The sequence below is a fragment of the Streptomyces sp. NBC_01431 genome (genome assembly GCF_036231355.1).
Lineage (GTDB): Bacteria > Actinomycetota > Actinomycetes > Streptomycetales > Streptomycetaceae > Streptomyces.
Genome location: NZ_CP109497.1, coordinates 571669 through 628928 on the forward strand (window position 1 = coordinate 571669; position 57260 = coordinate 628928).

The following is a 57260-nucleotide window of genomic DNA, read 5'->3' on the forward strand; positions in this document are numbered from 1 at the left end:
TGCCTCGTGCGGGGCGCGGTCCAGGGGGAGTTCGGCCTCGATCAGGCCGTCGGGGTCGTGGAGCACGGTGTGGGTGTCGCTCATAGGGTGCCCGCCGCGTCGTCGTCCTGGCCCTGGTCGCCGGTGCCGGCGTCCGGGGCCGGGGCGGCGAGGAAGCGGGCGAAGCCGCGGTCGGCGCGGGCGATCAGCGCCGGGGAAGGCCGGCCGTACTCGGGCGGCTGGAGGCCAGGGCATTGTGGCGCGGGGTCGGGGGACGTGGGTGCGCTCATGGGCACCGCCTCCGTTGCCGGTGCGTCGGTGTCGTTCGACGCTACGGAGACCGGCGGCCGTTCCTCAACGAGATTGCGGGAAATTGCGGAAGTTCACCCCAGGGCGTCCATCGCGGCCTGGATGAGGGCGCGGGCGTCGTCGCCGTAGACGGCCATCTCCGCAAGGCCGGCGAACGCTGGAGTCCTACGACCGGATCGTCGGCCTCGTCCTCGACCAGATCGCCGGCGGCGGTGAGGTCGCGGGGCGTTCATCGGTCGATCGCGGCAAACAGGGCCTGAAACGCTTGGGCATGACGGACGGTTATGGAATACCGCTGGGCCGCGTGCTGGCTGGAGCCAACCGTCACGACTCCCTGTTGCTCGCCCCAACGCTGGACCGCCTGGATGGTCTGGGACCGCTGCCCGACGGCATCACCGTGCACCTGGATGCCGGCTACGACTCAGACAAGACCCGCGCCCTGCTCGACGAACGCGGCCTGTACGGCCGCATCGCGCACAAGGGCGAGAAGGCACCCATCCAGGCAAGTCAGAGGTGGCACGTGGAGCGGACCCATGCCTGGCAGAACGCGTTCCACCGCCTCGCCCGGTGCTACGAGCGCCGGGCCGCCGTCATCAACGCCTTCTTCGACCTCGCCCCCGACACCGTCATCACCGTGCGCAGCCTGATCCGTAGGGCATGGACGACCCATCGCTGGGGCGAACGACCGAGCCGTCGCCCATGAGCATGCACCTACCCGCGCGGACCTTACCCAGGCCGACCGTTCGGCTGGGGGTCGGTACCGCTGGAGGCGTCTGGCGATGCCTCACCCAGGGCGCTGTTGAGTGTTTTCAGTGCGGCGATCACCGTGTCGACCTCTGCGTCGGGGAGTCCTGGGAGCAGCTGCCGCAGCGTCGGTTCGGCATCCCGGCTCCTGGCTTCGCGGGCCTGTGCGCGGGCGTGTTCGGCGATCTTGGCGACAGTCCGGCGTCGGTCGGCGGGGTCGGCTCCCAGCTCGACCAGGCCCCGCTCGTTTAGTGCCGCCACCACCGTGGATACCCGGCTTTGGGCGAAGCCGGTGCGCTGGGCGATGGCCCCCACCGGCTGCGGACCAGCGGTGTAGAGGCACTCCAGCACCAGTAGCTCGGTGGGGCCCAGGTCGGAGGCGTCCTTCATCGCCGAGGTCGCGGTAGCGGTAAGACGCCTGCCGAGATGGTGCAGGTCAGCGAAACTCATGGGGCTGGTCGGTGCCATGCATACCCTCCTTCAGGAAACATCTCCGATGATACATCTACGATAATGCATCATAAGAGATGTATCTTGAGAGATGTATCGAGGGCACCCATGAGGGCGCCCAGACATTCCGAGGAGGAGACATGATCCGGCCGATAGCCCGCGTGCTGCTGTTCCCGTTCGCGATGGCCGTCCTGCTGGTCGGCATCTACACAGCCGCGATGCACGCCCCGACCCCGCACCACCTGAAAGTCGCGGTCGCCGGATCACCGGCGCGGACCGGCCCGCTGGCCGCTTCCCTGCGCAAGACTCTGGGCGACAAGTACGACGTCAGCACCGTCGCTTCCACCGAACAGGCCCGGCAGCTGGTAGCGCACCGGGCTGTGGCGGCCGCCTATGTCCCCACGCCGACGCCCGGTGACCGCTACGCGGGTACGCCCGGCACGGCGTTCGCTCAACCTCCGCGTCCAAGCGGTCCTTTGCTGTATATCGCTTCGGCCGCCGGCGCCGCCCAGGTCAACCTGGCTGCCGTGCCGTTCGAGAATGTTGCCGTCCAGCAGCACCAGTTCCTCCAGGTCCGCGACCTGGTACCACTCAGCACCGACGACACCAGCGACACCAGCACCATGTACGCCGCGATCGGTCTGACCCTGGCGGGCTACCTGTCGGCGGTCATGCTCTCCACCGCCTTCGGCACCGCCCTCACCCGCAGGCGCACGGTGCCCGCCCTCGCCGCCTTCGGCGCCGTCGCCGCGATCACTGTCTGGCTCATCACCGGTCCGATCCTGGGTGCCGTGCACGGCTCCGCCCCCGCCATCCTCATCACCGGCTGGCTCACCGTGATGGCCGTCGGCCTGGCCACCGTGTTCCTGTCCCGCTTCTGCGGGCGCATGACCCCGCTGCCCGCCGTCGCGATCTTCATGTTCCTCGGCATGCCCGCCTCCGGAGCGGCCCTGCCCATCCAGAGCATGCCCGCACCCATCCGCGCCCTGCACGACCTGCTGCCGATGACCTCAACCACCGGCAGCCTGCGCCAGATCATGTACTTCGACAGCGACGGCATCACCCGCTACTGGCTCGCCCTCACCCTGTGGGCGATCACCGGCCTCGCCCTGACCCTCGCCTACGACACCCTCAAGGCCCACCGCACCAGCCGCCGCAACAACACAACCGCCCAGCCCCGACAGACCACCGAACCCGTCCCCTCCCGCTGACCGCGCCCCGCCGCGCACTCACCCCGACACCCACAGCGAGGCCGAACCCATGACCGAAGCACCCCTGCCCTTCCACCACCACGGCCACGACACCGACCCGGCCGCCCCGCCGGAAGACCCACTGACACTGCTCGCGACCCAAACCGAGCTCACCGGCGTCGACTTCACCGGCCTGGACCTACGCGCGGCCCTGAGGCGCAATCAGCATCCCCGCACGTTCACCCGCTGCACCTTCACCGATGCCAACCTGCGCGGCGCCCATCTCGCCGAATCCGTCTTCACCGAGTGCACCGCTACGGCAGCCGACTTCACCGGCGCCGTGCTCGATCAGGCCCGCTGGCAGGGCGGCAGCGCCGCCAGGGCCAACTTCACCGACGCCGACTGCGGAGACCTCGCCTGCGACGGCGTCGACCTGGCCAACACCAAGTGGAGCGGCGCCCTGCTCGCCGATGCCACCTTCACCGGCTGCCGCATGATCGGAGCCCGCCTCACCGGCCACCGCGGCCTCGGGCTCCAACTCGCCCGCTGCAACCTGGCCGTCGCCAACCTCAACGGCCTCAGCCTGCGCAGCACCCACCTCGTCGGCATCCGCTTCACCGAAGCCGACCTCGGCGGCGCCGACTTCCGCGACACCACCCTCGAAGACTGCCGACTCGCCGACGCCAACCTCCGGGCCACCAACTTCACCGGCGCCGACCTACGCGGCGCCGACCTCGGCGAACTCACCCTCGCCACCGCCGCACAACTCCGCGGCGCCGCCATCTCCCAAAGCCAAGCCGCCCAAATCTGCGCCACCCTCGGCCTCAACGTCATCGGCTGACCCTCAATGGAAACGCAGGCACGGGTCTCCTTCGTGAACACAGAGCGTCGCAACTCCTGACCACCAAGACCCGTGCCTGCATCGCCGTCGGGGCACCACCACCACGCCTATCTGCGGGGCCTCTTAGAGCGTCCGCCAGTAGGTCTTCGCGTGTCCCGGCTGCCTCGGCGGCGTGCGTGAGCCCTGGACTCAAGGCATGTGTTGCTACTCGGCGCGGCTCCTCAGCGCAGCGACGGCCTCCTCGACCAGCACCCGCGCCTCGGCCACCGTTGCCGCCAGCAACTCGGCATTCTCGCCGGGCGCCCCCAGCAAGCCGCGGACTCGCGGGCCGAAGCCTGTTGGCGCGCCCGGAAGCGTCTCGCCGACAGCCAGCGCGCCCTTCTCATTAAGGCACCAGCGCCGATCCTCGGCGAACATCGCCTGCACCAGCACGCCGACGGCCCGGGACAGGCAAAGCGAGACGTACAGCGTGTCCGCCCGCGCGGCGCCCTTTGCTGCGGCGCCGACCAGGAATTCCGCCTCCCAGGCTCCCGCCGTCAACGCCTCTCGCAACAGCTCAGGGTAGGTCGTGGTCCGCCGCCGAAGGCCCGTCAGCTCGCCGGTCGGGTCAGCCAGTACCTGACCGAGCGCTACCTCGCCTGCATAGCAGGGCGACCAGAATCCGAGCGGATGCCCCGCCTGCACGCCCACTTCATACCGGCCCTCGCGGCAGTCCGCCCACACCTGCTCGACCCGGTCCAGGTCCCGCAGGATCCAGTCCACCGCCACGCCGTCGACCTGCAGCCACGCACCACCGTTTACCCAAGGCCCCCACCCGCCTGGGCCGGCCACCTCCGCATCGGGGCCGGCCAGCACGCGCAACGCGGCGAGATCGAGCCCGCCACGGTAGTAGACGCCGAGATCCCAGTCTGATTCCGGCCGGTGCTCTCCGCGTGCCCGGCTGCCGCCGAGCATTACTCCGACTACGCCCGGCACCTCGGCCAGCCGGTTGGCCATATCCTCGATGATCACACGCACGGAGCGAGTCTGGCAGTCGCCAACGCGTCGGGCCAGCCGTTTCCGTCGGTGGTCATCGGATGCCGCGGCTTCGAGGGCGGGTGTCCCAGCGATAGAGGATCCACGCGCGTCTGATCAGGCATCGAACAGTGATGATGGCACTGGCCAGGGCGATGAAGAACTCGACTGGCGCCTTTCGCCGTTCAGTACAGCGGCGGAGCTTGCCGAAGTCGTTCATCCAGGAGTTCGTGCGCTCCACCACTCAACGTCCGTCGGCCTGGATCGGGGTCTTGGCACCGCGCTCGGCGACCAGGCCGACGATCCCTCTGGCGTCCAGGTCGAGGTGGACCATGCTGTAGTCGTACCCGGCGTCCAGGCTCAGCTGCGGATGCTCTGGGAACGGTCCCAGAGTCGTCTGGAGGTCGGCGAATCGGTCGAGGATTGCGGGCAGCAGCATGTGGTCGCGGGTGTTGGCCGGCGCTGGATCGGTGATCAGCGGTATGCCGTGGCAATCTGTCAGTTGTGAGCGCTTGATGCCCTGCTTGGCACGGTCGACGGGACTCTTACCGGCGCACTCCCCGCCCGAGGGCGCCTTGGCGATGCAGCCGTCGGCGGACAGGTGCTCGAGTTCCAGGCCGATCATGCGGTCGTAGGCCGCCAGAACCAGCAGTCGCAGGGACTCCATCACCCCAGCGGCGATCCACTCGTCGCGGCGGCGACGGAGCGTGGTGGCGGAGCACGTCTTGTCGGCCACTCAACGACCTCTTGAACTGAAGAGGCGTCGGGGGCTGATGTAGGCGGTGCTCGTTGGTGGTGCGCGTTCCGTCGTGCTCGGTAGTACTCAGTGGTGTTTGTTGGTGTCGTCCGGGTCGTGGTGTGAGGGCTGCCGGAGAGCGATGACATTCGTTGTCGGCCCGCGGCCGCTTCCCGTCTGACGGGCACGCGTGAAGAAAGTTCGGTCGCTGCTCCCGCCCGGCGGGCTGTACTGCTGATCGGCCTTTTCTTGCAAGTCAGAGACGTGTGGCGTGGTCTCCATGACAGTGGATATCAGGGTCATCCGGGCCGGTCAGATGTACCGGTACTACCTGCGCCAGACCGTTGTCGGCGACGGCCGCCGCCCGGCCCGTACGCCGTTGCGCGAGGCGCAGGAGCAAGCCGGGGTCCCGGTCGGGCGATGGATGGGCCGCGGCCTTTCCGTGCTCGGACTGGCGCCGGGTGAGGAGGTCACCGAGGCGCAGCTGCGGAACCTGTTCGGTGAGCGGGGCCGGCACCCGGACGCGGACCGGATCGAGGCCGACCGGCTCGCCGCCGACGACTCCCCGAAGAAGGCGTTCAAGGCTGGCGCCCTCGGACGCCGGGTGACGGTGACCGGGGTCGACTTCGTGTTCCGGCCGCAGCCGACGATCTACCTCCTGTGGGCGCTGGGGGATGAGGAGACCCGGCGGGTGATCGAGGCCGCGCACGAGCGGGCGATCGAGCGGGTGCTGGAGTGGATCGAGGACGAGGTGGCGGTGATCCGGTACGGCAAGGACGGCATCTACCGGGTGCGGCCGCCGGGCGGTCTGGTTGCCGCGCGCTTCCGCCACTACGAGGCGCGGTCGGGGATGCCGCTGCTCCATGACCATCTGCTGCTGTCGGTGAAGGGGCAGCGCCTGGACGGGAAGTGGGGGTCGATCCACACCACGGCCCTGTACGAGAACACGGTGGCCGCCTCCGCGCTCTACAACGAGATCGTGGCCGCTGAGGTCTGCGAGGCGCTGGGGCTGGCGACCGAGCCGCGCACCGTCACCCCGGGGCGCCGGCCGGTGATGGAGATCGCCGGGATCGACCGGCGGCTCATCGGCTGGCAGTCGACGCGCCGTCAGCAGATCGCGGACGCACTGTCCGACCTGACGGCCGACTATGAGGAAAGGCAGGGGCATCCGCCGGGGGAGCGGGCCGCCTACGCGCTGGGCTGCCAGGCCGCCGACCGGACGCGCCCGCCCAAGCGCACGGTGGCGCGGTCGCTGTCCGAGCTGCGCGAGCGGTGGCGGAACTCGGCGATGCGGGCTTTCGGCGCCTGCACCGTCTACCAACTGGCACGGCGGGCACGGTCGGCAGCCGCGGCGGTGTGGGCACGGGTCCGTCCGGTGGTCGACATAGCGCTGGCCGCCGTCGACACCGTCGCGGTGGTGTACGTGATGCGCGGCGCGTTCCAGTACCGGCATCTGCTCGCCGAAGCCCGCCGCCACCTCTCCCACGTTCTGCGCGGCCGGCCTCACCAGCTTGGCCTGGACGAACAGATCGTGCAGACGGCCGTCGACAACTACACCCGCACCGTCGGCCGCATGATGACCGCCGACTTGCGCGCGCTGTACCCGCGCGACACCGAGGACCAAGCCGTGCTGCGCCCGCTGACCCGCAGCCGGTCCGCTTCGCCGTACGAGCGGGCTCGCCTCGCCGCCGGAGCACTGACCGCCCGGATCCACGCGGCGCGCCGCTCGGATCGCCTGGGCTCGCGCTCCCGGCCGCACACAGTCGCTGTTCCCGCCGCCGCCCCCAGGCCTCGAACGCGGCCGACCCGCATGGACCGGAAAGTCGGCCACGTCCCGGAGCAGACGACCGACGTCGCCACGGTGGAGCAGACCCGCCGGACGTTCGAGGCCGCCGCCAAGATGGCCGCCAAGCTCCAGGACGGCATACGCGAACGAGCTGTCGCCTCCGGTCCCCAGCCGCAGCGGGACCCGGCGGCGCCGACAGCGCAGCGCCCCCAGCAGCCTGCCCGCCCATCCGCACCCAACCGGCCCGCTGGAGGAGTCGCATGACCACACAGCCCGAAGACCCGAGGATCGAGGCCGCCGCAGCCCGCCTGATCGAGGGCATCCAGGAGCGCGCCGACGCCTATGGGCCGCCGCCGTGGCAGCCGATCTGGAAACGCCCCCGGACACCGAAGTCGCCGGCGCAGAGGAAGAAGGAACTCCGCGCACAGCGCAAGCGCCTCACAAACGCGAGGAAACGTCGCCTTGCCGCGGGGGAGTCACGCCGCCCCCGGTCGAGGCAGAACCGGATCGGTAGTGCCGCCGCGCGCCGTGATGCCCGCGCCCTGTCCCGAGTGCGGCACTCCACCGCACCGCTGGGGTGACGATGCCGGGCATCGTCCACCGAGTGGAACTCACGATGCCCTGCACCCGGTGGCGATGCACGGCACCGGGTGGAACCCACTCAGTGAGTTGCCGCCAACTTGAAGTCCCAGGTCAAAGGGCTGGTGTGATCGGTTCTCGGGGTACTCGTGCTCGTCGTGGGCGGGAGTCCGCCGAGAAGATCGTCCGTCAGCGGTTGACTTCGAGGTTGGTCAGGACGAGCAGAGCGCGCAGGAGTTGGGTGACGCGGGCAGGGTCGGTACGGAGCTTGGTGAGGATCCGCCAGTTCTTCAGGTGGGCGAAGCTGTGCTCGACCGGTGCGCGTCCGACAGCGAGGACGCGGTTGGCGTCCTTCTGGCCGGGGGTGAGTTTGCGGGCACGGGTGGCGGCGAAGCCGGTGATGATCACGGAGCCGAGTACGTCGTTGTCCAGGCCGCGGAAGCCGAGGTCGGCGAGAGCGCCGAGACCGGCGGCGCGTAGGTGGGCCAGGACGTGGTCGTGGCGGGCGGCGGTGATGTCGTGGGTGCTGCCGGGCCGGGCGGCGGATATCCAGATCAGACGGCCGTTTTCGTCGGTCAAAGCGAGGAAGTGCAGGCCGTGACGGCGGTGTTTGCCGGAATAGTTCCGACGGTTGGCCCTTCCCGTGCGACGCTGGGTGGGGATGAGAGTGCCGTCGATCAGGACGGCCTCCCCGCCCCTCGCGGCAACCTTCTTCAAGGCACGGTCCAGCCGCGGGGCCTGCGCGGCGAGCAGGGTGATCAGCTCGTCGCGCCAACGGCGGACGGTGGACTCGGACACGTTGTTGCCGCCGGCCATGTCGGCCAGGCGCTGGTCGTGGCGCAGCACGGCCAGGACGACTACCGCGATCCGGCCGGGCGGCAGGATCCGCCACCGGGACCGTATGGCCTTCAGGTGGCGTCGCAGCAGATCGGCGAGGTGGTTGAGGGTGCTCGTGGACAGCGGCAGACGGCACTGGTAGACAAACGGGCAGGTGTCCTCGGTGCGTTCTTTGGTTCTCGTCACACAGTTCCAACGGCCGCCGGGGGCGCCCCGGTTACGCCTGCGCTGGCTATGTACGCGACTCACGACAGCGAATGTTCAGAGCCGCGGAAGGCACTCGCGCGGAGGGGAGGTCGATGTCCATGGGAACGGGGGGCACCCAGCCAGCCCGCTCTTGCATCAGGCAGGGCTGGGCTTTCCTTCATTTCATGGCTGCTGGCCTTGCCATCGTCCTCTCGCCTGGCTACGGCCAACGGACTGCAGCTCTCGGTAAGTGAGCCTATGAGGTGGCCACGGCGTCGGCTGCCTTGCGGATCAGGTCGAGGACGGCCTCGGGCTGGGAGAGCATGGGGACGTGGCTGCTGTCGACTTCGACAGTGGCGGCGCCCATGCGCTGGGAGACAAAGCGTTGCAGCTCGGGGTGTACGGCTTGGTCCTGGGTGGTGAGGAGGTACCAGGTGGGCTGGGACTTCCAGGCGGGGTTGTCGGTGGTGGAGGTGAGCATCTCCGCGCGCGGGGCGCCCTGGGTCGCCCACACCAGCTGCTGGTCCTCGGGGGACAGGTCCCCGCAGAAGTAGGAGATGCCGTCGCGGGCGATCCAGATCCGCCCATTCTCCTCCTGCAGGTGGGAGAACAGCTCGGGCTGGGTGAACTTGCCGATCTGTTCTTGGGCACTCTCGCCGGCCTCCGGGCTGAGCGCGGCGAGGTAGACCAGCCCGGCGACCTTCTCGTGGTTGCCGGCGGCGCTGATGACGAACCCGCCCCAGGAGTGGCCGACGAGGACCGCCGGCGCGCTGACCCGCTCCAGGGCACGATGGACGGCATCGACCTCCCCCTCCAGCGAGTCCAAGGTGTTCTGCGCGGAGATCACCTCATGGCCCTCGCGCTGCAGCGTGGGGATCAGCTTGCTGAAGCAGGAGCCGTCGGCCCACAGGCCGTGGGCGAAGACGATGCTCGGCTTCTTCGATGCCATCGGTACATTCCTCCGCTCGGCACGGATCACGGACCGATCCGCACACCTGACTGACACGCCACGCCCAGTCCACGCCGAGAACCGCCCGCCCACACCCGGGGTGACCCGACCAGGTGAGCACACCGCAGCGCAAGCCGCGCCACGACGGGCGGCATGGCCACGATCAGCCCCCGAGTGACGCTTGGGGCCGCTCCCACTGGGCATCGTGGCCAATCACCACGACGGGAGCGACGTCCAAAGTGCTGTTGAAGCGCTGCTCCGAGACGTGAATAAGGCCACCCGCGCTGCACCGCTTCAAGCGGTGGCATGCCTGGTCACAGGCAGGTGGTGAACCGACCGTCGGGCAGTTTGCGCAGCCAGCCGCGGTCGGCCAGTCTGACCAGCTTCCCGCGCAGCGGTTCCAGCTTGGCCCGTACGCTGATGTCGACTCCCAGCATCTTGCCGACCTGCCGGGCCATGACCGGTCCGGCGGCCCGCCGCACGGCGGCGAGGATGCGCTGGTAGTCCGGCGGGAGCGTGGCCTCCTCCACGCCCGGTGTACGGTGCGGAATCAGCATCACCGCCCGGCCGCCCACCTGCCCAGGCGCAGGCGCGGCCGAGGCTCGCTCGTCGGCGAGTTGCTCACATCCGTTCAAGGACCCTTTCGGCGATAGCGAGTTCGTCCCACTCCCGCACCTCAGCCAGCCGCTTGGCCAGCTGTTCTTCGAGTTCGTCCAGTTCAGCGCGCCGCGCGGTGATCCGTTCCAGCAGTTCGGGATCCATGCACCGGATCGTAGAAGGCCGCCCCGCCGCAACGAGCGGGAACCGGCAAGCCGGCCGCTGACAAACGATCTACTCCTCAAACAGCCGCCCATGACCAGCGTGAGCACCCCGAGAACCAGTCACACCAGCCTTTTGACCTGCAACTTCAAGTTGGCGAAGGCTCACTCAGTGGAACCCACCGAGTGGACGCCACCGTGGTGCGCACCGGATGACGGTGGACTCCACTCCGGAGCGCACCACGATGTCCGCCACCGCACCCGGTGCGCACCATCCGACGATGTCCGCCACCGCACCCGGTGCACCGCACCCGATGTCCCGCACCGCACCGGTGCGCGCACCGCCGCCCCACTCCTTGACCAGGTTTCGGCGGGTGCGCATCGTCGCTCCTAGACCAGGTTCGCCACCCAGCACGTTTCCCCTCGTCAGCGCTGGTCTGGGCTGTCGGACAGGTCGCGGACGAGGGGGTGTGTGATATAGGAGGCCGCCCGGCCGTGGCGCGCGCCCGGCACGGTGCGGCGGGGCCGGTGACGCGCACCGCGATGGGTGGTGCGGTGCGCCGTTGCGCGCACCACCGATGCCGTCACCGCACCTGGTGCGCGCCGGGTGCGCGCGGTGCGGTGCGGTGCGGTGCGCACCACCGGCATCGGGTGGTGCGCCCTACACGGCGGTGAGGCGCACCGGATGCGCACCGGCCGGTGCGGGGTGCGCATCGAGGGCCTGACCCACGCCGACGGCCTCCAGCTGGCGCAGCGTGTCGGCGACGCCCTCGTGGTCCTCGGTGAGGAACTGTGCGACGAAGTCGATGACCGCGCGGGCGATGCCCTCCGCCGCGTCCGGTCCTGCCTGCGCCCAGATCCGCAGCGAGGTCACGAAGACGCGCCCGAGGGCCTCCAGGGCGAAGGTGTCCTCGCACGGCTCGTCCGCGTCCGCGCCGGGCAGCGCGGTGACCGGGACGACGATCCGGGTGGCGACGTCGGCGAGCAGCTCGGGCATCCGAGGCTCGGCGCCGGCGAACTCGCGGGCGGCGTCGACGTCGTCGGCCTGGACGGCCCGGAGGTAGTTGAAGGCGCTGATGGCCGCGTGCGGGATCATCGGGGCGAGCGGCGTGGTGTCGGGCATGGTGGGCTCCTGAACGTATGGGGCGCCGCGCTGATCGCGGCGGCCTCGAAGACACCCTCGAACTGGGAACCTGTGGACAGAGTCCGGCCGCTGACGGGGGAGAACTCTCCTCCCTCCCGGTTGATCACGATGCGGTCACCGCGGAGAGGTTTTCCAAGATCGGCGTCACAAACTCGCCGCGGACGACACCTGTAGAAGGTGAATGGCGGGATAGGCCCGCCCCACCTCCAGGAGCGCCCTGTGGCGAGCACCGCAGACCGGCCCGAGCAGACCCTTGACCAGGTCGAAGAGACCCCCTCCATGGGCCCCTCCATCACCCCCTCCGCGCCCCGCCGCCAAGGACCGGGCGTTTCCGCAGGTCAGACCCGGCGGACAGGAGGTCGTCGCAGGTCCGACAACCCTCATGTAGATGTAGCAAGGCAGCCTCAGCACCGGCCGGATCGGCTGGGCGGTCCAGCTCGGGACCCTTGCCCGGTGTCGTGGTCGACTACGTCGCCGAGCAGTTCGGGTCCTCCGCGAACCGGCCGAAGCGCCTGCGTTGGTCCTCGCTCAGAAAATTCGTGGGCACCGCGCGCTCCTTGACCGTTAACTTGACTCGCGCGCGACGTTCTCAGCCTCTCCAGCCGTTTGTTCGGCGATCTTCCGTTCCGGCCCGGCTCATCACCGCCTCTGGTAGGCGGACCGGGCGTCGCGGGAAACATGCACCGCCTCCGAGCGGTCCACGATTGAGCACGGCGTCATCACGCGGCGCGGCCGGGGCTACATCCTGCGCGTCAGCACCACGCCTGCCGTCTACCGTGCTCTCCTCGACCGCTGCCAGCCCCCCCGGCGCAGCCCCGGCCATCCCGGCCCAGCGCAAGGCCTGCCGCGAGTACGAGAACCGCGCACCCTCGCACCCGCCGGACCGTGATCCTCTCAGCGCCAACGGCTGTACCGACATCCAAGGCCGACTTTCCCCCGCTCAGGAGGGGGGTTAACCACAGCATCGACCGGCCCGCTACCTGGATGGTCCGGCAGGCCGCGAACGACGAGGCTGAATGCGTAACGATCCACCGAGCATCAAGGAACCATCTGTGTTCAGCTTCAAGCCGCTGCGCCGCCGTACCGCCCGGACCGCAGCCGTCGGCGTTCTCGCCGCCGCGGCCTGCACCACCGTCATGGCTGGCAGCGCCGGAGCCATTGTCAACGGGTCGGACTCCACCGAGAGCTACCCGTTCATGGCGACCATCCCGGAGTCCGCCCCGAAGCACGGCCTTCTCGACGGGAACTGCGGGGCGTCGCTGATCGATCAGCAGTGGGTCCTGACGGCGGCGCACTGTGTGAAGGGCGACGGCCTCGAGCTGGACGGCACCGTGCGGGTCGGCAGCGACCACCGCAAGTCCGGCGGCACCGTCCGGAAGATCGACCAGACCTTCGTCCACCCCGGCTTTGTGAGCGGCGGCGGCAAGACCGCCAACGAGAACGACATCGCGCTGATACGCCTGGACCAACCGGTTGCCCAGCAACCCATCAAGATCGCAGAGAAGGCCGGGCAGCCCGGCACGCCGACCCGGCTCCTGGGCTTCGGCACCACCGCCGACACCGAGCTCAAGTTCCCGGACCGGCTGCATGAGCTGAACACCCGCAGGGGTGCCGAGTCCGAGTGTGCGCCCGGCTACGCCGACCGGACCCGGCTGTGCACCATCACCACCGTGCCCAAGGCCATGGCGTGCTTCGGGGACTCCGGCGGACCGCAGGTCCAAAAGGGCCGGGGCGGCCGCTGGGAGCTGATCGGCGTCACCTCGGGACCCGGCGCCCCGAACGTGCCGTGCTCGCAGGGCCCGGGCCTCTACACCAGCGCACCCGCCTACACGGGCTGGATCCACCAGACCATGAAGACCAACAGCGCCCAGCCGACTGCGGCCAAAGAAGGCTCCAACCTCGCCGAGACCGGCACGAACGACAACACCGCGGCGATCGGCGGTGCGGCAACCGCGCTGATCGTTGCCGGTGCTGGCATCACCGTCGCGGTACGCCGCCGCAAGACCCGTCGCGCCGCCTGAGCGGAACCGGCGCCAACCCAAGGGCGGCACCCCCCCGCAGGGGGCCCCGCCTTTTGCGTGACATCCCGTTAGTTCCCCTGAGCCCTGCTTAACCCTTGTCCCCGTGGCCAGGGTGTTCGGCCTCCTTGGAGTGTTCTTCGATCCGGTGACGGAGCTTCAGGATTCTCGAAGAGTTCTCACTTTGTCCGATCTATCTGCGATCGGGTTGAAGGCGAGGCGTCAGCCGCAACCGGAGACTGTGGGGCTGCTGCGGCAGCCTTGTTGAGTACCGTGGTGGCTGCTTGAACCGATATACATATCGAGAGGCCGACGCCATGCCCACCGCCAGGTTCTTCTTCGACGCGGGATCAGGCGCAGTCCTGTGGGCGGCCCCGGAGGACCGGGAGGTGTGGGGGTACCCGGTTGATCTGGACCGACTGCCGGTCAGTCACGACCTCCGCGACGGCCTGAGCAGGCTGGTAACTCGTTACGATACGTCGTTGAACTGGGATTACCCCCCGGACCCGGGACCGTGGCGTGCAGCGGAGTGCCACGACTTCAACGAGGCGGTACGCCAAGCGCTCAGTCGCCTTCGCACCGAACTCGGCCCGGCCTGGCAGATTCACGACGAGTTCTACGCACTCCACGAAGACCCGGACCTCGACCGCTACCTGGCCGACCCAGCCGCATTTGTTCGCACCTAACCTCGCCGGACGCACTCATCACGACTGCGTCGCCGGCGGCGCACGCCAACGACTGGACCCCGGTCGTCGCCGACTTCAGCCCACTCGGTGTCGACTTGGTGCTGGCCGCCGAGACCGGCCCAGCGAGTTGACCACGAACCCACGGGTTCATCCCGCAGAATCAGGTCAATCCGCCTCGGGTTCATGCCGAAGAACCTTCAGTTTCCGCGAACTCGCGGGCTTCACGGCCCTGTCTCCCGAAGCTACGGCGAAGTGACAAGCAACACTCTGTAATCAGAGTGACGCTCGGTCAGGGAGAGCGGGGCGGGGTCCGGGGACTTCGCCGACCTCCAGGTCGGCGAAGTCGGCGTGGGCCTGTTCGACAGCTTCGGGGTACGCCTCGTGTTTGGCGTGTTCGGCGAGCGCCCGGTAGATGCTGGCGACGGAGGGGCTCTGTCCCTTGCGCTTGCCGGTGGGGATGATCAGGTCGGGCTGGATCTGCTCGACGGACTCGCCGCCCGCGCGGCGCCGGAGCACGGTGTGGAGCATGTCGTCGGTGATGACCGGGGGCCGGCCGCCGTGCTTGCCCTTGCGGGCGGCGGTGTCGAGCCCTTCGAGCGTGGATTCGCGGATGTTCTCCCGCTCGGTCTCCGCCATCGCGGCGAAGAACGCGAACAGCAGTTTCCCCGGGCCGGTGGGGTCGTAGATGCCGGGCAGTCGCGACCGTGGCCTTCGTCGGCTGACGGGGGACGGTCTTCTCCCGGTTGAGGTGCCCGTACACCGTGGAGCGCGGCACGCCGAACAGGTCGGCGGTCACCTTCCGGGGATCAGAGTCGGCCGTTCCTTCCGGGTGCCGGAGAACGCGGTTCACGAGTACCTGCGGGAGACCCTGGACGAACTCGTCTCGCTCCAAGAGCGGGGCGAAAGGGCCTGACCTTGAAACGGGGCGTGCAACCGGAGCCGCCCGCGGTCCTGCCCGCCGACGGCTTCGAGACACGTGATGCACGCCCCCGCTGGCCGGTGAGGGGGGAGAGGTCAGCCTGGACCCGTTCGGGAGGGGCGGCAGAGCGGCTGGCTGACCGCCGCCACGGGCCGTCCTGCGCCTGGTGTGCCGGGGCCGGGCACCGGCTTCCCGAGGTGGGATGGTGTGGTGCCCGGCCTGGTGGATGGATGGGTCAGTGGCGGCTCCCCGCTACGGCTGGGGCGAGGAGGAGGCTGGTGGATGTCAGTACGTCCGGGCTGGGGACGAGCGGGGGATCCAGGGTCCGTACGGGGAACTGGAGCACCACCGCATCCAGTTCTTGTTCCTCCTCTTCTTCTGCCTCGGTGCGCGCGTGGAAGCTGTACTCGCTCAGCTCGCCTGGCCAGTGGTCAACCCCGAGGCGGGTGGACGGCTGCTTGGTGAAGTCGGCGGGCCCGGGGGCGAGGGATTCCTCGACGTGTCGGGGCATGAGGGCATCGTGACGGCCGCTTTCCAGGGCGGGCGGCGCTGTGGCCAGCAGCAGTGACAGCAGCAGGCCGGCCGATCGGCTTGAGAGTGTTTTCGCCGCCTGGAGCAGGCGGTGGCGCTGTGTGTGGGGAAGTGACAGCGCCACACAGCCGATCTCGTTGCCGATCCGCAGCGGGACGGCGAAGCACAGGTCGCCGTTGGAGTACTCGAACAGATCGAACTGCGAGGCGTGGGGGCCGTATCCGTCGAGGCTGTGGAAGAGCGAGGCCCGGTCGGTGATGGTCCGCTGGGTCAGCATGATCGGCCGGCGGCGGGCGAGGTGGTCCATCCTCTGCTCGAAGGTGAGTTGGGCGAGCAGGCTCTTGCCCAGTGCCGTGGCGTGCGCGGAGTCCTCGAAGGGTGCCACCTTGCGCACTCCGGGCGTGGAAGGTCCGTCCGCCGAGGCCGCGATCTCCACCTCCCCGTTGCGGTAGGTGCCAATGTAGACGGCCGCTCCGACAGCATCACGCAGAGCTGCGAGGACCTGCCCGATCACAGCCCCGCGGCGGTGGTGATGGGGCGCGGCCAGCAGCCGCAGTGCGACCCCCGGCACGTATCCGCCGTCCGGCGTGAGCTGCACCAGCTGCTGCTGGCCGAGCCAGACCAGCAGACGCTGCACCACAGGGCGGGACAGGCTCGTGGCCTGCGCCAGATGACGCTCGCTCACCGACATTCCGGCACTGGCGATGATGTGCAGCAGCTCCAGAACCCGCTGCGCCGACTGCCACCGCCGCGCCGGCCGTCCCGCTCCAGGCACCTGCTGGGCCATGTCCATCAGCGATGCCTGCCTCAACGGGCCCGGTGCCCACCGCGGTCCCGGCGCCGGAGCCGGGACAGGCGACCTCTCACCGGGTACGTCACGCCGATGGACAACGCCCTGCGCGCCGCCTGCCGCCTCACGGACCCTAGGCCAGAGGGCCTCGGCCGCGGTGGTACGGGGGTGAGGAATCCGCACAGCTTCACCCTGCCGACGGCTCGGGCGGACCGTGTGAAGCAACGCCTCGATGTCGGCCGTGAACTCACCGTCCTGCCGCACACCGCTGTCCTCGTGGCAGGACAGGCCGATCCCGGCCAGATCCCAACCCGCCTGGTACAGCAACACCTGGGCATCCCCATGCCCCCACCGGGCGGCGCTCACCAAGGCCGGCACCGCCTCGCCGGCCAGATCAGGACCAGACCGCCACAGAGCGACCGCGAGACGGAAGGCAGCTCCCGGATGCTGTTCCTCCAAGGCGCGACGCAGCCAGTTCCGGGCCAGTTCGAGATCTCCCGTGCGCAGCGCCGCAGACCCGAGCCGGTAGCAGGAATTCGCGTGCCGCCGCTGCTCACGTTCCGCGAGTCGCCGCACCTGGGGCTTGCCCCAGTCACCCCTGGGCCGGTCCCAGAAGTCGGCTCCCTTCCCCTCGGACAGCAGGGCGGCGATGACGGAAGGCATCGCCCTCCGGAGCCCGCCCTGTCCGCTGTCATTGACGCTCACGTCACTCACCTTCGCCCTCGTCTTGGCGCCGGGTCTTCCTGGGTTCCTCGTCGCGGATGTGGAGCCGCAGCTTGGTATCCGCCCGCAGTTCCTCTGCCGCCTTGCTCTTCAAGGTCTGGATGACGGCCACGCCGCGGTTCATGTGTTCTGCGATGGCCTGGTCGTCCATGCCACAGCTCTGCATCTCCGCGACGGTCTTGCGCTGCGTCGGCTTCATCCGCGAGATGGCAGGTTTGATGAGTTCGTCCATCGGTTCGATCGGCGAGTGCGGCGTCATGCTGCCGAACGACAGGGGCAGGTCCGAGGACCGCGCAGGCCGCGCCAGGATGTGGCGCTCGATGTCCTTCATCGTGCCCTCGTCCGCCGGGAGCGAGGGAACGCGGTAGGCGTCGTTGGCGAGGTTCTTCAGGATGACCATCAGGTACGGCAGGACCCCGCGCCCCTCCTTGCCCGGGTCGTCCAGCCACGCCTCGTACGCCCGGCCGATCGTCTCAGCCGCCATGTGCTCTGCCTGAGCGCGCAGGCGGGGATGGTGGCGGTCGACGTACCCCGTCAAGGTCGACATCCAGCTCTCCACGACGCCGACGTTGCCGAAGAGAGCGTCGACTTCCTGATGCCAGCGCTCATCTGGTGCTTGCGGGGACGGGCTGACTACCACGGGCCGCGCTCCCATCCGGGTGCCGAGGCTCCGCAGGCAGCAGAGGATATGGCCCACATCCTGATGTGACCGCCTACCGGCTCCATGAACATCACCACGGTCTGCCGGCACCCGCAGGCCCCATCAGCACGAGCCGCCCGAGCACGCGCGGGGGATCCCTTACGGCCCCGCCGGCCGCGCAGAGCGCGGAAAATGGCGATCACCGCCTGAACCACACCGGCCGCAGCCGAGAGAACCTCGGCAACCTCCAGCGCTGTCATTTGCTCTCCAACAAGATCGTTCCACCGTGACGCACAGGCGCGTCACACGCCTCCTACGGCCACAGCGGCGCGATCTTTCCTCGCGATCGAAAATGATCGGAACCGACCCCTCCCTACCCTTCCGCTGGTGTGCACAGACCCGTTGCGGACAGCATTCGGCCGGGCGTGAGGATGCGTGCCAAACGGACCCGGTGCCACCCCGTCTCGCATCCCCGAGGAGTGCGGTTCACGTCGACGTGGGGAGAGCCGTGACTCCTGGACGTGTCCCGATCTGGTCGCGGAGGTCAGTGCTGACCGGGCGGTGGACCGGGGTGGTGTGTGGCGTCACCCGCTGCGGTTGCGGCTGCGCCTGGACGTGGGGCTGGAGGACGTTCCGAGGTTCGGCCAGGGGTCGGCCGCGGCGGCCGGCTGAGTGCCTGACCGGGCCGCGCGTAGAAAGCCGTTGGCAACTTTCCAACAGCAACTCTTTTCCCCGGGCATGCTCTGCCGTCAAGATCGTCACGACAGAGGAGCGGACGATGGAAACGGCAGAGCGGTACCGGCGCTTCGCGAGCACGGAGGTACGCGGACACTCCGCGACCTATGACATGTTGGCGGCTCGGATCGCGGTGGACGAGGAGCTGCTGGCTTTGATCGACCGCCTTCCGGTATCCAAATGGCAGCCGAACCTGCTGCTGGGGGCCGTGCGATTCCTCGGCGGCCCCGTCGCCGACTACCCGGCCTTCCGCGCTTGGACGCTGGCCGCATGGGACTGGGTCGAGCAGACCATGCGCGGGCGGTTCACCCAGACGAACGAGGCCGGGCGATGTGCCACCCTGCTGCCGCTCCTTGCCTCCCTGCCCCAGCCGCTCGCCCTGATCGAGGTCGGAGCCTCGGCCGGGCTGTGCCTACCTGCCGACCCCGGAGCGGGAATCCTTCGTGGAGACCGTACGATCCCTGCCCTGCCACTGGATCTCCAACGAGGATCCCCGGTCCTTCCCTCCGTGGAGGACCGGCTCCCCCGGCCCGCGCCGCAGGACCACGACGTATTCGTCATGGCCCTGTGCGATCTCTCTGGTTGGTGTCAGTGGTGGTGAGAGTCAGTGGCGGGGGTCGTGGTTGAGGGTTCTTGTTGCTGGTCAGAGGGCTGGTGGCGGGCGTTTTTCACTGTCGTGGGGTGAGAGATTTCACTGTCATGAGGCGTTATCTCATGGAGGGTGACGCTGTCTCAGTTTCGAGAGTTCTCACCCAGATCGAGGGTGAGCCGGCCGATGTCCTCGCCGCCGCGCAGGCCGCGGTTGCCGCTCCGGCCGGGCTGGGCACCATCGCCTCCTATGCGACCGAGGTGGCGCTGCCCGCGACGGGCACCTGGTCCAACCCCGGCAAGGGCGGCGCCCAGGCGGACATCGTCATCGCCGCGCCCGAGGACGGGGTGCCGCTGCTGTTCGTGGAGATCGACAACTGTTACGAGTCCCCGCAGGTACTCGCCGCGAAGATCGACAAGTACATGCGGTTCTGTCAGCGGAAGGTGAAGGACGTGGACGGCAAGGAGCGTCCGATGTGGCGCACCCGCTGGTGGGTGCCCGACGGCCGCCGTCACGATCAGCCGCACCCGCCGCTGCTGCTCGTCTTCAACCGCGTCGGCCCGCGTAACCCCAACACCGTCATCGCGCAGCTGGCCGAACTGACTAGGCGGCACTGGCAAGGCGAGGCGTACGGCGACGGCTTCCACATGTACGACGGCAAGCTCCCCATCGTGGTCACCGGAATGAAGCAGCTCCAAGAGCACGGCCCGGCCGGGGCGGTCTTCCGGCGCTTCGGCCGACCCCAGAACCAGACGCTCCTGGAGGCGATCGGCAACCCCCGCCGCGAAGCCCACGACGCCCGCCAGCAGGCCGAGTCGGCAGCCCGCGAGCGGGAGTACAAGGAGCAGCTGCGCCGCGTGGCCGAACAGAGGCGGGCCGAGCGGGAGGCCCCCCGTCCCGTGTGCGCCGGCTGCGGCAGCCGGTTCACCGACGCACGGTGGAAGGCCATCGCGCCCGCCGGGTGGGACGCCCCACGGGAGACCCACCCGCACCTGTGCGGGGACTGCAAGCAGCGCGCCCTCACCGCCGAGCGCCAAGCCGAGCACCAGGAGCAGACGGTGCCCGAGCAGAAGGCTGGCGGCACCTGGCTCTCACGCTTCCGCAGCTGACGCCGACAGGCCCGCGCTGTCAGTGGCGGCTGCAAGGTTGGTGCGGGGAGCCTGGTGGGGCGCCTGCGCAATCCCACGATGTGCAGAGTGCCCGCAGTTCGTTACGGCGAGAGCGGTTCAGGGCAAGAAGGCGTTTTCAGACCTTCATCTGAATCGTTGCCTACTTTGGCGCTTTTGCCTGCTTCGGGGTGGTTAGCGTCTTGCGGAGCGCGGCCTGCGGCTGCGCGTAGCGCAACCGAGGGGAGTTCGGTGTCGGATCAGGTGAAGTCGAGTGAGCAGGACCGGCTGGAGCGGCTGGGGTCCCTGCTGTCGGGGTCGCGTGCCCAGGAGCGGGTGGGTCGTGCGCTGGGGCAGGGCGGTTCGTACAGCAACATCCTGCTGGGGGCGTTGCTGCACGGAGCGGAGCGGGTGCGGCGGGGTAAGACGCCCACGGATTTGGAGCGGCCTCTGCTGGATGCGCTGCGGACGGTGGTCTCCGAGGCCGAGTTGAAGCAGTGGGGGCTGACGTACCGGAACCTGGTCGATCGCCAGGGAAGTCTGGCGATGGTGCCGGAGAGGATCACGCGGCTGTCGGTGGACCAGGGCTACAGCATCGCTGACCTGAAGCAGGATTTCAGGGGCCTTGCGGACGAGGCTCTGGCGTCTCCGAACGTCCAGATCGTCGACCCCTTCGATGTGGCGGCCGGTAAGCCTGAAGACCCCGCGTTCATCGCCGCCATGCGTGACACGCGGATCGCGGTGACCGGCTACGCCCGGCCCCCGCAGGTCGCTGCCGCCGTAGCCGGCGACGGCGTGGGCCAGGCGGTGGAGGCGGTGGGCGGACAGGACACAGGAGAGGACCGTGCGGCCGCCGAGTCCTTCCCGGTGAAGCTGGTGATGGACGAATTCGTTGTTGCACGGGCCGTCGGAGACCAGTGGGGCGGCAGGGACGAGATTTACTGGACCGCCTCCACGGCCGCCGGCGCAGGGGGGCACTCGTATGTGTCACAGGAGTTCGGCGGGCTCAAGAAGGGCGATAGTCGCCGCTTCAACTCCAACAACGTCCTCTACCAGGGCAACTCCACCGGCCTCGTAGCGGCGCACATCTCCGTCTGGGAGGCCGACCAGAGCAGTGAAGAGTGGTGGAGCGCGTTGAAGGGCGCGCTGAACACCGCGGTCAAGCTCATCGACGGGCAGCTGTCGGCCCTGGGCCTGATCGATGACCTGTTCGGCGGCTTCGGGGTCCCCTTGTGGGTGACGATCGGCTTCGAAGTCGCGAAGGTGTTCGTCGCCACCATCGACATCTGGCGCAACTACGACGACCTGTCCTGCTCCCGCCTGATCGGACTGGAGCGGCAGGACCTCGCCGTCCTCTCCCACCGTGGCCACGCGACCTGGAACTTCAATGGCGACGGACACCACACGCTGAAGGTGGTGTGGGGGCACACGAGTGTGGTGCCGTTTCCCGTCCGCACCCTTGAGTGCGCGCAGCTGACCGGCGACACGTGGGGCGCACCGGTCTCCCTGGGCTGGAAGAGCATCACGCCGCCTGCTCTGGCCTCCTACAACGGCAAGCTCTACGCCGCCTTCGTCCGCCCCGAGGACCACAAGGTGATGTGGACCCGCCGGGAGGGGCACCAGTGGAGGAAGCCTGAGCCGGTCGGAAGTGACAACAGCATCTTCGCCCCCGCGCTAGTCGCCGCCCACGGCAAGCTGTTCTACGCCGTCACGGGCGGTGGCGACAGCCTGTGGTGGCGCACCTTCACCGAAAGCGGGTCCTGGACCCCGCCGCAGAAATTCGAGGGCTACAACCCGGGCATCGCGCCAACGATGGCGGCGTTCTCGAACCGGGTGTGGCTGACCCACGTCGGCACCGACGAGAAGGTCTACCTGAACACCCACGACGGCAAACAGTGGAGCGGGGCGTACCAGAACAACCGGAACTGGATCACGGAAAACCCCGTCGCGATGGCCGCCACCGGCGACCATGTGTGGCGCATCGCCCGGGGACTGGACGGCAAGGTGTACACCACCACCTCCGGCGGCACCTCCAATTGGGACGAGCATCCCGTCCACCCGACGTGGAAGGTTTCCAAGGGCGTCGGCCTCGCCAGCCACAACGGGAAACTGTGGATCTTCCTGCGGGACATGGACGGCTACCTGCGTGCAGCGACCCGCACCGCAGCCGGTCCCTGGAGTGCCGCCCACTACGTCAGCGGAACCAAGAAGATCCCGCTTCAGGGAGAGCCGTCCGCTGCCTCGCACGACGGCAAGCTCTACGTGATGTACACGCGCTGAACCGTACGGCCAAGGGCACTCAAGGCCACCCGAGAGCAAGCCCGCGTGGTCCTGCCCCTAGGGCCTGTTGTGAAAGTGCCGACGGGCCGGACGAGGTGATGCCCAGGTCCGGCCCGTCCGCTCGTTTCTACAGGTCGAGCTGGTACTGGAGTGTCGTGTGCGTGGGCACGTAGCCGAGGCTGTCGCTGATGTGTCTCATGTGCGTGTTGCTGTCGGCAGTGTCGGTCAGGAGGCCGCCGAGGTCTGGATAGCGCCCGTGGGCTTGTCGGATCGACTCGGCCTTCATCCATCGGCCGAGTCCGTGTCCCCGGTGTTCGGGCAGCACGCCGGTGCCGTAGTGCTGGCCATCACCCGTGCCATTGCCGGGGACGACGAGTTCGGTGAATCCGGCGATCGAGTTGTCGCAGGTGTCGATGGCGACGACCGTGTGCAACTGGTTGCCGCGCTCTTCGACGTCCTTCGCCGCAGCCCGAACCCGCTCCACGTCCCAAGCCACGGTGCCGTAGTCGGTGTCCTCCATGGGCATATCGTCCATGGCCCGGCGTGAGGCGGCGAACGTCTGGGCAAGGGCGTCGGGGACGGTTCCCTGCCATGACGCCAGCCGGTAGCCGGGATGCGGACGCTCGATGACCTCGGCGAGGGCGATGGCGTCCACGTCGGCCAGCGGCAAGCGGGCGAACCTCAAGGTGAGGACCTTGCGGAAGCCGCGGGCCAGCAGGAAGTGATCGCCGGGCGATCCGGCCTGGGCCTGCGCGCTGACGCAGCGCCGGGCGTTGTCCCGGGCGACTGTCACGGCCGTGTCGAGGAGCCGGGAGCCGACGCCCTTGCGGCGCTCCACGGGATGGACGTGGAGGGTCAGTTCGGCCAGGTGCTCTTGTCCGCCATCGAACAGGCGCAGAAAGGCCGTCCCGACGGGGATGGAATCGGCGTCAGACGCCAGCCATGCAAGGCGTCGGCTGTGCGCCCCGTGAGCAGGGTCGGTCAGTGGGGTGATGCGGAGCGACAAGGTGTCTCCGTCGTGAGGAGTTGGCAAAGGTCAGTACGCGGGCTCAACTGCTGGGCACTCCTGCGCATGTGCTCCACACCTCCTCGTCGACAGTGCCGGTCCGGATCAACATGGACGGCTCGGAGAACGTAGCTGGTCTTTCGGCTCATCGGCAAAGGGTTAACTGAAGGCTGTTGCGGCTGCGGGGTCACAGCCACTCATTGATGGCCGCGACCAGCACGGTTGCTTCGTAGCGGACGGCGAGTTTGATGCCCCTATGGATGTCAATATCGTCCTGCGGCTGGCGCTGGTGCAGGAGTGGCCTTCCCGTGCATGGTGATGAGTTGGTAGATCTCGCGGGCGACGTAGCGTTTGAGGCAGCGGATGGCCTCGCGGCGGGTCTTGCCTTCGGCGATGCGTCGTTCCAGGTACTCGCGGCTGCGGCTCTCCCAGCGCAGTCGGGCCAGGACGATTGTGTAGAGGGCGGAGTTGGCTTGTCGGTCACCGCCTCGGTTGAGCCTGCGACGCTGAGTCTTGCCGGATGATGCCTCCACCGGGCTGACGCCACAGAGGGCGGCGAAGGAAGCCTCGCCGCCCATCCGGTCCGGGTTGTCGCCGGCTGCTATCAGCAATGCGGCCGCGGTGTCAGGGCCGACGCCGTAGCAGTCCAGGAGCTTCGGCGCGTAGGAGGTGATCGCCGAGGTGATCCGTCTGGTGAGGTCGTTGATCTCCTCGGTGAGGTGACGGATCCGGCTGGCTAGCAGCCGCAGGGTGTGGCGTGCAGCCATGGCCGGGGTGGCCCCGGCTGAGTCCTCCAACTCGGAGCATCGACGGATGAGTTTAGGGTTGCTGAGGCCTGCCAGCGATTCACGCAGCGCGGGGTCTGCGGAGACCAGGACGGCCTTGAGCTGGTTGATCGCTTGCGAGCGTGACTTGACCGCAGAGCTCTTGGCCATCAACATCCGGACTGCCTCCACCGGACCGTCGGTGGTCTTGGCGGTGGCGGTGGCGCGGCCTGAGAGCACCGCTTGGGCGGCGGCCGCCGCGTCGATCGCGTCGGTCTTTCCTCGTCGGCGCCGCAAGGCCTTGTCCGGCTGGTTGACCTCGGTGACCGCGATGCCTTCGCTCTGAAGGTAGCGGGTCAGCGCGGCACCATAGGAGCCGGTGCACTCGACTCCAGCCCGCTTCAGAATTCCGAAGGCCCGTGCCCATGAAAGGAGTTGTCGGTATCCCTCTCGCGTGGTCGGGAAGCTACGAGTGTCAAGCATGGCTCCGGTAGAAGTGATCACCGCAGCGACGTGCACATCCTTGTGGGTGTCCACGCCCAGCACGATGTCCTCTGGGTGGCTGGTCGTGTCGTGCGGCGGAGGGGCTTGCCGGGTCATGCTGGGCACGGTCGTCTGTCTCCTGAACGCCTGGGGGGACTGGTGGCCGGCGCCGGGCCGGTGAGGCGGTCAGGACTGTGACGGTGCGCGTCGCGAAGGCCCCTATCGGGACACGCCCACTGGTCCGGCGGCAGCACGCACCGCCTCGGGCAGTGGTCGGCAGATCAAGCTCAAGGCATCAGCGCCAGTCGTACCTCGGGCCAGACCACCGCCCGGGGCGGCACCCGACCATCCTCACAGTCGTATCTCGTGGCCACGGCCCGGTGGCGCTTGAGGCGATTGATCCCGCATTCGACCGCGTGCCTCTCGCGGTAGTCGGCCCTGTCGAACGTCGGCGGGCGGCCGCCGCGGTAGCCGAGCTTCTTACGGTTGCGGACCTGGTCCTTCTTCTCCGGGATCGTGCACCGGATCCCACGTCGGCGCAGGTAGGCACGGTTCTTCCGGGAGCCGTACGCCTTGTCGGCACGCACTCTGTCCGGCCGCTTGCGTGGACGCCCCAGACCCTGCCGTCGCACCCGGATGTTCTCCAGGACCGGTTCGAACTGCGGGGAATCCCCGCGCTGCCCGGCCGTGATCACAATCGACATGGGCTTCTGGCCCTGCTCGACCGCGAGATGGACCTTGGTGGTCAGCCCGCCTCGCGAGCGCCCGAGACCGTGGTCGTCCGGCTCGACCTCAACGCCGCCGGGCGGCTCCTTCTGAAGATCCCCCCTTTGACCGCTCCGGCGGCGTGCTGGTGGGCGCGGCAGATCGTCGAGTCGACACTGACATCCCAGGTGATCAGGTCCTTCGCGTCCGCCTGGGCCTGCAGTTCGGTGAAGACTCGCTTCCACGTGCCGTCGCGCTGATGGCGCCGGAACAGGTCGTAGACCCGATCCCACGGCCCGTACCGCTCGGGCACATCCCGCCAGGGCGTCCCGGTCCGGGTCCGCCACCGTATGCCGTCGATCAGCTGCCGCCTCGGCCATATCGGCGGCCGGCCAGGCTTCTTGCCCTTCGGCAACAACGGCTCCAGCCTGGCCCACTGCTCGTCCGTCAGATCTCCACGCGCCACAGCGCGTGATCATTCCATGACCAAGATCGACTTTCACAACAGGCCCTAGTGCGTACTGCCGATCACCGCCCGCCTCCGGAGCCACGCGCGCGGGCGAGGCGGAGGGCCTGGACGAAGTGCCGCTGGGCGGCATCGTGCTGACCGGCACCGAAGGCCATCCACTCCGCCGGGACAACTCAGCGGGGGCGGAGAAGAGTTAACGGTCGATCAGGTTGGCGAAGCGGCCTTGCCGCCCTCAAGGTGCGCTCGCCGGATGGTGCAGCGTTCCGGGGCCAGCCTTGGTGGAGGCCACAGGTGTACGCGACCGAATACGTGTAGTTGCGGTGATCGTTTTTGTGTGAAGCGAGGGCGTTGCTGTGGACTCGCCCTTAGCCTCGAATCCGCGTACCCGCACAACGCGGGTATATCCAAGCAAAGGGGGGCTTGTGCCGAACCTCGAGACTTTCGGTGACATCGACATCCGTTACACCACCGCCAGAACGCGGATCTGGAGCAGCATGGGGGCACGCGGCCGCAGGGGCGTCAACGTCTGGCTCCCGAGGCCGCCGGGCCTTGTTGGGACGGGTGGGTGGCGTCCGTTGGCGACCTACGTGTTCACGGCGGACACGCCCGGCTCGGCCGGCGACATCGTGCTCTTACCTGACCTGGCTTCCGAGACCGGCCGTCCGATGCCGCTGCTGCGTAACCGGGGCAACGGGCAGGGTCCGTTGGCCAGTCCGGTGCGTTACGAGCGGATCTGGCGCGACAAGGGCAGCGGAGCGAGCCTGTATGGGTCGGCGTGGCGGCCGATCCCGCCGGCTGGGTATGTGGCGCTGGGGGATGTGTGGTGGGAGGGCTGGGACACCGCGCCGCCGCTGAATGCCATCTGGTGTGTGAAGAAGGAGCACGCGGGCCGCGCTTACGCCCGCGCGGCACGGGTGACCCCGCAGTTGTGGAACGACGCAGGGACCGGGTCCGATGTCGATGTGGCGGTGTGGGGGCTGGATGCCCCGCTCACCTCGGTGACGGACACGGCCGAGCGGCTGTTTTTGGCCGTGGAGCACACGACGACGGTGAACCACCACAACGTGGCGGACCCGACCCCCACTTCGTGGGTGCTGGAGGTACCCGCTGATGTCGTGACGCGGGAGGTGCCCGAGCCGCCGCGGATGACGTCGACCGCGCAGCCCTCTGCCCCCGTCCCGGTGACGGACCGCATCGTGCGGGTGCCGTTCACCGCGGTGAACGACCCCGACCGCAGCGAGCAGTGGAAGATCGACAACAGCCCCTTCTACTCCATCCGCCGCCAGGTCAGCTACGAGGTGGCTGTCTACGGCCACAACCGCGACGGGTCGAGGCCCGCCGTCGCGGGCGAGGAAGTGAAGACCGGGATCACCAAGGAGGAGAGCGAGACCTTCACCGAGAAGACCACCATCACGGTTTCCGCCAGCGCCGGCATCTCCTTCAAGGCACTGTCCGTGGGAGCCTCGGTCGACATCACCCGGGAGACCGGCTACGAGTCGCGGACCACGGTCACCCAGTTCGAGGAAAAATCCGTACCCAAGCAGATCAGCATCCCCCCGCAGTCGGCCGGCGTGCTGTGGGTGAAGGTCCACCACTTGGAGGTCTACCGCGCGGACGACACCCTCGTCGGCGGTGAAACGCTGACCTTCAGGATCAACAACTCCTTCGTCGTGGGTGAGTACCCGCTGGGCACCGGCGTCATCGAAGTCCCGACCGCGGCGGAAGCCGAGCCCGAGTTCTCCCAGGCTCCCGACATCGACTGGGAGACCGGAGAAGGCTTGCCGCAGATCGATACCGCCGCACTGGCCAAACAAGCCGAGCAGAACGCTGGAGACCAGCCAGCCAGCTGAGGTACCCCCAGCCCTGTGCCCTGCTGGCCCCGGGGGCGTTGCTGTTTCCCGGGGCCCGCGTGCTGCTCCGTCGGACTGCGGGGATGCAAGAATTGGACCGCCGGGGGCCTCGCATTCTCTCCTCGCGCAGGGGCTTGCCCGAGCCAAACTAAGAAACGGCCGCCGACCCCCGCTTCCTGCGACCCGGTCCCCCGGGCATCGGTGCCCGTTTACCGCGCGGTGATGACGCTCAATCTTGTGGGTTTGCTATGCGGGATCCAGTGGTCCGAGCAGCCATACGCCGGTGGAGTTGGGTTCCTCGTTGAAGTAGAACTCACGGATTGCCTGAAGCATGTCGTCCCGGCTGATCAGCCCGTCGGCGTCCTGGTCGAGGCGGCCGAAGACTTCGCGAGCGTCCGGTTCAGGCACTCCCATCAGGGCGCCAGACCAGCGAACCTGCTCATCCCGGGTCAGTTTCCCGTCGCCGTCCTCGTCCGCGATGTCCATCAGCGCGTCGAGGAACGGCAAGTACCCGGCGTCGAAGGAAGCGGGGGTCACCAGCAACCCGGCGGCGAACGCAGCCTGATACTCGGCGAGGCTGATGCGACCATCGACGTCGGTATCCGCAGCCCGGGACAGGTGATGCCACAAGCCGTCGCTCAGCTCTCGCATGTGCTTGAGCGCGGGAGTGTCGGGCGCGAGGCGGAAGGCGCCAGCGAGGCGGTCGCAGGCCGACTCAAAGTCGGCGCGGTCGATATAGCCGTCACGGTTGGTGTCGAAGGTGGCGAAGCGGCGGGCGAGCTTGCGCTGCAGAAACGGCGAGATATCCATGCCTGACACCCTGTCTGCGGAAGCGGCGCTTGAAAAGGCACCGACCGGCCTTATCGCGGTACCTCATCAGCGGTATGAACAGCATGTGCCGCTTTTCGCGCACCCCAGACGACGCGATCGAGGTTGCCTGAAACCCGGAGTTCCCGTGCGAGTCGTTCGCCATCGAGGACACCCTCCACCCCGACAGGCTCATCCTCGGCTCGACGCCGAGCACTCCTGGACCCAGGCCGTACTTCGCCAGTGCTTCGGCCGTCGCCCAACAGCTCCACTAGCTCAGCCACGGTCACCGATCCCCAGGCCGTCGACAACGCCCGCAAGACGCACCCCCGAACTCGACTACATCGACGACCCGATCGCCGCCGCCCAGGGCGCCGACCTGCTGCTGCACCTCACCGAATGGCCGCAGTTCTCCCACGTCGACCCACACCGGCTCGCCTCCCGCGCCGCGAACCCGAAGGTCATCGACGGCCGCGGCCCTCTCAACGCCGAGACCTGGCGCGAGGCCTGGCGCTCTACTACCGGCCCTACTACCGGCGCTCCTACCGCGGTAACTACCGGTGCTACTACCGGTGTCCGGGGGAGCGTGCTCGGATCATTGCTGGTCGGGCGGTGGGGGTAAGCGGGGGAAGTGTGCTGACACCTCCTTCCCTATAGGGAGGGAGCGCCCTTTCTCTTCTTGGTGTGGATCGCGGCGACGTGTACGGGGCCGGTGCGTGGTCCGGGCTGGCTGCCTGGCAGTGTGGGCAAGTTGGGCCGCGGGTTGGCTGCACTGGTGATCCGGGCGTTGTGCCGGGAAGTGTGCCGGGACCACTGCCGGGGGGTGGGCAAGGACTTTCGTGATCCCGGCCGTCTCTGCTGATCAGCGCTGCCAGGCATGGACAACTTCGACGCCGACACCTTCTTGTACGCGGTAGCCGTACAGGAGGTTGGGGTTCATGGAGGGGGCGGCTCGGTGGCCGCAGTGGCGGGGGTGGAGTGCGGCCGGCCCCGCGGCGAGGACGGCGTGGGGCCGGGCTCGGACGGGGCGTTGTGGGCGCCTTAGGCGTCTGGGGGCGGCTCCGTGGCCCTGCTGGGGAAGCGGCTGTTCGGCGGGTGGAGGGGCGTCTCGCTCTTACCGTGGCCACTGTGGTGGGGGCTGCGGTACGGGCTGTACAAGGGGCTGTACGAGGGGCTGCATCACTCCCCGTGACGTCCCATCGTTCGCGCAGGTCAGACCCCTTGGTAAGCGGTGGTCGGCATGCCGACTTCCCTCCGTACGCTCTGCCTGGCCCTGATGCCTGGGTTGGTGGGGGTTGTGGTGGGGGCGGGGCGGCGCGTGTCGGTGGGCGGGCGCTGCGCTGGCGGTGGCTGGGTGGGGCGCCGGGCCGGTGGCCCGCCGCGAGGGCGCGCGGCCCGCGCTGCGCCTGGTGGTGGTTGCCGTACGGGTTGCGGTACTTGTTGCTCATCAGGTTGCCGGGTGGGTTGCTCTACTGGTTGCGCAACGGGTTGCGTAGGGGCGAGAGCGCGCGGCGGGAAACTGCTGGTCAAGGGCCGCCTGGTTGGTCTGGGGCGCGCCGACACCTCTCTGTATGGACTACAGAGAGGAGGTTGTTCCCGTCCGGGGCGCGAGGGCGCCCGCCAGGCCGGGGAGTTGGGCAAGGAAGTCCGGCTGCCCAGGCTTGCCCGGTTCCCGGCAAGAGTGGGCAAGCCAAGGCACCCGCCGGACTGCCGTATCTGGTACACGATCTGGTACGCCATCCGGTACAGGTATCTGGTTCACCATCTGGTACACCCCGGTTCCGGCAAGCACCGGAAAAGCCCAGGCCAAACCGCATGGTGGGGCGTGGTGAGAGGTCAGGCATCCCCTTCTGCCCGTCCCCCTGCGCCCAATGATCAAGAAAGAGAGGGTGGGTCTTGGGTGAGCGGGTGCGGCGGGGATGGGCGCCGTGGGGAGTTGGGATCGCGCGGCCACGGGGTGTCCGCGCGGCGCCGTCCCCTTGCGGACCCGCTGCGGGGGCAAGCCGAAGGGGACCCTGGGCAAGCCCGGTCGCGCGGGGCTTGCCCAGGGCTGGGGCCCGGCCGGGTCAGCGTCGGTGGCGCCAGTGCTGGTGGGCCTTGAGGACCTCGTAGCTCCATGCGGTGTGCGGACGGGTGCCGGTCGGGGTCGTCCAGCCGAGCTGTTCGGCGACGGCCGGGAAGCGGGGGTGCATCTGGCGGTCTCCGACGGTGACGAGCGCGGACAGGAGCGGTTCCCCCTTCCGACCGTCTTCGTCGACCAGCCACAGGAGCACGCACTGGTCGTCGGCGTGCAGACGGGGCAGGCCCGGCAGGCGTTTGTGGATCTGGGGCCAGGTGGTGGTGGCGCCGGCCTGGGCGGTCTGCTCCAGCAGCGGCCGCAGCTCGGTCGCGAGCTCCCACAGCTGCCCGGTTTCCAGGAGTGCCGGCTCTTCCCTGCGCGGCGGGCGAACCTTCACGACCGGCGAAGGTTCCGGGGCAGGCGCCGATACCGGGACGGGCGGCCGGGGCAGCCGGGGCGGTACGGAAGAACGCCGGGGCGCCGCAGACGAAGAGGGATTCCGGCGTGGAGACCGGGCGACGGATTCGCCGGCCCGGGTGGCACCCGGCCGCCGGGGGGCGGCGGTGACTACCCGCGGCGGTGAGGGGACGGACTGCGGGGGAGCCGCGGCGGCCTGGCGGCGCTCTTCCTCCTGCCACCGGCGGGAGCCCAGGATCTCCTTCAGGTTCTTCAGCTGGGCCCGCTGCTCGCGGGTCTCGCTCGGTGGAGCTCCGGCCGCCTGCTGCCAGGCCAGGGCGTACAGGTCGGCGGCGACCGCGACCGCGTACCGGTCGATGGCCCGCTTCAATTCGGTCAGCGTGTGGTTCAGCGTGCGGCGGACCGTGGCGATCTCCATCGCGGTCCTGGGAGCCCGGCCTGTGGTTCGGCGACGGAAATCCGTCTGCCACGCCGCACCACCGCTGAGCCGCACCCGGTTGTTACCCAAACCCGTACCCCCCGAGCTGCACAACAGATGCCCAAACGGTCGGGCAGTCCAACGCCCAGGCGCAAGAGACCGACCGGCCAAGAGCGACCTTCCATCGGATGGTTGCCGGGGGCTTGCCCAGTCCGGCCCGCCCGTATGCCACACGGGCCGCATGGGGGTTGCACCGGAGATTGCGTGCACAGGTGGCTGCAGGGGTGCACTAGGCGGGGGACCGCAGGTGTGACCGGAGGTGGGACCCCCGGAAACTGGTGATCTTCCATCTATGCAGGTCAGGGGCCATGGGCAAGCCCCCTTCGGAAGACGACACCTCTTACCTCGCGATAGCCGAGGGGAGAGGTCTATCCGTATCCCCGGGGGCCGGCGGCCGCGCCGAGGGGTCGGCGATTCTGCGAATGGGCGTCAGATGAGCGGCCGGGTGCGCTGCAGGTTCAGCAACGTGGGCGGCAGGCCAAGGTCACTCATCGCCTTCTCGATGGTCGGCTTCATGGGATTGCCCACCAGCAGCGGGCTGATGGCTGCTGCCGCCTGAAGCAAGGCCACGGGAATCCACAGCCGCTCGGCGGTGATATCGGCCTCACCGCCCTTGGGCTCCGTGGTGAACTTCAACTTGCCGTCGTCCACGACCAGGAAGGCGTCGGCAGTCGCGCCCGTGGTGTGCGAATAGGCCGACTGGTGCCGGTAGACCGGATAGACGTCGGCAGTTCCGTATGCCTTGACCATGGTGTCGAAGTTCTTGAGCTCGCCGACCAGCCGCTTGTGGACCTGCTCGCTCTCAGAGGACGTTCCGATTGAAAACCGGATAGTTCATGGGTTGTGCCAGGTTATGGGTGTTTCGCTGGTTGCTCGTTTCGCGAGGTTCGAGATCATCGCGATGCGGATCATGCTCTCGGAGTGCGCGGGCTTGGCCTCGTAGTCGCGGGCGAGGCGGCGATGCATCATGATCCACCCGAAACTTCGCTCGACGACCCAACGCCTCGGGACCACGGAGAAGCCTTTGACCTGCTCGTTTCGTGGGACGACGTCGACATCGATGCCGAGGGTGGCGCCGTGCTCGATGGCCTGGGTTTTGTAGCCGGTGTCGACCCATGCCTTGGTGATCGCGGGATGGTCGGTGGCGAGCTGGGTGAGGAGCTGTTTGCCGGCCTCGTTGTCGGAGACGCTGGCGGCAGTCACGATGACCAGCAGTAACAGACCGAGCGTGTCGACGACGATGCTGCGTTTGCGGCCGACGATCTTTTTGCCGGCATCGGTTCCCTGGGTATCGGTGGGGACACTGGTCGCGGTCTTGACGCTCTGCGCGTCGATCACGCAGGCGGTGGGTTCGGCGGTGCGTCCTGCCTGCTCACGGACCATGCGGTGCAGGTGGACGCCGAGTTTCTCGATGGTGCCGTCCGCGGTCCAGTCGCTGAAGTAGCTGAACACGGTGGTGTGCGGCGGGAAATCGTGCGGCAGGTAGCGCCACGGGACACCGGTCCGGTTGAGGAAGAGGATCGCGTTCATGACTTCCCGCAGGTCAGTGAGCTTGCCCCCGAGGTTGAGCGACGTCTTCTGACGTTCGGCCCGCCAGGCCGTCAACGTCGGCTCCATCAACGCCCAGCGGGCATCGGAGAGATCACTCAGGTACGGCTGGCGCTGCTGCGAAGAGGTCATGGGGATACTCATGCACGAGGTCCCTACCCGGGCATATCACTCGATCGAGCGAGGCAAAAGCCGCTTTCGACGGGTTCTTCGAACCGGACAGGAGCTATCAGATGCAACCGGGGCGAAACGTAAGGCCACACCTGTCGAAGCTGCAACCGCACATCGCCTGTTCTATCTGTATGGAGCCAATTCGGGCACGACAGAACTACCTCAAACCACCACATAAATGACACGAACGTCCTCTGAGGACAGGTTGGGCGGGCTTTCATGCGGATGCGATTCGAAGCCGGGGCCGAGGAGGAGTTCGAGGCGGCGTGCGGGCTGCTGGTCGACCGGGCGGCGCTGGACTACCGCCACCGGGCCACCGCCGACGGTCGGCTGGGGCTGGGGGAGCCGCGGAATGTGGAGGAGCTGCTGCTCCGCTGGCTGCCGGAGATCATCACTGATCTTCCCGGGGAGGAACGCGGCGACGCCCCGGACACGTTGCGTACGCTGCTGCGCTATCTGCACGCCGCGCAGTTGGCGGATCCGCGCGGCCCCGCACCTCGAGGTTCTGTCGACGATCTTGTGATGTGGACGGCGGAACGAGTCGCGTCAAATCTTCGCGATCATGCATCGCGTGCTCTCGTGATGTGCTTTTGGAGTTGTTCCCTTACCTGTCCCCGTTGTTGATCGAGGAGGTGGAGAGGCAGTCCGACCGGGTGGTATTCAGGGCTCGTGTGCGGGCGATGGTCGCGGTCTGCCGGTGCGGTGAGAGCTCGGCACGGGTGCACGGCAGGTACATTCGCAGGCTGCGTGACGTCGCCGTCGGCGGTCTCGGTGTCGTGATCGAGTTATGTGTACGCCGATTCCGCTGCGAGAACGCCAGGTGCCCGGCGGTGACGTTCGCCGAACAGATCGCGGGACTGACCACCCCACACAGTCGCTACACGCCAGTCTTGCGTGGGATGTTGACGCAGATCGGCTTGGCCCTGGCGGGCCGGGCGGGAGCCCGCCTGGCGGGCGTCATCGGCATCACGGTGGGCAGGGACACACTCCTGCGCATGGTCAGAGCGGTGCCGGAACCGGATGTCGGCGAGGTGGAGGTGCTGGGTGTCGATGACTTCGCCTTTCGCAAGGGCCGGCATTACGGCACTCTGCTGATCGACATGGCTACCCACCGGCCGCTGCACCTTTACGACGGCCGCGAGGGCGAGGACCTGGCCGCCTGGCTCCGCGGCCATCCCGAGGTGAAGGTGATCTGCCGCGACCGCTCGAGTGGTTACGGAGAGGGCGCTCGGCTCGGGGCGCCACAGGCTCAGCAGGTCGCCGACCGGTATCACTTGTGGGCCAACCTCGGCCAGGCAGTGGAGAAGAGTGTGAACGCTCATCGCTCCCGCCTGGCCGAACCGGCTCCAGATGACGCCGCCGAGTGGGTGGAGGGCGAACCCGCAGTGGTCCAGCCGCCACAAGAGCTGAAGATCGTGACTCGCCTGCGCGAACAGCACGCAGCCGCCCACGAGCTGTGGACGCAGGGCATGTCGAAGGCGGCGATCGGGCGGAAACTCGGCCTGCACCAGGCCACCATCCGCAAGCTGGTCAATGCCCGCTCCGCCGATGACGTCGTCGCCAAGAGCCTGCAGCGGGCGCGCGTCGTCGACCCGTACGTCGGCCATCTGCACCGGCGCTGGAACGAAGGCGTCCGAAACGCCGCACAGCTCTACCGCGAGATTCAGCAACTGGGCTATCCCGGAGGCGAGTTGGCCGTCCAGCGTCACCTGCGACGCTACCGGACCGGACGCGGACACACACCCGCCGTTGGACCCAAGCCTCCCTCGGTCCGCGAGGTCACCTCCTGGATCATGACGCACCCCGAGCACCTGCGAGACGAAAACACGGACAAGCTGCACCGTCTACGCGAGCGCGATGCGGAGCTGGACCGGCTCACCTGCCATGTGAGGAAGTTCGCCGCGATGATGACCGGCCGCCACGGCGACCGACTCGAGGACTGGATCGCCGACGCCGAGCAGGACACCCTGGTTCCCCTGGCAACCTTCGCCCGCAACCTTCGCCGCGACCTCGACGCCGTCCGCAACGGTCTGACTCTGTCGCACAGTTCCGGCGCCGTCGAGGGCAACGTCAACCGGCTGAAGATGCTGAAACGCCAGATGTTCGGCCGGGCCGGCCTCGATCTCCTTCGCAAACGCGTCCTGCTGGCACGATGAGCCCGGACCACCTGGATCACAAGATCGTCGACAGAACCGCACTCGAGGACTCCCTCGCAGCAGTCGACGCGGTTGCGGAGCTGTATCCGGGGGCGATGGCGGACCGCACCCGCTGGGGTCTGGCGAAGTTCTGGGCGATGACAGCCGTCGAGCAGGGCGTGGTTGTTCTGGACGGGGCGGCGTTGCAGCGGTTCGCGGAGCGTGCTCAGCGCGGGGAGGTCGCCTACGACCAGCAGGCCCTGGACGCGGTCATGGAACGGCGATTGACCGGCCGTGCTCTGTCCAGTGTGGCTCGGGCCGAGCCACAACTGCCCGTGGTGCTGCCCCCGGACGACGAGCTGCGCCGACGGGGCCGAGGCCTCGACGATCGTGGGGCAGTTGCGCGGGCTCGCCGAGTGGGCGGGGCGCGACGGCCGCGCGGTGACGGCGGCGGGGCGGCTGCGGATGGCCGATGCCCGCGAGCTGGTGGACGTGCTGGGTACCGGCGACAAGGCCGAAGGGGTGCGCTCTTCGGCCGATCTGCCGCGGCTGCTGGTGGAGTGGGCGAAGAAGGCGCGGCTGGTCCGGGTGGCCAAGGGGCGGTTGTATGCGGTGGCCAGGGCCCGGCCGGTGCATACCGATCCGCTTCAGTTGTGGCTCCGTGCTTTCGAGGCGTGTTTCGAGTTGTGGCAGGCTCTGATCGGGGCGCGCAGTGGCTGGCACGTCGAGTCGATGCTCTTCGATGCGTACGAGGACGCTGGAGGACGTGCTGAACACGCTCTACAGCCTGTCGTACTCGATGCCCTGGCCGCGGCTGCGCGACTCCGTACACCTGGCCTATCGGACCCGCTTCCGGCTGGACGGCGGATCGGACCTTCAGTACCGGATGTGGTTCGAGCACGCCGACCGGGACCTGCGCACAGTGCTCGACGCGATGGCGGACCTGGGCGCGATCGAGCGTGATCGGGGGATGGCCGATCCGGTTTTCCTGGAGGTCGACCTCTCCGGCGACGGAGACGAACTGCCTGCGGACATGCCGCCGGAGCTCGCGGAGCTGCTGGGCGTCGCGGGGATGGCAACGGACCCGGCGGCGCAGGAGCGTGCCGATGCCCGGCGAGAGGAGCTGACCGTCGGTCCGGTCGAACTCATCCGCCTCACCGAGCTGGGCACCCACGCTGTACGGCAGCGGTTGCTGGCGGCCGGCTGGGAGGCACCGTTGGTCGGTGAACTGGCCCAGGCGTCGGCGGCCGGCCTGCTGGGGGTGCTGGCCGAGGACTACGACCCGGATGCTGCCCGCGCGGAGCTGGCCGGCTGGCTTTCGGCCCGCGGCGAGCGGGATGCCGCGCTGCGGCAGCTCGTCGAAGCGGTACGGTCCATGCCCTTCCTGGTGCGTGCGCAGGCGATGCTCGCTGTACTGCTGACGGCGTTGCCGGATGGCGAGGGCGAGCGGCTGCTGCGCGGCGACGCAGCGCTGGCGCCGCTCGTGCTGACCGCGCTGGCGCACCATGAGCTGCTGTCCCCCGAGGACATGACCGATGCTGAGCATCTGCTGCTGATCGCAGAGAACCTGCTCCAGCTCGTGGAATTGGCGGGCGGTGGGGACGGCGCCGAGGAGGTGCTGCGTGCCCAGGGCCGAGATGCCAGGGACGCGGTTGCCGCCGCGCTGGACTCCGCGCACCCGGACCGGGCCGGACTCGAAGCGCTCGGGCAGCTCGCGGCCCGGGCGCTGCGTATTCCCGCCGCCCGACTCGGACGCGCCCGGAAGCGTCGGCGCACCGCCGGCAAGAGTGGCCGCAAGCGGCACCGCTGACCAGGGCATGACCGCCTGCTCATGATGGTGCCAGGTGAGACCGGCACCGGCCACGGCGTCGGGCGACGGGAAACCGGTGGACTCGGCGTCGTACGTCCCTGGTGGCGCGCGCTACGGTCGGAGCCGTGGCCGAAGGATGGGACGAGGACGGGCTGCGAGCCGTGCGAGGCGCGCTCCACATTCAGGACTGGGTGGCGCTGCTTGCCGCGTTGCAGCGTGGAACCGTGCGTGAGGTGCTGCAGCTGGCCGGCGATGGTGTGGCCGGGGCCGCGGCGCGGGGCCTGCCGGGGGCTGCGGAGATGGCGGCCTCGTTTATCGGCGAACTCCAGGAGCGCGGCTTTCGGGGCGACGAGGAACTGGCGCACCAGTTGCGAACGGCCATGGGAGATGCGGCGATCCCCCTCCTGCGCCCGCTCGCGGTCGATCTGGAGATGCTGGCCATGCTGTTGGAGGCCGACCTGGCTGAGTCGGGTGGCCGGATCGATCTGTCCGCCGGGAAGTGCCGGCCGGCGTTCACCGACGAGTTGGAGCCTGGGTCCGGGGTTGAGGAGGCAGGACTACCGTACCCCCCTCAGGCCCACGACTTGGCGGCGCGGGGTGCGCTGCGCTAACTTGGCCATATGGCTAACTTAGTCGATCGAGCAACTTCTGGTCGCGGCCACCGCCGCCGCGAGCAGTTGATCAACGCCGGCGTCACATTGCTGGCGGATGGCGGCTGGCCCGCGGTGACCACGCGGGCGGTGGCGGAGCGGGCCGGTACCAACACCGGGTTGATCCACTACCACTTCGGAGGCCTGCCCGGCCTGCATGCGGCCATCGCGCGGAAGGCCGGCGACGAGGTCATCACCCCGGTCGTCGACGCCCTTCTGGAGGCCCAGGACCCTAACGCCGCTTTAGGCAGCGTCCGCGATCTGGTTCCGGCCACGACCGGCGACGGCCGGACGATGCGGCTGGCGGTGGAGGTGATGGCGGGTGCCTTGCGCGATCCGGCGCTGGGCGAGGTTGTGCGTGACGGGCTGCGCCAGGCACGGGCGCGGATCGGTGAACGGCTCGGAGAGTTCCACCCGTCGTGGTCCGAGGCGAGACGTACCGGCGCGGCCACCGTCGTCGCCGCGCTGCTGGACGGGCTCCTGCTGCACCGGCTACTGGACGCGTCGCTGCCCGTCGACGAGGCGTTGGCCGCGCTCGGCGATCTGATCGGAGACCGCCCGTGAGGGTGCTCATCTCCGGTGGTGGCGTTGCCGGACTGACCTGTGCCTACTGGCTGGATCAGGCGGCCCACACGCCCGTCGTCGAGCGCGCCCAGGCCGGCCCGTTGGGCGGCTACGGCATCGACCTGTCCGGCACCGGCTACGACATCGCCGGCCGCATGGGCATCCTCGACCAGCTCGCCGCCCGCCCGCTGCGCGTGGACACGGTCGCCTTCGTCGACGCCGCCGACCGGGTCACCGCGCGGCTGGACCGGCAGCTGGCGGAGAAGGTGCTGCGCGGCCCGTACCTCGCGCTGATGCACACCACCCTCGAGGAGATCCTCGCCAACACCGTACGGGGCAAGGTCGAGGTCCGCCACCGGCAGAAGCATCGCCAAGGTGCAGCAGAGCGACGGCGGCGTGGAGGTGACCTTCGCCGATGGCACTCAGGAGGGCTTCGAGGCGTTGGTGGGCGCCGACGGTGTGCACTCGCGCACCCGCGAGCTCGTCTTCGGTTCCGAGCCGCGCTGGACCCGCCACCTCGGCTTCAGCATGGCCTGCTATCCGGTGCCGGACACCGCCGGACTCACCGACGTACGCGCCCACTTCACCGAGCCCGGCCGCCAGACGATGCTGTATCCGACCGACACGGTCGGTACCTCGGTGGCGCTGTCCCTCTACCGGGCCCAGCCGCACGGCAGTATTCCGCGCCCCGAGCGCGTCGCCCGGCTGCGGGCGGCCTACACCGGCTCTGGCTGGCACACCCCTGAGCTGCTCGCGCACGCCCCGGACGGCGGCTTTTTCATGGACACCCTCACCCAGATCGAGATGCCCGGCTGGCACCGCGGCCGTGTTGCGCTGATCGGCGACGCCTGCGGCGCGCTGACGCTCACCTCCGCCCAGGGCGCCTCGGTCGCCATGGCCGGCGGCTACCTGCTCGCCGAGGCGCTCGCGGCCCACCCCCGTGACCATGCGGCCGCATTTGCTGCGTATGAGGCGCGGTTACGGCCTTTCGTCGCTGAGCGCCAGCGCCGCGCCCGCGGGCTGGTGCCGGCCGCGCGCGCCGGCCAGAACATCCAGCGCATGGTCACCCGGCTCATCCTGCGGGATGCCTGTGCTCCGCTGCTGCGCTTCGGCTTCGGCGACACCCGCAGCATCCTGCCCACACCGCCCAACAACACGAAAGAGACAGAGCAATGAGGGTTCTCGTCGCTGGTTCAACCGGCTATCTGGGAAGGCATGTCGTCCGGGAGCTGAAGGGTCGCGGGCACTATGTCCGGGCGCTGGCCCGCGACTCCGCGCGGTTGGGGCCGGTCCGCGATGCGGTCGACGACGTGTTCACGGCTGATGCCACCGATCGGGAGGTGCTTGCGGGCTGCTGCGACGCTATCGACGCGGTCGTCAGCACCATCGGGCTCGTGGGCAAGAGGAGCAGGCAGACCTGCTGGGACGTGGACCACGGGGCCAACCGGAACCTGCTGCAAGAGGCCGGCCGGGCCGGGGTCGGCAAATTCGTCTACTCCTCCGTGGTCCGCGCACCTGCCCTGGAGAAGCTCCAACTCACCCGCGCCAAGCGCGCGTTCGAACAGGACCTGCGCAGCTCCGGGATGGCGTACACGATCCTGTTCCCGAACGGCTTCTTCTCCGACTTCGACGAGTACCTCAACATGGCCCGCAAGGGCCGCGTCTACGTCTTCGGCGACGGCCGCTTCCGCATCAACCCCATCGATGGTGCCGATGTCGCCGCGGCAGCAGCCGATGCCCTCACCACTGACGCCGACGAGGTCGAGCTCGGCGGGCCTGACGTCCTCACGCACGAGCAGATCGCTCAAGAAGCCTTCCACGCACTGGGCACCACCCCGCGCATCACCCACATCCCGGCCGGGCTCCTCAAGACGGGCCTTGTGCTGATGCATCGGCTGACCCCACTGCGCGTATACGGGATCGTCGAGTTCCCGCTCACCGTGCTCACCCACGATGTGCTCTCCCCGACCACTGGCCAACGGCACCTCGCCGACTACTACCAACAGACGGCGACATCCGGCCCCGGCGGCGACAAGGTCACCCCGCCGGACCGGCCAGCGGCATAGCCGTGCCGTTCATTTTCAGGTCTCCGTGGATCCTGCTGGCCAAATGTCGTGTCCTGGGGTGTGGGGGCGTGGTTGGCAGTGTGGTGGCCGGTCTTGTCGTTCCCGGCCGCTGGGGTGGGAGTCATGTCGTTGCGGCCGGAGGAATGGCCTGAGGTCCCCGAGCTCACGGCGCGGGTTGCACGGGCTGCGGCCGCGCGTGGGGCGCCGCCGTTGGCGATGCGGGTGCGGGATGAGCTCGGCGCGCTGTTCGCGGATGCGGAGTTCGCCGTGGCGTTCGGCCGCCGGGGTCGGCGCGGATGGTCGCCGGGGCGCCTCGCGATGGTGACCGTGCTGCAGATGGCGGAGAACCTGACCGACCGCGCCGCCGTTCAGCGGGTCCGGTTCGACCTGTCGTGGAAGTACTGTCTGGGCCTGGAGCTGGAGGACGTGGGCTTCGATGCCTCGGTGCTCTCGGAGTTCCGCACCCGGGTGGTCGAGCACGGCCTGGAGGAGCGGGTGCTGGATCTCCTCGTGGTGGCACTCAAGGAGAAGGGCCTGGTCAAGGCCGGTGGCAAACAGCGTACCGATTCCACTCATGTACTCGCGGCAGTGCGGGAGTTGAACCGGTTGGAGCTGGCCGGGGAGAGTGTGCGGGCTGCGCTGGAGGCGCTGTCCGCCGCGGATCCCACCTGGGTGGCTCAGGCACTGGAGGTCCGTGAGTGGAACCGGCGTTACGGGCGGCGCATCGATGCGTCCTGGCGCCCGCCCGGCTCCCAGGCTCAGCGGGACGAACTCGCCCTGGACTACGGCCGCGACGCGGTGGCTCTCCTGAAGGCGGTCTATCGCCCATCCACACCGATGTGGCTGCGGGAGCTGCCCGCGATCCAGGTGCTGCGGCAGATCACTGTGCAGAACTACCTGATCGCCACGGACAGCGGCGGGTCGGAGGTGGCCAAGCGGCGGGAGGCGGACAAGGACGGTCTCCCGCCCGGCAGATTGCGTCTGACTTCGCCCTATGACCTCGACGCCCGTTACGGCACCAAGCGAGATCTGCACTGGACCGGGTACAAACTGCACATCAGCGAGGTCTGTCACCCGGCCCGGCCCGATGACCAGACGTCGCACACTGGACGGCGGGCACGTCCTCCGGTCCCCAACATGATCACCCACGTCGCGACCACCGATGCGACCGTGCCGGATGTGAAGCTCGTCGAGCCCGTCCACCAGGCCCTTGCCGCCCGGGGCCTGCTGCCCGCCGAGCACTACCTCGACTCCGGCTACGCGAGCGCCGAACTCATCGTCGGCGCTCACACCACCTTCGGCATCACCCTGGTCACACCACTGCTGACCGGGACCTCCCGCCTCCACCAGGAGAACACTGCCTACCAGCGCGAAGCCTTCACCATCGACTGGGACGTCCGCCGGGCCACCTGCCCCCAGGGTGCCACCAGCCGCTTCTGGAGCCCGACCCAGCACAAGGGCCGCGACATGGTCGTGGTCCGCTTTGACCAGGCCGACTGCGGCCCCTGCCCGGCCAGGGCTCTCTGCACCAAAGCCACCCGCTGGGGCCGTCAACTCACCCTGAGGCCACGCCCCTTGCAGGAACTCGTCGAGGCCAATCACACCGCCCAGGAAACTCTTGAATGGCAGGCGAAATACGCCCTGCGGGCCGGCGTCGAGGGCACCATTCGCCAGGCCATGGCGGTCACCGGCAGCCGCCGAGCCCGCTACCGCAGCCTCGGCAAGACCCATCTCGAACACGTCTACTCCGCCGTCGCCCTCAACCTGATCCGCCTCGACGCCTGGTGGAACGGTCAGCCCCTCGACCACACCCGCACCAGCCACCTCGCCCGCCTCGACCTCACCCTCGCCGCATAACCCCACATTTGGCCAGCAGGATCTCCGTGGTCGATCGGTCGACGGTGTCCGCCGATGCGCGGAGTCGTGGCACGGTGGCATCCGGTCCCAGGTCGAGGCGCTTCCCCACGTCCAGGCGGATGGTGCAGTACGGGTTGACGTTCGACCAGCCTCCCGAACGTGCCGCCAAGTAGCTGATCATGAGTGTCGGGATTACTGACTTCGGCTCGTCAGGGTGATCTTCGCCGAAGTTCCTGATGGGGCTGGGGTGTTGGCTGTATTCCGGGGTGTGTGAGATACGCGGATGGGGGTGGGCTGACCGTCGCGGGGCGTCAGCGCCGGGAGTCGCTTCGGATGCAGGCGGCTGAGCTGTTCGAGCAGAAGATCAAACCGCCGGAGGTCGCACGGCGGCTTCGGGTGAGCCGAAAATCGGCCTACCGGTGGCATCAGCTGTGGCGGGAGGGCGGTGTGCAGGGCCTGGCCTCGCGTGGCGCGAGCGGGGCGCGGTGCCGTCTGTCCCCGCGCTGCCTAGAGAAGCTGGCCATGTACCTCGATGAGGGACCGGCCGCGCACGGCTGGGTGGAGGACCAGGTGTGGACCGCCGCTCGGGTGGCCATGCTGATCGGCAGGAAGTTCCACGTCTCCTACAGCGTCGTCGGCGCGACACGGCTGATGCACCGGCTCGGGTTCTCCCCGCAGGTGCCCGCCCGGAGGGTGGCCGAGCGCGACGAGCAGGCCGTCACCGTGTGGAAGGAGGCGACCTGGGCCGAGGTAAAAGGGCTCGGGCGGCCTGCGGGGGCTACCTCTGCTTCGAGGACGAGGCAGGCTTCACCCGCAAGCCGCCCAAAGGACGCACCTGGGGCCGGCGCGGCGTGACACCGGTCGTCACGGTCAGCGGACGCCGCTCGGGGCGGTTGTCGGTGGCCGGGCTGATCGCGATGCGGCCAGGCTCGCGCACCCGACTGTGCCACCGGCTGATCTGTCACCCATCGGGCAAGGGCAAGCGCCGCAGCATGGGCGAACGCGACTTCATCGCGCTGATCGACGGCGCCCATCAGCTCCTCAAGGCGCCGATCGTGCTGGTCTGGGACCGGCTCAACACCCATGTCTCCCGTGCCATGCGGAAGTTGATCGACGAGCGCGAGTGGCTGACGGTGTTCCTGCTGCCTGCATACTCGCCCGACCTGAATCCCGTCGAGTGGGTATGGGCACACGTCAAACACAGTCTGGCCAACCTCGCTGTCGTCGCCCTCGACCGTCTGGAGACACTCGTCCGCAACCGGCTCAAACGCTTCCAGTACCGGCCCGGCACCCTCGGCGGCTTCATCGCCGGAACCGGCCTCACCCCAGACACCGCACCTTCGCCCCAATGAGCCAAGGTCAGTAACTCGGCCGTCTCGAAGCGTGCTTGCTCACGCCGGGACCGCTGTCGGGCGTCAGGCTGCCCATCCGGATAGCGCAACTCCTGGATATGCTGCCTGTCCTCCCGGCACCGCCCGATCCTGGAGGTCAGCCGCTGCGGGCGGCCCAGACCTCGACGTACGGGCCCCGGTCCACAGAGTCGACGGCGAATCCCGCACCGGCCACAGCGGAGGCGAACTCGTCGGGGTCCCAGACCGTGTACCACCGCCGGGCGTCAGGTTCGTCAAGCCATCCCGTGCGGCCTGTGGCCTTGAGACACACGTACATCCTGCCCCCAGGCCGCAGCAGCCCGGCGAACTGCCCCAGCACGTCCGTCGCGTCCACCCTGTCGAGGTGGACAAGCGAGGCGGAGGCCCAGATCCCATCGAACGTTCCGGTCGGGAACCGCGTCGCGACCTCGCGCAGGTCGCACTGGGAGGTGGGCGCGTGGGCGTTGGCCATCGCCACGAACACCGGGTTGAGATCCACACCACGCACCACGTGCCCATACTTTTGGAATCGCGCAAGGTCGCGGCCCGGACCGCATCCGGCGTCGAGGATCAGCGAAGGCGCAGGCAAGGACGCTGCGAACCGCTCGACGCGATCCCCCATCTTCGGAGCGTGAACCGCCGCGTAGTCGTCGGCATGGTCGCTGTAGACGGCGACTGACTCAGCTACTGGGTCCAACTGTCCCCTGCCGGATGTGGTGCGTGGCTTCATCCCGCCTATCCTGACCGGCCGCTGCATCGGTATCCAGTGGCCAGAACGAAAAGGGATCAAGCTCATACGCCGGCACCCCACCGATATAGGCGACAGCGCGCCGAAGGACGTAATAAGCGTCACCCTGAAGCGCAGAGGTCAGTATCCGCCCCGCCGTCGCCCCGCGACGCGGCCCTCCTGACACCCCACGACGGGCGTGCCGTTACCCGCGTTCTCCCGCTTCAGTACGCCGTATCGCATCTGCCCACACGAGGTGGAGGGCGCGCGGCTGCGGGACTTGCAGCCCTGAGCACCGGCAATCGCGCGGCACTTGAGAGGCCAATGTGGCCTCTGATCTGCGGAAACGCTGGCGACATGGATGCGTCGCGGCTGATCGGACGGGGCCTCTGGTAACCGCTGTTTACCCCCCTGGATGGCACGTAGTGGCACGGTGCTGCTGACGGCTTGCACGGAGAGACCGATGCGGCCTGGCCCTGGCTTCTGTGCTCAAGTTGCGCGCACATTCGTGGAAGGATTCGCGGGGGTGATCAGCCTGGCTCGATCTGCTCTGTGCCGAGCGGGGACGTTCCTGGGGCAGGGCACGAGGTCACGTCGTCCAAGGTGTGCGCCCTCGTGATCGGCTTCTCCTGCCACATGGAGCTGGTGCGCCACTGGCTCCGCGTCGACTACGGGCCGGCCGCCGCCGACGCCCCACTGAGCCCCGAACTCGTATGCAACATGGCTGTGTTGCGGACGAGTTCGGTGGTTCGTTTGGCGAATCGTGCAGCTTCATGAGGAGGTGTGCGCGGCGGGGAGTGCCTGAGACGGTTTGCTGGTGGTGTGACAGGAAGCGATCACCAGGGCGGGCGGTGAGGCAGGGGCGATGAGGGGGGGGGGATGACTGCTGGCTCGCGCGCCCATTCGTTCAACGCGGCTGCTGACCAATACGCGGCCAGCCGCCCCTCGTAGCCGCCCGAACTCTTTGACTTCATCGAGTTCACGAGCCGTCCCCCTGGCGCGTGCCCGCGCTGCCGACTATCGGCGCGGGCACCGGAATCGCCACCGCGCTGCTGCGCGGGCGCGGGGCCGAGGTGATCGCCGTTGAGCCGGGCGACGCCATGTCCGCCAAGTTTCCACACCCTGCTCCCGGATGTGCCGGTCTTCGGAGGTGACGGCAACGCCCTCCCCTCGCGGATGCCTCCCCCGACGTCATCACCTACGCCCAGTCCTGGCCGTGGACCGACACCGCCCGCGCGGTCCCGGAGGCGCTGCGGATCCTGCGTCCGGGCGGCGCGCTCGCGATCTGGTGGAACACCACCGCCTTCGACGTGCCATGGATCCGAGAGCAGCACCAGAGGATCGCGCACCACTGCGGCGTGAAGCCGACTTCTTGGGTGCGTCCCGACGACCGCGACGCCATCCGTCTCCCTAACGGGGTGGCGGAAGAGACCTACGTGGTTGATCTGCTGGTGGCCACTCCGTGACCCGCTTGGTGTCCTGGAATCCGGAAGGGGAGCTATTCCAGCTGTGCGTCTTGTGCCGCGATTCCGGCCAGGGCGGTGTGTGCGACGCGCAGCGGCGGTGCTTCGTGGCCCGTCTCGGGGAGCGGCGCGATGGCGCTGCGCCGCAGGCGTATGGCTCGCCGGTAAAGCAGCGCGATCCCCCTGTCCAGCGCTCGGACGGCCAGCCAGGAAGTGATCAGGTGCCCTGTTCGAGTTGCGTGGCGATGCGCAGGAGGGCGGGCAGGGCTGCGCGGACCGTGGCGCGGTCGGTTTCGTCGAGAGTGTCGAGGGCTACGTCGAGGCGGCGTTCGTGGGCATTGGTCCAAGCGGTGAGCTGGGTATGTCCGGCATCGGTCAGGGCGACGACGGAGGCGCGGCGGTCGTTGGGGTCGACGTCGCGGGTGACGAGTCCGTTCGTGATCATCTGGCCGATGAGTCCGCTGACCGTACTGGTAGCCAGGCGCTGGCGGGCGGCGAGGTCGCTGACGCGGACCGGGGAGTGCTCGGCGAGGACCTGGAGGAGTTCGACCTGGGCCATGGGCAGGGTCTCCCACGGGTAGTCGGTCCGTATCGAGGCGCGCAGCGCGCGACGCAGCCGGGTGACGGCCTCGGTGAGCTGTCGGGCGTCCGATGCGTCGTCACCCCGGGCGGGGGCGGGCAGTGCGGAACGGGTCGGCGAGGACATGGAGCCAGGATAGCCAGACAACAGTCCGGGGTCCGTACAGTTCGGTGGCCGATGTATTGTCGTGCGGTCCTGACTGGCCCTGGGCCGGATCCGTGCGGCGAGAGTGGTCACTTCATGTCCCTGGCGTATCTGCCAAGCCCTTCGCAGGGGGTGTGGCATCTGGGGCCGGTGCCGGTCCGCGCGTTTGCCCTGTGCATCATCACCGGTGTCTTTGTCGCGGTGTGGCTGACCGGGCGGCGCTGGGCCGCGCGCGGCGGCAACCGTGAAGACATCGCGGACATCGCGGTGTGGGCGGTGCCGTTCGGGCTGCTCGGCGGCCGTCTCTACCACGTGATCACCGACCCGGAGCTGTACTTCACCGCCGGGCAGCAGCCCATCCGCGCGCTGTACATCTGGGACGGCGGCCTGGGCATTCCCGGTGCCGTCGCGCTCGGCGCGGTGGGGGCGTGGATCGGCTGCCGCCGGCGCGGCATCCAGCTGGCGGACTTCGCCGACGCTGCCGCGCCCGGTCTCGTCCTCGCGCAGGCGATCGGGCGGTGGGGCAACTACTTCAACCAGGAGCTGTTCGGCGGTCCCACCTCGCTGCCGTGGAAGCTCCTCATCGACCCGGCGCACCGGCCCGCCGACAGCCCCACCGTTGCCTTCTACCACCCGACGTTCCTCTACGAGTCGCTGTGGGACCTCGGTGTGATGGCGCTGCTGCTCTGGCTCGACCGGCGCTACCGGCCGCGCCGGGGGCGGCTGTTCGCCTGCTACGTGTTGGCCTACACCGCGGGCCGCGCCTGGATCGAGGCGCTCCGCGTCGACCACGCCAACCACTTCCTGGGACTGCGGCTGAACGACTGCGTCTCAGCTGCACTGTTCGCCGGGGCGCTCCTCTACCTCCATGTCACCCGCCGCACTGCGTCCAGCGGCCCAGGACCTGACAGGCTGACAGGGGACATGGCGAAGGGTGCAGCGGGCGGCGATACGCCGCAGTCTCTTCAGGCGGCCGACTCGCCGCAGGACAGAGAACCGGCCGTCGACGGGCCGGAGGGGGAGTCCAAGTGACCAGTACCGCAACGAACCTTGCACCCGTCCGGCGGGGGCTGGGGCCGCTGCTGCCGGCCCGGCTGCGTCCGTTGGACCGGCCCCGGCTGTGGGTGGAGCTGGTGTTCACGGCAGTCGGCTACTGGGCGTACACCCGGTCCCGCAATGCTGTTCCCGCCGAGCGCGGGGCAGCCCTGCACCGCGCTCATCTGATCTGGGACGCGGAACGTGCCCTGCACCTGAACGTCGAGCTGGCTGTCAACCACGCGGCCGACAAGGTGACGTGGCTGGTGGTGGGCATGAACTACTACTACGCCACCTTGCACTTCATCGTCACCATCGGAGTCCTGGTCTGGCTCTACACCCGTCATCCGGCCCGTTACCGCTCGGCGCGCACCGCCCTGTACGCCGCGACCCTGCTCGCCCTCATGGGGTTCATTTTCTGTGCGCTGGCGCCTCCCCGCTTCCTGGCCGCAGAGGGCTTCATCGACACCGTGGTCAAGCATCACACCTGGGGCTCGTGGGCCTCCGGGGATGTGGCGTCGATGTCGAACCAGTACGCCGCGATGCCGTCGGTGCACATCATCTGGTCCGCCTGGGCGGGCCTTGCTCTGGCTTTCCTGGCCCGCCGCACCTGGGTCAGGGTCCTCGGCGTCCTGTACCCGCTGGCCACCTTCACGGTCATCCTGGCGACCGCCAACCACTTCCTCGCCGACGCCGCCGCGGGAGCCGCCACCCTCGCCGCCGGTTTCCTCATCCAGCGGCTACTCACCGGCCGTCCCGCCTACCCCCGGCTGCAGCGGTCGTAGCACGGAGCCCGCCAGCCCCTCCCGGGCGGGCGTGTACACGCCACGGTGCGGCATATGCAAGACCGTAACGCGTAATTCCACACAAAGTGTCTAATTTTGTCTCTGGTCGGGGACAGCTGTGGCTGACGGTCGGGATGCTGATCAGGACTTCCTGTCCAGGGGGTGTGCGTTCTGGTCGGCCGTTGGCCGTATCACCGGGAGGCTTGCATGGACCATCAGTGCGGGGCGGCGTGCGCCCGGGCCTCCGGCACGTGTACGCGTGAGCCCGGCGGGGACAGTCCGGCGAGTGGGGCCGGCGTGAAGACCGCCGGCTCCCGCGCCGGACGGCTGCGGGGGTGGCTGGGGCGTCCGGCGAGGGCGGATGTGTCGGCCGGGGCGATCACCGCGCTGTTCAGTGTGCCGGAGGGGATGGCGTATGCGGCGATCGCCGGGTTCAATCCGGTCGCCGGGCTGTATGCGGGGGCGGTGCCCGCCGTGGTGGGTTCCGTGTTCGCCCGCACCGCGCTCATGGTCACGACGCTGACCAGTGCCATCGCACTCACCTCGCGCTCGGCACTGCTCGCCTCGGGCCTCGATCCGATGGACCCGGCCAATGTGGCGGCACTGACCGTCGCGGTCGGGGTGTGCATGGCCCTGTTCGCGCTCCTGCGCCTGGGCTCGCTGCTGCGACTGGTGTCGACTGCGGCGATGACCGGCTTCTCGGTCGGCATCGCCGTGCAGATCATCGCCGGGGCCGTGGACGACGCCACGGAATATCGCAGCGGCCACCACAACCGGCTGACGCACCTGCTCGACTGGGCGGCGAACATCGGGATGTGGTCCGCGTCCGCCACCGCGGCGTCCGCGGCGGCGGTGGTCGTGTGGGCGCTGGCCCACCGGCACCCGCGGCTGCGCTCGCTGGCCGTGCTGTTGGCCCTGGTGGCCGCGACCGCCGCCGTCACAGGCTGGGGCGCACCGGTGGCGCTGGCGAGTTCGTTGGGTCCCATCCCGGCCGGGCTGCCGGGACTGTCGCTGCCTGCCTGGAGCGCGCTGCCCCGCCTGGTGCCGGGGGCCTGTGCGGTGGCGGTGGTCGCGCTGGCCCAGGCTGCGGGCATTCCCCGCAGCCTCCCCGCCTCCCACGTCCCGCCCGGTATGCCGGTCTCGGCTGGCGGGGACATCTGCGCGCAGGCCGCGGCCAATGTGGCCGGAGCGTTCTTCCAGGCCCTGCCCGCGGGCGGATCCCTCTCGCGCACCGGGGTGGCCCAGGCCGCCGGGGCCCGCACCCGATGGGCCGGCATCATCTCCGGCGTGCTGCTGGCTCTGCTGGTCGCGACCGCGGGCCCGCTTGCCGGGTACATCCCGCTGCCCGTGATCGGCGCTTTGGTGGCCGTGATCGGTTGCAAGCTGGTCGTGGCCCGCTGGGCAGAGATCCGCAGCGTGCTCGCCTCCGGCCCGGGGCCGGCCGCCGTCATACTGCTCACCTTCCTGGCCACCACCCAGGCACCGCTGCAGTACGCGCTCGCCGTGGGACTTGTCGCCTCACTCACTGAGCGGCTCATTCATCCCGTACGCGAACGCTGCCGGATGCTGCTCGCAACGTTCAGCCGCCCCTGAACAAAGTCCCGCCCACCCGCCCAAGGCCCGGGTGGGCGGGACTGCTCCTGACGGTGTTGACTGCGGCCCCGGCAGAGGTTTCTGACTGGGCTCACCGGGTGCGGCGGGCCCGTACCGTGAGCCAGCTCTGCCGCAGAGCGAGGATGGCCCACACTCCTGACAGCCCGGCCAGCCACCGAACCTGGAGGGTGACGGCCGCGATCAGCAGACCGGCCGCAATGAGCGTGTCCGCTCCGGCGGCCAGGGCATCCCCGCGCCAGCCCTGCGCCCACTCATGCATTCGGCTTTCCTGCCACGGCGCTGACGGACACCCCGGGCCGAGCCCTGCTCACCGGGGTACTCATTCCTGCCTCGAGCCTTCCGATGCGGTGCGTCGCCCCGCCGGTGACAGCCATGCCGCTACGAGCATGATGCCCGCTGCAGCCGCGAGTACGGCGATGGCGCGCAGCCAGCCATCTCGTCCTGCCCCGTCGCCGGCGAGGTGGAGTTGAAGGGTGACCAGGGCGACGCCGAGGGCGGTGCCCAGGCCGCGGGCCATGTTGACCAGGCCGCCGCCGGTGCCGGAGCAGTTGGCCGGGATGGCGCCCATCACCAGGGTGTTGTTGGCTGGGGTGAACGTTCCCAGCCCCACGCCGAGCACGGCCAGCTGCGGCACCAGCCATCCGGCCGTGGCGGGCAGGACCAGCATGGCGCCCAGCGTGCCCGCGCATATGGCCGCGCCCAGCAGGCAGCGGCCCCGGTCGGAGACCGCGCGCGGCAGCACCTGGTCCGCCACGGTCGCTGCCAGCGCGAACCCGGCGGGCAGCGCGGTCAGCACCAGGCCCGCCGTCAGCTCCGACCCGCCCGCCTCCACCAGCGCCTCGGGTACCAGGACCAGCGGCCCGAACAGCACCAGATATCCGCACAGCGCACCCGCCAGGCCGGTCGAGACCGCCCGGGCGCGCAGCAGAGTCAGGTCGAGGAGCGGGGCCGGGGCCCGCAGCTGGCGCTGGACGAAGGCCCAGTCCGCCCCGGCCGCGGTCGTGAACAGCAGCGCCACCGCCCAAGGCGGCACGGGAAGCCCGGACGCCGCCGAGACCCCGAGCAGCAGGCTGGTGGTCGCCACCGACAGCAGCGCGAGACCGGGCCAGTCGAACCGGTCTGCCCTGTTGTGACTGCGGGTGCGCGGCAGCAGATAGTGCCCGGCGACCAGCGCGATGATCCCGATGGGCACATTGATGCCGAACACCCAGCGCCACCCGACCGCCGAGACCAGGGCTCCGCCGACCGTCGGACCGAGCGCGAGACCGAGGGCCTGGGCGGCCGCCTGCACCCCGAGCGCGGTCCGCATCTTGCCGCGGGGGGCGCTCGTGGTCACTAGGGCCACGCTGTTGGCCTGCATCATCGCCGCCCCGGCCGCCTGGACCACACGGAAGACAACCAGCGTCGCCAGAGAGGGAGCGAGACCGCAGGCCGCAGACGCGGCGGTGAACACCACGAACCCGTACAGGTAGAACAGCTTCCGCCCGTGCGCGTCCGAGAGCCGTCCCGCCGGGATCAGCAGCGCGACCAGCGCGAGGAGGTAGGCGAGCGAGACCCACTCGACCGCCGCGAGCGAAGCACGGAACTCGCCGCGCAGGCTGCCGTAAGTGAGGGTGACGATGCTGGCGTCGAGCTGGCCCATGAACGCGCCGAAACACACCGTGGCCACAGCCAGCCACCAGGCACCCGGCCGCTCCCGTATTCGGTCCGGCCGCGCCCGCTCCTGCGTCAGCAGCACCGGCCAGGACCGCGACCGTGCCCGTCGCGGTTTCGTGTCACCACCCATGGAGTCCTCCACCCCTGAGGCACGACTCTGTACGAAGCGAGGTTACATCGGATACCGAACTATTTGGCAGCCGATGCGTATCCGATGGGGGAACTCCCCGCTGCAGACAGGCCCTGCGCATGCCACGGACTGCCGCATGGGCGGACGGATCCGACCAGGAGCTCCAGCACCGCGCAGGGATCTCGCCACGTTACGTGAATGCGTGGACACGGAGGGGGCCGTGGGCAGCCGCGCGAGGACGCCGGGACTCCTCGTGCCCCGGATCCTTCGACGGGCGCTTCCCCTACCCGATGTCCTGAACCTTCGTACTCCGGTCGGCATCCGCAGCGGCAGACGCGCCCAACGAGGTCTGTCCGCCGGTCATGCGCGACTGAGTATGCGCGTGAGCCTCCGGGTGCGGTGGCGGAAGACGGCCAGTCCCATCGTGGCGAACCCGGCCGCCCACAACAGCCCGAGGGCGAGGTGACCCCACAGGGCGGTGCGGGCGAAGGCGCCGCCGACGGCGAACTGCATGGGCCCGAAGGACGGAAACCATTCCAGAACCGGCTTGTTGGCGATCGGGTTGCCGAGCGGGTTCTGCAGGAAGGTGTCCATCAGGCTGCCCATGATGATGAGGAAGAAGCCTTCGAGGTCGCTGCGGACCAGGACGCCGAGGAGCAGGCCGAGGGCGCCGTAGGTGAGGGCTATGGCGGTGAAGGCCGCCAGGATCGTGAGCCAGCCGATGGGTGAGGGCTGCCAGAACGGCAGCAGGACCAGCGCGGAGTAGCCGGCGACGGCCGTGGCGATCAGCGCGACGGCCAGCATCTTGGCGCCGATCAGGACGGGTTGGCGGTATCCGGCGTGGACGAGCCGCCGGTCGAAGGCGAGGGATGTGCGGACGGCATCGAAGACGACGAACCCGCTGATCATGGTGAGGGAGTTGAGGCCGGCCGAGATCAGCGTCAGGTGGCCGCCGTCGACGCGCAGGACCCGTCCGGTGGCGAACAGTTTGAAGTCGAGGGGCTGGTGTCCGGCCAGGGTGACCATCATCAGGTACCAGGCGGGCACGAAGAGGACGAGCAGGAGTCCGGCGAGGCGGTTGCGGGTCTGGTCGCGCAGGCAGAACCGCAGGGCGGTGGTGAACTGCCCTGATGGTGCGGGCAGTTGAGTGGCAGTGGCGGGTTCAGGCGTCGGCATGGCCGGCCGCCTTTGTCGTCGTGCGCGGGGTGAGCCGGCCGTCGACGAGGTCGGCCAGTGTGTCGAACCGGTCCTGCTCGAAGACGAGATGGGTGATGACGACGATGGCTTTGCCGCGCGAGCGGAGGTCCGCGACCAGGTCCCAGAACCGGAGGTAGGTTTCCCAGTCGAAGCCCTGGTACGGCTCGTCGAGGAGCAGGACGTCGGGGTCGTGCAGCAGGGCGAGGGTGAGGTTGAGCTTCTGCCGGGTGCCGCCCGACAGCTTCCCGGCGGTCGTGTTCGCGTACTGCCCGTAGCCGAGCCGGGCCACCAGCTCGTGGCCGTGGGTCAGGTCCGGCAGGTGGTAGGCGGCGGCGAAGTAGCGCAGGTGCTGGTCGACTGTGAGGTTGTGGTTGAGGACCGGATCCTGGGGGCAGTAGCCGAGGCGCCCGGTGAGCCTGATCTCGCCGCGGTCTGCCGGCAGCGTCCCGGCGAGAGTCTTGAGGAGGGTGGACTTGCCCGTGCCGTTCTCGCCGACGACGGCGACCAACTGGCCGCGGTCGACCGTGAGGTCCGCGCCGCGCAGCACGCGGTGCCTGCTGTATGCCTTGTGGAGGTCGTGGGCTTCGAGGGCGGGCGCGGCGATGGTGGTGGTCACGACGGTTCTCCTTCCGGTGGTTCTCCTTCGGGTGCGTCCGTGCCGGGTGCGGCGGTCAGTCCGCCCGCGTAGATGCTGAGCATTTCGGGGGCCCAGCGGGCCATGCCCTCGGCCGACAGGGGGTCGGTGCCGAGCACGTCGGCGATCCGGTCGCGGAGCAGGAACAGGGCCAGGTCGTTGGCGAGCAGGAACGCCGCGCGTGCGGCGGGGTCGCGGCCGGGTGCGGCGAGTCCGGCCTGCGTGAGTCCGGCTAGGGCGGCCGTGCTGAGCCCGTACAGGCGGCGGAACAGCAGGCGGCCTGCCTCCGTGTCGGAGAGCAGCAGGCAGCGCAGATAGCCGGGCAGCGGGGACTCGGCGGGCAGGTGCCGGGCCATCACCTCGCTCAGGGACCCGGTCTGGGCCTGCGGGTCGAGCAGGTCGGCCCCGCCTTCGCCGGTCAGCTCGGCCAGCATCGCCTCGAAGGTCGCCAGGACGTATTGGTCGACCTCTTCGCGCAGGCCGTCCTTCGAGCCGAAGTGGTGCACGACGAGCCCGGCCGAGACGCCTGCGGCGGTGGCGATCTGCCGCACGGTCACCGCTTCGGGTCCGCGCTCGGAGAAGAGCCTCAGGGCCTCGTCCCGGATGACTGCCCGAGCGGTCCGGTCGTCGGAGATTGAACGCATGTATAGCATGCTAAACATGCGTTCAGGTGCTGTCCATGGCTATCGATATCGGTGCAGGTCGGAGCCTCTTTGGCGGTCGCATGGAGCATCCTGGGATGCCTCCCCTTGACAAGGTTTGCATAATGCAAAATGGCGCGAGTAAGGGGAATGTGAACATGGCCGACACGACGACGAGGCCCGCTGCGGCGGCCGACGCACCAGGAGCGATACGCCCCATCTCATGGCGGGAACGCGGCTCGGTGGGGATGCGCGAGGCGAAGTGGGGCCTCGGCGCACTTGCGCTCGTGATCGGGGCCGGCGCAGGGCTCGGCTCGATCGCCTTCCGCTGGCTGATCAAGACTTTCACCGGGCTGTTCTCCGGCCATGCCGACTATGCGGGAGCCGGCGGCTCAGCCAATCCACACGTGCCGTGGCTCGGTCCGTACTTCGTGCTGCTCGCGCCGGTGATCGGCGGGCTGCTCTACGGGCCGCTGGTGGACCGGTTCGCCAAGGAGGCCCGCGGTCACGGCGTGCCCGAGGTGATGCTCGCGGTCGCCCAGCGCGGCGGCCGCATCAACCCGAACGTCTCCGTCGTCAAGGCCCTGGCCTCGGCGCTGACCATCGGCTCGGGCGGCTCGGTGGGACGTGAGGGCCCGATCGTGCAGATCGGCTCCGCGCTCGGCTCCACCCTGGGGCGCATCACGAAGGTCACCGAAGGGCGGATGAAGCTGCTGGTCGCCTGTGGTGCGGCGGGTGGTATCGCCGCCACCTTCAACGCGCCGCTGGCCGGGGTGTTCTTCGCGATGGAGCTGATCCTGCGCAGCTTCACCGTCGAGGCGTTCGGCGCGGTCGTGCTGTCCAGCGTCGCCGCGAGCATCATCGGCCGTGCCGCCTTCGGGGACGTCGCCTTCCTTACCCTGCCCGCCTTCCATGTCGACCACGTCGCGCAGTACGGCCTGTTCGCCCTGCTCGGCATCGTCGCGGGCGGCGTCGGCATCGGCTTCACCCGCATCCTGTACTGGATCGAGGACGCCTGTGACTGGGCCTGGCGCGGACCGGAGTGGCTGCGCCCGGCCGTCGGCGGTCTGCTGCTCGGTGTGGTGCTGCTGGTGCTTCCGGAGATGTACGGGGTGGGCTACCCGGTTCTGGAGAGGGCGGCCGAGGGCAAGTACGCCGCCGCGTTCCTGCTCCTGCTCCTGGCGGGGAAGGTCCTGGCGACCAGCCTCACGATCGGCATCGGCGGCTCCGGCGGGGTCTTCGCCCCGAGCCTGTTCATGGGCGCGATGCTCGGTGCTGCCTACGGGGCCGGGATGCAGTCGCTGCTGCCCGGCACGGCGGGCGCGGTCGGTGCCTATGCGCTGGTCGGCATGGGTGCGGTGTTCGCGGGTGCCTCCCGGGCGCCGATCACCGCGGTGGTCATCCTCTTCGAGCTGACCGGCGAGTACTCGATCATCCTGCCGCTGATGCTTGCCATCGTCACCGCGACCGCCGTCAGCAGGCTGCTGTCCCGTGACACCGTCTACACCCTCAAGCTGCGGCGCCGGGGCATCGACCTCGACGGCCCCGCCCCAGGCGCGCCGCTTGGTTCCCAGCGGGTCGACGAGGTGATGGAGGCCGCCCCCGGGGCGCTCGCGGTGGACGCGCAGCTGTCCGCCGTGGCCCTGGCACTGTCCCGATCTGCGCACGGGGTGCTGCCGGTGGCTGACAAGAACGGCCGCTACGTCGGCACGATCACGGCCAGGGCTGTCGCGGAGGCCCTGGCGGATGAGCCCGGCTCTGCCGGCTGCGGCGCCCTTGCCGGGGACCTGGTGCAGCGGCCCGCCTCCCTCACGGCCGACCTGCCGTTGGCCGCGGCGCTGCACGCCCTGATATCCCACCCCGGCACCGGTCTGCCGGTACTCGATTCCGAGCGGTCGCACCTGGTGGGCTGGCTCACCCATCAGAGCGCGCTGCGCGCCCTGCATCCCGTCACGAGCCCGGCACCCGTGTGCGCACCGGTGCCCGCGGGTTGACGGTCAGCGCCTTAGTAGTACTGCAACGGTGCTTGTGGTGACGGGTGGGCAGTTTCGGGCGGTCTGTGGCCGCGTCGTTTGTAGTGGCTGAGGCGGGCCTGGTACTGCATGACGCGGGCGCAACTGACGGATGAGGCATGGGAGTTCATCGAGCCGCACCTGCCGATCGGTAGGTACGGCCCGTATCCTGAGAGGCTGCGGCAGCAGTTCGAGGGCGTGATCTGGCGGTTCAAGACGGGCGGGCAGTGGAGGGAGATGCCGCAGGAGTTCGGAGCCTGGTCCACCGTCCACAACCGCTTCCGCCAGTGGCGGGACACCGGTGTCTTCGAGACCCTGCTGGAGGGCCTGGTCGCCGAGGCCGCCAAGCGGGACGAGGTGGACTTGTCCCTGGTCAGCGTGGACTCCACCACCACCCCCGCCCACCACGACGCCGCCGGGATGCGACTCGGTGCGGACGCTCTGGCTGCCTTGGAGAAGGTCGCCGCCAAGGAGGAGAAGGCCCGGTCAAAGGGGGCGATAGGCAAGGACAAGACGGGCGATCCGTCGATGGTGACCCCGTCCGGCAAGAGCGCCGCCGGCAACGGCGCCGACGTCGGCTCCGACTGAGAGCGGCCCTGCTCGGGCGCTCGCGCGGTGGGCAGACCAGCAAGATCCACGTCGCCGCCGACCGCATGTGCCGACCGCTCGTGCTCCTCCTCACTGTGGGGCAGGCAGCTGACAGCCCGCAGTTCATCCCTGTGCTGAAGAAGGTGTGGGTCCGCGGCCCGGTCGGCCGCCCCCGCACCCGCCCGGACACGGTCGCCGGGTCCCATTAGGCGTACTCGTCCCACGGCAACCGCGCCTACCTGCGCAGACGCCAGATCAAGGCGGTCATCCCGGAGAAGAAGGACCAGGCCGCCAACCGGAAAAGGAAGGGCAGAAGGGGCGGTCGC

At 69.1% G+C, this 57260-nt stretch carries 46 protein-coding genes and 8 pseudogenes (2 of these 54 only partly in view); 26 read left to right on the top strand and 28 right to left on the bottom strand.

What is annotated here, in order from left to right:
• A pseudogene (locus OG522_RS39980) lies at window positions 1-84 on the bottom strand (DUF6415 family natural product biosynthesis protein) (it extends 328 nt beyond the left edge of the window).
• Complete coding sequence (locus OG522_RS39985) at window positions 81-269, bottom strand: hypothetical protein (protein ID WP_329468399.1); 189 nt, start codon at window positions 267-269, stop codon at window positions 81-83. The pseudogene OG522_RS39980 and the gene OG522_RS39985 overlap by 4 nt, the downstream one beginning before the upstream one ends.
• 176 nt (window positions 270-445) lie before the next feature.
• Between OG522_RS39985 and OG522_RS39995 the strand changes: the two are divergent.
• Window positions 446-991 (top strand): annotated as a pseudogene (locus tag OG522_RS39995) (transposase); the annotation flags it as partial.
• A 23-nt stretch (window positions 992-1014) separates the two neighbouring features.
• On the opposite strand, the gene OG522_RS40000 reads toward OG522_RS39995, so the two are convergent.
• Window positions 1015-1500, bottom strand: a complete 486-nt coding sequence (locus OG522_RS40000; RefSeq protein ID WP_329468400.1) for a MarR family winged helix-turn-helix transcriptional regulator — start codon at window positions 1498-1500, stop codon at window positions 1015-1017.
• Between the two features lie 122 nt (window positions 1501-1622).
• Here OG522_RS40000 and OG522_RS40005 point away from each other — a divergent pair, with 122 nt between their 5' ends.
• The gene (locus OG522_RS40005) at window positions 1623-2693 is read left to right on the top strand and encodes an ABC transporter permease (RefSeq protein ID WP_329468402.1); all 1071 of its coding nucleotides are present in this window, start codon (window positions 1623-1625) and stop codon (window positions 2691-2693) included.
• A 49-nt stretch (window positions 2694-2742) separates the two neighbouring features.
• On the top strand, window positions 2743-3513 hold the full coding sequence (locus OG522_RS40010) for a pentapeptide repeat-containing protein (RefSeq protein WP_329468404.1): 771 nt from the start codon (window positions 2743-2745) through the stop codon (window positions 3511-3513).
• A gap of 204 nt (window positions 3514-3717) precedes the next feature.
• On the opposite strand, the gene OG522_RS40015 is transcribed toward OG522_RS40010, so the two are convergent.
• Both OG522_RS40015 and OG522_RS40020 read right to left on the bottom strand, forming a co-directional pair.
• Complete coding sequence (locus OG522_RS40015) at window positions 3718-4509, bottom strand: nucleotidyltransferase domain-containing protein (RefSeq protein WP_329468644.1); 792 nt, start codon at window positions 4507-4509, stop codon at window positions 3718-3720.
• 73 nt (window positions 4510-4582) lie between these two features.
• Window positions 4583-5260: pseudogene (locus OG522_RS40020) on the bottom strand (IS5/IS1182 family transposase); the annotation flags it as partial.
• Window positions 5261-5543: 283 nt separating this feature from the next.
• On the opposite strand from OG522_RS40020, the gene mobF reads away from it, so the two are divergent.
• Window positions 5544-7313, top strand: a complete 1770-nt coding sequence (gene mobF / locus OG522_RS40025) for a MobF family relaxase (protein ID WP_329468406.1) — start codon at window positions 5544-5546, stop codon at window positions 7311-7313.
• Window positions 7310-7630 carry a hypothetical protein gene (locus tag OG522_RS40030; RefSeq protein ID WP_329468407.1) on the top strand — a complete coding sequence of 107 codons (321 nt, stop codon included), beginning with the start codon at window positions 7310-7312 and terminating at the stop codon, window positions 7628-7630. The genes mobF and OG522_RS40030 overlap by 4 nt, the downstream gene beginning before the upstream one ends.
• A gap of 187 nt (window positions 7631-7817) precedes the next feature.
• Here the strand turns inward: OG522_RS40030 and OG522_RS40035 are convergent, their stop codons facing one another.
• The 6 genes from OG522_RS40035 to OG522_RS40060 form a co-directional block, all read right to left on the bottom strand.
• Window positions 7818-8651 (bottom strand): transposase family protein, encoded by an 834-nt coding sequence (locus OG522_RS40035; RefSeq protein WP_329468409.1) that lies wholly within the window; start codon window positions 8649-8651, stop codon window positions 7818-7820.
• Between the two features lie 256 nt (window positions 8652-8907).
• Window positions 8908-9600: an alpha/beta fold hydrolase gene (locus OG522_RS40040; protein ID WP_329468411.1), complete on the bottom strand. Its 693-nt coding sequence runs from the start codon at window positions 9598-9600 to the stop codon at window positions 8908-8910.
• Between the two features lie 314 nt (window positions 9601-9914).
• Entirely contained in the window at window positions 9915-10235 is a 321-nt protein-coding gene (locus tag OG522_RS40045) for a hypothetical protein (RefSeq protein ID WP_329468413.1), read from the bottom strand.
• On the bottom strand, window positions 10222-10362 hold the full coding sequence (locus tag OG522_RS40050; protein WP_329468414.1) for a hypothetical protein: 141 nt from the start codon (window positions 10360-10362) through the stop codon (window positions 10222-10224). Before OG522_RS40050 ends, OG522_RS40045 begins: the two co-directional genes overlap by 14 nt.
• A 165-nt stretch (window positions 10363-10527) precedes the next feature.
• A complete protein-coding gene (locus OG522_RS40055) occupies window positions 10528-10740 on the bottom strand; it encodes a hypothetical protein (protein ID WP_329468415.1) in 213 nt (70 codons plus the stop codon).
• Window positions 10741-11019: 279 nt separating this feature from the next.
• On the bottom strand, window positions 11020-11481 hold the full coding sequence (locus OG522_RS40060; RefSeq protein ID WP_329468416.1) for a hypothetical protein: 462 nt from the start codon (window positions 11479-11481) through the stop codon (window positions 11020-11022).
• A gap of 1073 nt (window positions 11482-12554) precedes the next feature.
• Between OG522_RS40060 and OG522_RS40065 the strand changes: the two genes are divergently transcribed.
• Together OG522_RS40065 and OG522_RS40070 are read left to right on the top strand one after the other, a co-directional pair.
• The gene (locus OG522_RS40065; protein WP_329468417.1) at window positions 12555-13523 is read left to right on the top strand and encodes a S1 family peptidase; all 969 of its coding nucleotides are present in this window, start codon (window positions 12555-12557) and stop codon (window positions 13521-13523) included.
• 479 nt (window positions 13524-14002) lie between these two features.
• A complete protein-coding gene (locus OG522_RS40070; protein ID WP_329468419.1) occupies window positions 14003-14206 on the top strand; it encodes a hypothetical protein in 204 nt (67 codons plus the stop codon).
• Between the two features lie 273 nt (window positions 14207-14479).
• Here OG522_RS40070 and OG522_RS40075 read toward each other — a convergent pair.
• The 3 genes and pseudogenes from OG522_RS40075 to OG522_RS40085 all read right to left on the bottom strand — a co-directional run.
• Window positions 14480-14902, bottom strand: a pseudogene (locus OG522_RS40075) (recombinase family protein); the annotation flags it as partial.
• 458 nt (window positions 14903-15360) lie between these two features.
• Window positions 15361-17151, bottom strand: a complete 1791-nt coding sequence (locus OG522_RS40080; RefSeq protein ID WP_329468421.1) for an IclR family transcriptional regulator domain-containing protein — start codon at window positions 17149-17151, stop codon at window positions 15361-15363.
• A gap of 1 nt (window position 17152) precedes the next feature.
• Window positions 17153-17716 (bottom strand): RNA polymerase sigma factor, encoded by a 564-nt coding sequence (locus OG522_RS40085; protein WP_329468423.1) that lies wholly within the window; start codon window positions 17714-17716, stop codon window positions 17153-17155.
• Window positions 17717-18587: 871 nt separating this feature from the next.
• Here OG522_RS40085 and OG522_RS40090 point away from each other — a divergent pair.
• The 3 genes and pseudogenes from OG522_RS40090 to OG522_RS40100 all read left to right on the top strand — a co-directional run.
• Window positions 18588-19046 (top strand): annotated as a pseudogene (locus OG522_RS40090) (DUF2332 family protein); the annotation flags it as partial.
• A 212-nt stretch (window positions 19047-19258) separates the two neighbouring features.
• The gene (locus tag OG522_RS40095; RefSeq protein WP_329468424.1) at window positions 19259-20242 is read left to right on the top strand and encodes a replication-relaxation family protein; all 984 of its coding nucleotides are present in this window, start codon (window positions 19259-19261) and stop codon (window positions 20240-20242) included.
• Between the two features lie 249 nt (window positions 20243-20491).
• Window positions 20492-22519 (top strand): hypothetical protein, encoded by a 2028-nt coding sequence (locus OG522_RS40100; RefSeq protein ID WP_329468425.1) that lies wholly within the window; start codon window positions 20492-20494, stop codon window positions 22517-22519.
• A gap of 127 nt (window positions 22520-22646) precedes the next feature.
• On the opposite strand, the gene OG522_RS40105 is transcribed toward OG522_RS40100, so the two are convergent.
• From OG522_RS40105 to OG522_RS40115, 3 genes and pseudogenes are all read right to left on the bottom strand, one after another.
• Entirely contained in the window at window positions 22647-23525 is an 879-nt protein-coding gene (locus tag OG522_RS40105) for a GNAT family N-acetyltransferase (RefSeq protein ID WP_329468426.1), read from the bottom strand.
• A 263-nt stretch (window positions 23526-23788) separates the two neighbouring features.
• Window positions 23789-24889, bottom strand: a complete 1101-nt coding sequence (locus OG522_RS40110; RefSeq protein ID WP_329468427.1) for an IS110 family transposase — start codon at window positions 24887-24889, stop codon at window positions 23789-23791.
• A 170-nt stretch (window positions 24890-25059) separates the two neighbouring features.
• A pseudogene (locus OG522_RS40115) lies at window positions 25060-25943 on the bottom strand (IS5 family transposase).
• A gap of 425 nt (window positions 25944-26368) precedes the next feature.
• Here OG522_RS40115 and OG522_RS40120 point away from each other — a divergent pair.
• Window positions 26369-27796 carry a Vps62-related protein gene (locus tag OG522_RS40120; protein WP_329468428.1) on the top strand — a complete coding sequence of 476 codons (1428 nt, stop codon included), beginning with the start codon at window positions 26369-26371 and terminating at the stop codon, window positions 27794-27796.
• Between the two features lie 246 nt (window positions 27797-28042).
• Here OG522_RS40120 and OG522_RS40125 read toward each other — a convergent pair whose 3' ends face one another.
• The 4 genes from OG522_RS40125 to OG522_RS40140 all read right to left on the bottom strand — a co-directional run bounded on the left by OG522_RS40125 (window position 28043) and on the right by OG522_RS40140 (window position 33237).
• The gene (locus OG522_RS40125; RefSeq protein WP_329468429.1) at window positions 28043-28606 is read right to left on the bottom strand and encodes an EF-hand domain-containing protein; all 564 of its coding nucleotides are present in this window, start codon (window positions 28604-28606) and stop codon (window positions 28043-28045) included.
• A gap of 2063 nt (window positions 28607-30669) precedes the next feature.
• Window positions 30670-31497 carry a hypothetical protein gene (locus OG522_RS40130; RefSeq protein WP_329468430.1) on the bottom strand — a complete coding sequence of 276 codons (828 nt, stop codon included), beginning with the start codon at window positions 31495-31497 and terminating at the stop codon, window positions 30670-30672.
• 489 nt (window positions 31498-31986) lie between these two features.
• Window positions 31987-32307: a hypothetical protein gene (locus OG522_RS40135; protein WP_329468431.1), complete on the bottom strand. Its 321-nt coding sequence runs from the start codon at window positions 32305-32307 to the stop codon at window positions 31987-31989.
• 84 nt (window positions 32308-32391) lie between these two features.
• On the bottom strand, window positions 32392-33237 hold the full coding sequence (locus tag OG522_RS40140; protein ID WP_329468433.1) for an IS5 family transposase: 846 nt from the start codon (window positions 33235-33237) through the stop codon (window positions 32392-32394).
• A gap of 264 nt (window positions 33238-33501) precedes the next feature.
• Here OG522_RS40140 and OG522_RS40145 point away from each other — a divergent pair, with 264 nt between their 5' ends.
• The 9 genes from OG522_RS40145 (at window position 33502) to OG522_RS41485 (ending at window position 43710) form a co-directional block, all read left to right on the top strand.
• Window positions 33502-33900 (top strand): hypothetical protein, encoded by a 399-nt coding sequence (locus OG522_RS40145; RefSeq protein WP_329468434.1) that lies wholly within the window; start codon window positions 33502-33504, stop codon window positions 33898-33900.
• Between the two features lie 47 nt (window positions 33901-33947).
• Complete coding sequence (locus tag OG522_RS40150; RefSeq protein ID WP_329468645.1) at window positions 33948-35432, top strand: ISL3 family transposase; 1485 nt, start codon at window positions 33948-33950, stop codon at window positions 35430-35432.
• A 721-nt stretch (window positions 35433-36153) separates the two neighbouring features.
• Window positions 36154-37221 (top strand): hypothetical protein, encoded by a 1068-nt coding sequence (locus OG522_RS40155; RefSeq protein ID WP_329468435.1) that lies wholly within the window; start codon window positions 36154-36156, stop codon window positions 37219-37221.
• Window positions 37222-37346: 125 nt separating this feature from the next.
• Window positions 37347-37832 (top strand): hypothetical protein, encoded by a 486-nt coding sequence (locus tag OG522_RS40160; RefSeq protein WP_329468438.1) that lies wholly within the window; start codon window positions 37347-37349, stop codon window positions 37830-37832.
• Window positions 37833-37841: 9 nt separating this feature from the next.
• Window positions 37842-38435, top strand: coding sequence for a TetR/AcrR family transcriptional regulator (locus OG522_RS40165; protein WP_329468440.1), 594 nt, complete (start codon window positions 37842-37844; stop codon window positions 38433-38435).
• 375 nt (window positions 38436-38810) lie between these two features.
• Window positions 38811-39611, top strand: a complete 801-nt coding sequence (locus OG522_RS40170; protein WP_329468441.1) for an FAD-dependent monooxygenase — start codon at window positions 38811-38813, stop codon at window positions 39609-39611.
• Window positions 39608-40501: an SDR family oxidoreductase gene (locus tag OG522_RS40175; RefSeq protein ID WP_329468442.1), complete on the top strand. Its 894-nt coding sequence runs from the start codon at window positions 39608-39610 to the stop codon at window positions 40499-40501. Before OG522_RS40170 ends, OG522_RS40175 begins: the two co-directional genes overlap by 4 nt.
• 123 nt (window positions 40502-40624) lie before the next feature.
• Window positions 40625-42358, top strand: a complete 1734-nt coding sequence (locus OG522_RS40180) for an IS1182 family transposase (protein WP_329468443.1) — start codon at window positions 40625-40627, stop codon at window positions 42356-42358.
• A gap of 270 nt (window positions 42359-42628) precedes the next feature.
• A protein-coding gene (locus OG522_RS41485; protein ID WP_443074875.1) for an IS630 family transposase occupies window positions 42629-43710 on the top strand; the annotation gives its coding sequence in 2 pieces (ribosomal slippage) (window positions 42629-43130 and window positions 43130-43710; 1083 coding nt in all).
• Window positions 43711-43846: 136 nt separating this feature from the next.
• On the opposite strand, the gene OG522_RS40195 is transcribed toward OG522_RS41485, so the two are convergent.
• Window positions 43847-44524, bottom strand: a complete 678-nt coding sequence (locus OG522_RS40195) for a class I SAM-dependent methyltransferase (RefSeq protein ID WP_329468444.1) — start codon at window positions 44522-44524, stop codon at window positions 43847-43849.
• Between the two features lie 810 nt (window positions 44525-45334).
• Between OG522_RS40195 and OG522_RS41490 the strand changes: the two are divergent.
• Window positions 45335-45864: pseudogene (locus tag OG522_RS41490) on the top strand (class I SAM-dependent methyltransferase); the annotation flags it as partial.
• A gap of 271 nt (window positions 45865-46135) precedes the next feature.
• Here OG522_RS41490 and OG522_RS40205 read toward each other — a convergent pair.
• A complete protein-coding gene (locus OG522_RS40205; RefSeq protein WP_329468445.1) occupies window positions 46136-46624 on the bottom strand; it encodes a MarR family winged helix-turn-helix transcriptional regulator in 489 nt (162 codons plus the stop codon).
• Between the two features lie 114 nt (window positions 46625-46738).
• Between OG522_RS40205 and lgt the strand changes: the two genes are divergently transcribed.
• The 3 genes from lgt to OG522_RS40220 all read left to right on the top strand — a co-directional run bounded on the left by lgt (window position 46739) and on the right by OG522_RS40220 (window position 50055).
• Window positions 46739-47674, top strand: a complete 936-nt coding sequence (lgt, locus tag OG522_RS40210) for a prolipoprotein diacylglyceryl transferase (RefSeq protein WP_329468446.1) — start codon at window positions 46739-46741, stop codon at window positions 47672-47674.
• Window positions 47671-48462 carry a phosphatase PAP2 family protein gene (locus OG522_RS40215; protein ID WP_329468448.1) on the top strand — a complete coding sequence of 264 codons (792 nt, stop codon included), beginning with the start codon at window positions 47671-47673 and terminating at the stop codon, window positions 48460-48462. Before lgt ends, OG522_RS40215 begins: the two co-directional genes overlap by 4 nt.
• 297 nt (window positions 48463-48759) lie before the next feature.
• On the top strand, window positions 48760-50055 hold the full coding sequence (locus OG522_RS40220; protein ID WP_329468449.1) for a SulP family inorganic anion transporter: 1296 nt from the start codon (window positions 48760-48762) through the stop codon (window positions 50053-50055).
• 91 nt (window positions 50056-50146) lie between these two features.
• Here OG522_RS40220 and OG522_RS40225 read toward each other — a convergent pair whose 3' ends face one another.
• The 5 genes from OG522_RS40225 to OG522_RS40245 all read right to left on the bottom strand — a co-directional run bounded on the left by OG522_RS40225 (window position 50147) and on the right by OG522_RS40245 (window position 54337).
• Window positions 50147-50335, bottom strand: a complete 189-nt coding sequence (locus OG522_RS40225; protein WP_329468451.1) for a hypothetical protein — start codon at window positions 50333-50335, stop codon at window positions 50147-50149.
• 60 nt (window positions 50336-50395) lie between these two features.
• Window positions 50396-51862: an MFS transporter gene (locus OG522_RS40230; RefSeq protein WP_329468453.1), complete on the bottom strand. Its 1467-nt coding sequence runs from the start codon at window positions 51860-51862 to the stop codon at window positions 50396-50398.
• Between the two features lie 360 nt (window positions 51863-52222).
• Window positions 52223-53038, bottom strand: a complete 816-nt coding sequence (locus OG522_RS40235; RefSeq protein ID WP_329468456.1) for a hypothetical protein — start codon at window positions 53036-53038, stop codon at window positions 52223-52225.
• Window positions 53025-53675: an ABC transporter ATP-binding protein gene (locus tag OG522_RS40240; RefSeq protein ID WP_329468457.1), complete on the bottom strand. Its 651-nt coding sequence runs from the start codon at window positions 53673-53675 to the stop codon at window positions 53025-53027. The genes OG522_RS40235 and OG522_RS40240 overlap by 14 nt, the downstream gene beginning before the upstream one ends.
• Complete coding sequence (locus OG522_RS40245; protein ID WP_329468459.1) at window positions 53672-54337, bottom strand: TetR/AcrR family transcriptional regulator; 666 nt, start codon at window positions 54335-54337, stop codon at window positions 53672-53674. Before OG522_RS40245 ends, OG522_RS40240 begins: the two co-directional genes overlap by 4 nt.
• A gap of 245 nt (window positions 54338-54582) precedes the next feature.
• On the opposite strand from OG522_RS40245, the gene OG522_RS40250 reads away from it, so the two are divergent.
• The gene (locus OG522_RS40250) at window positions 54583-56328 is read left to right on the top strand and encodes a chloride channel protein (RefSeq protein WP_329468649.1); all 1746 of its coding nucleotides are present in this window, start codon (window positions 54583-54585) and stop codon (window positions 56326-56328) included.
• Between the two features lie 108 nt (window positions 56329-56436).
• Window positions 56437-57260: pseudogene (locus OG522_RS40255) on the top strand (IS5 family transposase); it runs 176 nt beyond the window's last position.

Excerpts from the sequence above, each read along its gene's own strand:
- OG522_RS39985 (WP_329468399.1), bottom strand. The coding sequence starts at position 269 with ATGAGCGCACCCACGTCCCCCGACCCCGCGCCACAATGCCCTGGCCTC.
- OG522_RS40000 (WP_329468400.1), bottom strand. The coding sequence starts at position 1,500 with ATGGCACCGACCAGCCCCATGAGTTTCGCTGACCTGCACCATCTCGGC.
- OG522_RS40005 (WP_329468402.1), top strand. The coding sequence starts at position 1,623 with ATGATCCGGCCGATAGCCCGCGTGCTGCTGTTCCCGTTCGCGATGGCC.
- OG522_RS40010 (WP_329468404.1), top strand. The coding sequence starts at position 2,743 with ATGACCGAAGCACCCCTGCCCTTCCACCACCACGGCCACGACACCGAC.
- OG522_RS40015 (WP_329468644.1), bottom strand. The coding sequence starts at position 4,509 with ATGGCCAACCGGCTGGCCGAGGTGCCGGGCGTAGTCGGAGTAATGCTC.
- mobF (WP_329468406.1), top strand. The coding sequence starts at position 5,544 with ATGACAGTGGATATCAGGGTCATCCGGGCCGGTCAGATGTACCGGTAC.
- OG522_RS40030 (WP_329468407.1), top strand. The coding sequence starts at position 7,310 with ATGACCACACAGCCCGAAGACCCGAGGATCGAGGCCGCCGCAGCCCGC.
- OG522_RS40040 (WP_329468411.1), bottom strand. The coding sequence starts at position 9,600 with ATGGCATCGAAGAAGCCGAGCATCGTCTTCGCCCACGGCCTGTGGGCC.
- OG522_RS40050 (WP_329468414.1), bottom strand. The coding sequence starts at position 10,362 with ATGGATCCCGAACTGCTGGAACGGATCACCGCGCGGCGCGCTGAACTG.
- OG522_RS40055 (WP_329468415.1), bottom strand. The coding sequence starts at position 10,740 with ATGCGCACCCGCCGAAACCTGGTCAAGGAGTGGGGCGGCGGTGCGCGC.
- OG522_RS40060 (WP_329468416.1), bottom strand. The coding sequence starts at position 11,481 with ATGCCCGACACCACGCCGCTCGCCCCGATGATCCCGCACGCGGCCATC.
- OG522_RS40085 (WP_329468423.1), bottom strand. The coding sequence starts at position 17,716 with ATGTCGACCTTGACGGGGTACGTCGACCGCCACCATCCCCGCCTGCGC.
- OG522_RS40095 (WP_329468424.1), top strand. The coding sequence starts at position 19,259 with ATGGAGGGTGACGCTGTCTCAGTTTCGAGAGTTCTCACCCAGATCGAG.
- OG522_RS40110 (WP_329468427.1), bottom strand. The coding sequence starts at position 24,889 with ATGACCCGGCAAGCCCCTCCGCCGCACGACACGACCAGCCACCCAGAG.
- OG522_RS40125 (WP_329468429.1), bottom strand. The coding sequence starts at position 28,606 with ATGGATATCTCGCCGTTTCTGCAGCGCAAGCTCGCCCGCCGCTTCGCC.
- OG522_RS40130 (WP_329468430.1), bottom strand. The coding sequence starts at position 31,497 with ATGGAGATCGCCACGGTCCGCCGCACGCTGAACCACACGCTGACCGAA.
- OG522_RS40135 (WP_329468431.1), bottom strand. The coding sequence starts at position 32,307 with ATGGTCAAGGCATACGGAACTGCCGACGTCTATCCGGTCTACCGGCAC.
- OG522_RS40140 (WP_329468433.1), bottom strand. The coding sequence starts at position 33,237 with ATGACCTCTTCGCAGCAGCGCCAGCCGTACCTGAGTGATCTCTCCGAT.
- OG522_RS40145 (WP_329468434.1), top strand. The coding sequence starts at position 33,502 with ATGCGATTCGAAGCCGGGGCCGAGGAGGAGTTCGAGGCGGCGTGCGGG.
- OG522_RS40155 (WP_329468435.1), top strand. The coding sequence starts at position 36,154 with ATGCGTACGAGGACGCTGGAGGACGTGCTGAACACGCTCTACAGCCTG.
- OG522_RS40165 (WP_329468440.1), top strand. The coding sequence starts at position 37,842 with ATGGCTAACTTAGTCGATCGAGCAACTTCTGGTCGCGGCCACCGCCGC.
- OG522_RS40175 (WP_329468442.1), top strand. The coding sequence starts at position 39,608 with ATGAGGGTTCTCGTCGCTGGTTCAACCGGCTATCTGGGAAGGCATGTC.
- OG522_RS40180 (WP_329468443.1), top strand. The coding sequence starts at position 40,625 with ATGTCGTTGCGGCCGGAGGAATGGCCTGAGGTCCCCGAGCTCACGGCG.
- OG522_RS40195 (WP_329468444.1), bottom strand. The coding sequence starts at position 44,524 with ATGAGCTTGATCCCTTTTCGTTCTGGCCACTGGATACCGATGCAGCGG.
- OG522_RS40205 (WP_329468445.1), bottom strand. The coding sequence starts at position 46,624 with ATGTCCTCGCCGACCCGTTCCGCACTGCCCGCCCCCGCCCGGGGTGAC.
- lgt (WP_329468446.1), top strand. The coding sequence starts at position 46,739 with ATGTCCCTGGCGTATCTGCCAAGCCCTTCGCAGGGGGTGTGGCATCTG.
- OG522_RS40225 (WP_329468451.1), bottom strand. The coding sequence starts at position 50,335 with ATGCATGAGTGGGCGCAGGGCTGGCGCGGGGATGCCCTGGCCGCCGGA.
- OG522_RS40230 (WP_329468453.1), bottom strand. The coding sequence starts at position 51,862 with ATGGGTGGTGACACGAAACCGCGACGGGCACGGTCGCGGTCCTGGCCG.
- OG522_RS40235 (WP_329468456.1), bottom strand. The coding sequence starts at position 53,038 with ATGCCGACGCCTGAACCCGCCACTGCCACTCAACTGCCCGCACCATCA.
- OG522_RS40245 (WP_329468459.1), bottom strand. The coding sequence starts at position 54,337 with ATGCGTTCAATCTCCGACGACCGGACCGCTCGGGCAGTCATCCGGGAC.
- OG522_RS40250 (WP_329468649.1), top strand. The coding sequence starts at position 54,583 with ATGCGCGAGGCGAAGTGGGGCCTCGGCGCACTTGCGCTCGTGATCGGG.